The following is a 43,872-nucleotide window of genomic DNA, read 5'->3' as shown; positions in this document are numbered from 1 at the left end:
ATTCCCCCACCTATTATCTATTAATGTTAAAACATTTAATAATGTTATCTCAAAATACTATTATTTCTATACTCACTTATGGCGTTGCTTATATCCAATTCCATTTCAATAACATTATCGTCTTTAAACACAATCGCCACATCACAAAACTCTTTCAATGAATTCAAACTATGTGAAACCATTAAAAAGCTAGACTCTTTATGCCTTTCTTTAAATAAGTGAGCACACTTTTCTTTAAACCTGGCATCACCGACTGCGGTTACTTCATCGACGATATAATAATCAAACTTAAATGCCATGCTTAAACCAAAACCCAGGCGAGATCGCATACCTGAGGAGTAAGTTTTGATCGGCATATCAAAATACTTGCCGAGTTCGGCAAATTCTTCAACAAACTCTATTTTCTCTTTCAGTTCTTCTTGCTTCGCGTATAACCGCGCAACAAATTTTACGTTTTCGCGTCCGGTTAAACTTCCCTGAAATCCACCGGCGAGGCCGACTGGCCATGATATCGTTTTATTGGTAATGATCTTTCCGCTATCGGGGCGGTCAATGCCACCAATCATTCTCAGTAACGTTGATTTACCTGCACCATTACGACCAATAAAGGCAACGCTTTTTCCTGAAGGGATTTCGATGTTTAAATCCTTAAACACATAGTGTCGACCCGTTGGCGTGCGATATGACTTCGTCAGATTCTCAATCTTAATCATGATGTCAGCATAGCCTCCTCACGAGTTCGGTATAACGCCAGACCAATGAACAGAGTTATCAATGTAAACATTGCCAGGTAGTTCAGACTCACACCTTCGCTAATATAACCAGGCATGACGGCCTCGCGGCTTAGCTCCACCACATGTACTAATGGGTTCCAGAGAAGATAAGACCAATATTGCTTAGGAATTGAGTGCAGAGGGAACATGATGCAGGAGATGAAATAAAGAGGCTTAAGAAGTATCGGCAGAACCTTTTGCATTTCGGGGAAGGTTTTACCAACGACCATGAATATTAAGCCAATGCTGCATGAAAGTATGATCAGCAAACTCCAGGTGGCCACAAGTTGTAAAAAATTTGTTATCTCGAAATATTCGCCTGCCATCCTGACAATGAGCATAAGCAGAATATAAACAGCAACGTAAATCAGCGTCTCAAGCAGTGCGCGCGCAATGATCGTATCGATGGGTTTTACTGGACGATAATTAAACAGCCCCTGGTTCGCTTCAATAGCGCCGACAGAACGTTTGCTGATACTGCTAAAGATAAAAAAGGGAATCAGGCCATTAAGTAAAAACACCGGGAACGAGATGTCTGGCATCGTGCGGTGCATAATGTAACCAAAAATGCCCAACAGTATCAGCAAATGCGCAGAGGGTTCGAGAATCGCCCACAAATACCCCAGACGAAACTTACCAAAACGTGTTCGTATTTCTCGTAGAAATAATGCCTCTACGGTGACTTTCTGGACTTCAAATCCACTTCTTGCCATTTGATGATGTGATCCTAATCTCTTCAGGTACGCTACCGCCCTTGGCTTAACAGCTACCAATACACTGGAGGTAATACTTGTTTGTAATTGGATAAAATACGTTCAGACGGTTTGGCTTTTTTAATAGCCGCAAACAATTTCAGCAGAAATTATTTCTGCAGGGATAAATTGATCTATTTCCGTCTTATTTCTTCTAATCCATTCTTCAGGCATGAATGTATTCGGTCTTCTGGTCATTTCAGAAAACTTGCCGTTTTAGAATGTAGAGTTAATTTCTCAGGAAATTATGCGTAACTCTTTTTGCTTAGCCTCTATGGGTAAAAAAGACGTAAAGCACCATGCGTTCTGGATTACTCCGGAACACACTTATTCAAAAATGAGCCTTTAATTTCGCAAGAAATTATTTTTGCTTTTACTGTTAACTACTGGATTATAACACCACCTATAAATTTTATGCGTAGCAACACCTGCAATCTGTTTCACACCAGAACGCACGAATTTATTACCAATCAATTGTTTACCGAGAAACTATTTCCCTATTTAAAATTCACTCATGTACTTCTTATTTATATCTTCAGTCCCCTCTTTGCGGTCATATTTGTGATATTCATCACATTTAAACAATGTTATTTAAGTCGCAGGAATAATTCCGGCAGCAATTATTATTGTCGATTAAAATATATGTCTTGATTATTTAGAGCGTTTATTTTAACCAGTATTACAGCCAGCACTATTCCTCAGTAGATATACCTGAGCAGACATTGTTTCAAATCGACGGATAGTTTCTGTGGAAATTATTTTACTTACTTAAAATTTCCTTTCTGATTGTCTCCAGGAATTTTAGTAATTTCCAGGCTACACAAAATACAGATCACACAAGAATTATCCTATATGTTTTGACCTATCAATTGCCACCCAATGATTCATTACATCTATTAATGGTCATGATGTATTGCCACACTTAAGCATATTTATAGGACGCTGGGCTGTTTCAGGAGAGAACTCGTATCTGTTGTTTTGCAGAACATTCAGTGATGAGAGGAATGGGATATTTCTTATTGCAAAAATATTCAATTCGGTGAGTGGATAAGAAGATTATACACTCACCTTTCGGGCTGAATTTCACAGGGAATTTACTGGAACACTTATCCTCTTATCAACTCCAGTCGCTGCACATTCACCATCCCTGGCTTCTCACCTGCGCTGACATCAATTTGTGTCACCCGCAGCGCATACTTTTCATCCAGCGCGTTTAACCAGTTCAGCAGGTCATTAAACACCACAGGATCTATCCAGACCTGAATATTCTCCCCGCGCTCAGCTATCCGCTTAATGACCACTGAATGCGCCGAAGCACTGTCACTAATGACCCGCGATACCTGCGCAGGCGTTGTTGTGGCGGATTTTCGCGCTGCGATAATATCCGGCGCGGCGCTCTTCAGTCGGGTGTTCATCGCCACCAGCTGCTGCAACATCGTCTCCTGTTGCTCAATCCGTTCGCTCAAAGGTTGCCAGATGAGGACGTAATATCCGGCGCTAAACAGAAACACCGCCGCAGCCAGTAACATGCCCTTTTCGCGTGGCGAACGCCCCGCGAGATGTTGAGCCAGCCAGTGTTCACCACGGCTTAACTGACGCTCACGCCATTGCTGAAAATAGTGAATAAATTTATCGCGTAACATGTTATTTCCTCCGCAACGTTACGCCGCCGGAAACCGCATCACCCTCTTTCTGTAACGCGTCCTGTTGCACAACATAATCAGTTGCCAGTGCGCTACGCAGTTTGTCGAAACTGGCAAAGTTTGCTGCCCGCAACTGAAGGTGGAACGTCTGGCGTTTTTGATCAAAGGTGAAGCCACGCATCTCGATGTCGGAAAGTGACGCCGTTTTCAGGGTACTGGCTATCGCTGATAACTCGGCAAGCAGCCCGGTATCGTTGGCCTGTGGGCGATATTTTTTCAGCGCCATCGTCACCTGAGAGCGCAAATTCACAATCCGCTTCTGCTCCGGGAACAACGTTAAGAACTGTTTCTCAGCCTGGGCGCGACTTTGCGCCACCTGTTCGCTGAGGCTCCATAATGTCACGCCACGTTCCACTGCCAGCGCAACCAGAATCAGCAATATCGGCATAACCATCACCCGCCAGCGCGCCCACTGTTTTCGGTAGCTGACGCGAGGTTGCCACTGACCGCTTAGCAAGTTCCCTTCTGGTTCTCCGAATGTGGTAATGGCTGGCAGTACCGTGATTGTCAGGCGTTCTGCGTCCGCATCAGCCCATGTAAATAGCTCTTCCGGCGCAATACCGACCACGGTCAGCGAAAGCGGCATCTCTTGCTCATTGAGCTGGGCGCGGAACATGACCGGAGCCAGCGCCCGCCCGGCGCTCCATCCCCGACATTCATCGATACGGCAGATAACCCGTTGCGCATCGCCAGCCATAAATCCACAAGGAATGGACATCCAGTCCGGCGCGACGGTAGCGCGGGTGATGCCGTTTTCCTGCAACCATTGCGCAATGTTGCGCATATGCTGCTGGTGAATCACTGCCACGGTTGCCAGTTGCTGGTCGATTTTCAACGGGGCGAAATGCAGTTCATCGATATCCTGGTTCAGCTCTTCTTCCAGTAAGGCGGGCAGAATAGTCGGTATCTGCTTACGGGCGACATCAGGCAGTTCAACCTGCCAGACGCTGATCCATTCGCCGGGAATGTAGAGTCGAATCGCATCGGTTTGCAGCCATTGCTGAAGCTGTTCGTTGTCGACGTCAGGCCAGATACCGCACTCCACGTCGGCGGTACGGCGCTGCCAGCGGATGGGGTCGGTGGCGCAAAGCGGGAAAAAAATCTCAAGCATGGAACTCACTCACTTTCTCCTGTCTGATGCCAGAGAACCGAAAAGTGTTGTGGCCCCATGCGGACAATTAACGAGTTCATCGTCAGTTCAATCTCATTCACGGTGATATCCGAACGCAGCCAGAAGTAATTGCTGTCCACGCTCAGGACGGTTTTTAGCTGTTTTTTAGTACGCTCATCGACGTCAGCAAGTAGCGGCTGCGCAAGAAACTGATCGACATCTTCCCAACCCTTTGCCGGACGTTGTTGTAATAACGCCCGCGCCTGAACAGGGCTTAACCACGGGTCAAACAGCGCCTCAAGAATCACGCTTTGCGTGACGTCTAATGTGTTGATGTTGATTTGCTGGCGGGTCATCGGCAGCGCACAAACCAGCGGTTTCAGTTTTTGATAAAGTCCGGCGTCCATTCCCTGCACCACGCGCATCTCGCTGATATCGGCCAGCGGTTGATTCGCGGCATAGAACGGCACCGAGCGGGCGAGATACTCGCTGTCTTCACGGCCCAGCCGCGTCTGCACGCTGCGATCCTCGTCAATAAACTCCCACAGGCTTTCGGCTATCAGTTCAGCTCGATAAGCTGGCACATCCAGGCGCGAGATCAGGGCAATCAACTGTTGTACCGCGAGCGGACGCGATGCCGTCGTCGGCTGAGCGAGGGCATTCAGGTTAAAGCAGGCCTGTGCGTCACGCAGGGTGACGGCAATTTGCCCCTGCGGCAGAGGAAAAAAACGAGGGCCGGATGCCCACGGCTGTGCCAGATACACGCGTTGTTCATTTTTCAGGCTCAGACTGAGCGCGCTCAGCGCAAGGCTTTCAGCACTGGCGCTGTACCACAGCGCCTGCTGGTACTCCTGCTGGCTGCGCGTTCGCCCAAGTTGTTGTTGCATCCGCCCGGAAAGCGTGATGGTTACCAGCATTATGATCGCCAGCAATATCAGCACCACGACCAGTGCCATTCCGCGTTTTGGTGGTGAGGTGATCATGATAATTGCGGCCCGCGTAACAACCAGATGCGTTCAATCTCGCCCCATTGTGGCGAATGCAGGGTCATGCGCACTGCCACAGGGATCGCCTGCCCTGACGACCAGCTCTCCTGCCAGCGCGTGCCGTCGTAGAACTGCAAACGGAGCGAATCCGCCGGGATTAATTTTTGCGTTGTTGGCTTCACACTGCCTGCTGCATCGGTCAGCGGCCAGGCTAACCGTTCGAGATAACCGTCATGAATGCGGTAACCGACGGTGAGCAGATTACTGCGCGGCAGGCGCATCAACGGATTAACCACACCGCCACGCACAAAGCGTATCCCTTCACTCTCGGACGCCAGCACGCCTGCACCCGCCAGTAACGCCGGTTCCCGCTGCCCCTGCTCGCCTCTTACCGGACGCGGCATCATTTGTGTCAGATCGTGGGTCAGAAAACTCATCGTTTGCTGCATGAGGTTTAGTTTTTGATCGTGTCCGGCGACGGCGCTATTCACGCGCGTAACGCCGTTTGTCACCTGCTGCGCCATCAGTGCCAGCGAGGCAAAAATGGCGATTGCCACCAGCATTTCCAGTAATGTGAAACCAGCGCGAGTCCTTCTCACTGTTGGCCTCCCACGGCGCTAAACCAGGCGCGCCGTGACTGAATCACCGGCGAAAAATCTTCGTGACGGCTGACTTCAATATCCACCGCCTGGAGCAGCGCGTTACCGGTATTCAGCGGTGTGGTTCGCCAGTACCAGCGGCTTCCTGCCATATCGCTCTCGCCCTGGTGCCTGACCGCCCGTTGTTCGCGGGTCATCAGGTAGAGTAGAGCGGTCTGGTTTTCAGCTACCCAGCCCGCTACTGTTTTCTCCTCAAGAACTTGCTGATTACTCAGCGCACCGCTGGCAATCTGTAACACTGCCGTGGCAGCCAGCGCAAAAATCGCCAGCGCGAGCATCACTTCCAGCAACGTAAATCCGCGCTTCATGGCATCCTCTCATCACATTGATTGAGGGATAACGCGCCATCGTGCGCCAGCTTTACCGCCCAACATGCGTTTTGCGCCGCCGAGTAGAAGCGCAGCGTAAACGGCGTGGCGGGTTCAAAAGGCGAAAAACGGATCTGCGGCGTCTTCTTTTTCGCCTCTTTTTGCAGCTCCAGTTCAATATCGTGCAGCGTCAGGCGACGACGTTGCAGCTCCAGCGCATATTCCTTCTGCCAGATATCACTTCCGGGTTGTAACAGCATCTGCACCTGTTTCGGCACCGTAACCTGTGCCGATAACCGGGTCGCAGAAACGGGCAACCACTGCCCCTGACGACGCTGCATAAACTGATAGCCAGGCGGGTCGATTAGCACACCGAGTGTTTTTCCTTCGATCACTGCCCTGTCCTTAAACTGCGCAAAGCGAGTCAGAAAATCCTGCGCCGCTTTTTTCGCAGGCGATTCAGAATCGGTCGCAAACGTCTGTACCACGCCCGCACTGGCAAGGCCGATAAGGAAAATCACCAGCATGATTTCCAGAAGAGTGAATCCGCGTTCAGGCACTGATTACTGAAACTCCTGCAAATTCCAGTTACCGATATCTGCGCCAGCGCCTTCCCCGTTTTCCTGACCATCCGCCCCTAAGGTGTAAACATCAAACATCCCTTTTTCACCCGGGCTGAGATACTGATAATCATTGCCCCACGGATCCTTTGGCAGTCGTTTAATGTATCCACCGGTACGGTAGTTGCGGGCGTCCGCCATATTGGCTGGTTGCTGGATCAACGCCTCCAGTCCCTGTTCGGTGGTCGGATAACGCCCGTTATCCAGTCGGTACATATCCAGCGCATTTTCCAGCGCCACGATATCGCTGATGGCTTTTTGCCTGTCTGCTTTTTCTTTGTTGCCCAGCAGGTTAGGCACCACCAGGCTTGCCAGAACGCCAAGAATAACAATCACCACCATCACTTCCAGCAGGGTAAAACCTGCCCGTGGTTTTTGTGTGCGGGATAACGAATTCATGTGATAACTCCGTAAATTACATTCCAACCATATTGTTCAGTTGCAGCATCGGCTCGAGGATGGCGATGACGATAAACAGCACCACGCCCGCCATCATCACCACCAGTGCCGGTTCAAACAGCCCTAACGCCAGCCCCACCTGGGTATCAAACTCCCGCTCCTGGTTGACTGCGGCCTGTTCAAGCATGGTTTCCAGCTCGCCGCTCTGTTCACCGGAGGCGATCATGTACAACATCATCGGCGGGAACAGGCGAAGCTCCGCCAGCGCGGCGCGCAGACTGCTTCCTTCGCGAACGCGATCTGCCGCCAGCAGCAGTTGTTGCTCGACATAACGATTTGCCGACACGGCGGCAGCGGTCTGAATGCCTTCCAGCAGCGGAACACTGCTGGCGGTGAGGATGCTTAACGTGCGGGAAAAACGCGCCGTATTCAGCCCGCGCGCAACACGCCCCGTCACGGGCAAACGCAGCAAGGTTTTATCCCAGCGCAGGCGCATGGCAGGATTTTTGAGTAACCGTTGCCCCAGCACCAGAAGCCCCAGCAAACCTACCAGCCAGTAAACGCCGCTGGTCTGTAACGCGTCGCTCATGGCGATGAGCATTCGGGTGGAAGCGGGCAGCGCGTGTCCGAGATGATCAAACTGTTCGATGATTTTCGGCACTACCGCCGTCAACAAAATAGTGACCACGCCCGTTGCCACCACCAGCAATACCAGCGGGTAGAGCATGGCCTGCAACAGACGTGATTTCAGGCGCTGGCGCTGTTCGGTGTAATCCGCCAGGCGATTGAGCACCACGTCGAGATGCCCGGATTTTTCTCCGGCAGCCGCCATCGAACAAAACAGAGAATCAAAGACACGGGGATGTTCGCGCAGGCTGTCCGACAGGGTATAACCTTCCTGAATCCGGCTGCGCAGCGCCATACCGAGGCTTTTTACATGCAGTTTTTCACTTTGCTCACTGACCGCCTGTAAGCAGGTTTCCAGCGGCATTGCTGCCTGCACCAGCGTTGCCAGTTGACGAGTGAACAGCGCCAGATCTGCCGCCGCCACGCGACGATGTGCGTGTCGCCGACGCTGCAACATTCCCCCTGACGAAGCATTCAGCCGGGCTTCAATGTGCACGGGAATGAGGTCTTTACCGCGTAACAATTGACGGGCATGACGCGCGGAATCCGCCTCAATCATGCCTTTGGTTTTGCGACCATTACGCTCCAGCGCCTGATAGTAAAACAGTGCCATTACGCCTCCATGGTTACCCGCAGCACTTCATCGAGAGAGGTTTCTCCGGCGAGCACTTTCTCAATGCCATTGCTGCGGATGCCCGCAGAGTGTTGCCGGACATAACGTTCCAGCTCCAGTTCCCCGGCCTGACGGTGGATCAAATCACGCAATGTGGCGTCCACCACGATCAGCTCATGGATGGCAGTACGCCCGCGAAAACCTTTGTGATTACAGGCGGAGCAGCCCTGCGGATGGTACAGCGTGACAGTACGCGCGTCGGTAATCCCCAGCAGGCGTTTTTCTTCGTCAGTGGCAGGCGCGGGCTGGCGGCAGTCGGGGCACAGCGTGCGAATCAGTCGCTGCGCCATCACGCCCGTCAGACTGGAAGAGAGCAGGAAAGGCTCCACGCCCATATCCTGCAAACGCGTAATCGCCCCCACCGCCGTGTTGGTATGCAGCGTGGAAAGTACCAGGTGCCCAGTGAGCGACGCCTGAACAGCGATTTCTGCGGTTTCGGTATCGCGGATTTCACCGACCATCACCACATCCGGGTCCTGACGCAAAATCGCGCGCAGGCCACGGGCGAAGGTCATGCCGACGCGGGTGTTGACCTGCGTCTGACCGATCCCTTCAATCATGTATTCGATGGGGTCTTCAACCGTGAGAATGTTGCGCGAATGGTTGTTCAGCTCCTGCAATCCGGCGTACAGCGTGGTGCTTTTGCCGGAACCCGTCGGCCCCGTCACCAGAAAGATACCGTGTGGTTTGTGCAGTAGCTGGCGCAATTGCGCGGTCAGTTCATGACTTAAACCCAGACGTTCCAGCGTCAGGCGAGCCTGGTTTTTGTCCAGCAGTCGCAGTACCACGCGCTCGCCCCAGGCGGAAGGCATGGTGGAGACACGCACGTCAATCGCCCGACCGCCCAGCAGCAGCGCAATACGTCCATCCTGCGGTACGCGTTTTTCGGCAATGTCCAGCCGTGCCATCACCTTAATACGCGATACCAGCAACGAGGCCAGTTTGCGCCCCGGTCGCAGCATTTCATGCAATGTGCCGTCAACGCGAAAACGGATCACCAGACTCTTTTCAAACGTCTCGATATGGATATCCGAAGCGCCTTCTTTAATCGCCTCTGCCAGCATGGCGTTGATCAGTTTGATGATCGGCGCATCGTCGTCACTTTCCAGCAGATCTTCCGTTTCCGGCAGCTCTTCTGCGAGGGTAAAAAAGTCCTCAGCAGAACCGAGATCTTCCATCAGCTGGCGAGCCTCGGAAGAGTCCCGCTGCCAGACCGCATTCAGTCGCTGTTCAAATTCGGCTTCGTCGATTTGCCGCAGCGTAAAGGGTGTGTTCAGCCCCCGTTGCAGCTCCTGCAAAACAGAGAGCGACAACGGGTGGACATGGAGGATCTCCAGCGACGCTTCGCACCATGCCACCAGGCTAAACCGACGGCTGAAGCTGTAGGGCAGACGCACGGTGTTAGCGGTGGTTTCCTGTGCTACAGGCACCATTAACGTGTTCTCCCGGCATTGAGGAATGCGCGAACTTCCGGCGGTAAGGCCTGGTTTTGCGCTGGTAGTACCGGCTGCGCAGTGTTCGGCATCAGGCTTAAGCCTTGCTCATCGCGATAGATCTGCTCGGCGCGCATATAGTTATATTTGCGCTGCGAAACGCCGTCTGCCGCCATACCGTCACGCAGAATCGTCGGGCGGATAAACACCATCAGATTACGTTTTTCTTTTTTATCTGCCGTGGACTTAAACAGGTTGCCAATCAACGGGATATCGCCCAACAACGGCACTTTCGCCACGCTTTCTCCCGCCTGGTCGTCCATCAGACCGCCAAGCACAATCAGCTCACCATCGTTAGCCAGCACGGTAGTCTTCAGTTTGCGCTCACCAAACACCACATCAAGGCTGGTCTGCCCTTCCACTTTCGAGACTTCCTGCTCAATCACCATCTGTACCGCGTTACCTTCGTTAATCTGCGGTGTGACTTTCAGCATGATGCCGACTTTTTTCCTCTCTACGGTGTTGAAAGGATTACTGTTATTGGAACCAACGGTAGATCCAGTTAATACCGGAACATCCTGCCCCACCATGAAGAAGGCTTCCTGGTTGTCCAGCGTGGTGATGCTCGGCGTGGAGAGGACGTTCGAGCTGGAATCATTTTTAACCGCCTGTACCAGCGCCATCCAGTCGCCTTTCACCACGCCAACCGCCGTACCGCTAAAGCCGGAAAGTAGCTGGGCGAGCGTGGAGAGATCGCCGTTGGTGTCCGGGTTAATGGTGGTGGCGCCGTTTTCGCTGATCACCGTGGAGCCTTTCTGCGGTTTTGCCTGAGAAATCGCCGCCCCCAGCGTGCCAATAGGGATCTGCGTACCGTTAGCAAACTGCATTAATCCGGCATCTTTCGACGCCCACTGCACGCCGAAGTTGATATTGCTGCCTTCGGCAACTTCCACGATCAACGCCTCGACATGCACCTGAGCACGACGGATATCCAGTTGTTCAATCACGCTTTGCAGCGACTGCATGATGTCCTGCGGCGCGGTAACAATCAGGGCATTACTGTGTTTGCTGGCGGCGATGGAGACAACCTCACGCCCGCTACCAACCGTGCCTTCCGCCTCTTCTTTGGCGGCGGTGAGTGTGCCGCTGACCTGTTTCAGAACATCGACCAGATCTTCGGCTTTGCTGTATTTGAGATAGAACACCTGGCTGTTGCCGCTGCGCTCCATTTCTGAGTCCAGACGACGGATCAGGCGGCGCATTTTGTCTCGCGTGGCGGGATCGCCGCTGATAATCACGCTATTAGTGCGTTCATCGGCGACAATCTGTGATTTCAGCGTCGCGGGCTGGTTCTCGCCGCTGTTTTTAGTCAGGCTTTCCAGCACGCGAGCAATTTCCGAAGCCGAGGCGTTATCCAGCGGGATCACCTCTTCGGTGCGATTTCCCGCGTGATCCACACGCTGGATCACTTCCGTCAGCCGTTCCACAACTGAGGCGCGTCCGGTGAGCATAATCACGTTGGAGGGATCGTAATTAACAACATTGCCAGAACCTGCGCTATCGATCATCTGGCGCAAAATCGGTGCCAGCTCGCGTACCGACACATTGCGTACCGGCACCACTTTAGTGACCATTTCATCACCCGCGTAGTTGTCGCTACCTTCACCGACCAGCGGCAGCGGCTCGACTTTCGCGGCGCTGGATTTCACCACCTTCAGCACGTCGTTTTCCATCGGTACGACGGCATACCCCTGTGCTTCCAGCAGGTTAAGGAATAGCTGGTAATACTGGCGTTCATTGAGCGGGGTCATGGTACGAATACTCACTTTCCCCTGCACGCCCGGCCCCATAATGATGGTTTTATTAAGGTTAGCGCCGACGGTTTCGATGAACGATTTCAGGTCGGTATCTTTAAAATTGGCGGTGAAGGTGGCTTCTTCCGCCCAGACCGGTGAACTACATAATGCCGCTGCCAGCACCAGCGGCAGTAAACGCTTTTTTGTTTTGAGGCCAGTTGTCTTCTTACGCCAGACCGACAACGTAATATCACGCCAAAACACGATGAATGATTCTCCTGGATTAAATGCGGTTAGCGCAGCGCGATGGAAATGTCGTAGCGCGCACCCTTGCGTAAAACCGTAAGTTGAATGGAATCCATTGAAGGTAACTGCCGCATCAGAGCAATCATTGCTCGCGGATCAGTAAAATCCTGCTGATTTAGCGCAATGGCGATATCGCCGTCCTTGAAACCGCTGGCATCGAACAGAGAACGATCTGCCCCCGGTTTCACTGCATAACCGACAATCCCCTCCTTACGCACGGGCGTAAGCTGGATATAGTTAAAAATTTTCTGCGGATCTTTCGCCAGCGCCTGACGCACGGCAACCGGGATCTCAACTGGCGCACTGGCAGCAGGCTCAGCAACAGCTTGCTTTACTTCGTCACTGACGGCTTTTTTGTTGGTCACGGCTACGGTGGAACGCTCCTCTTCTGCCAGACTCAGGCGCTCCATTTTTCCCTGATAGCGCAGCATCACATGGTCGCGATTGATTTCCTCAATCACCGCGTTGTGAGAGCCAAGCCGTTCACCCTGTAAATAGACCTGCTGTTTGCCGCCTTCTTCAATAACCGCGCCGGGTCTGGCACCAAAGGCGATCCCGCGCAGCACCACGTTAAGACGCGTTTCTGCCACAGGCGCAGGTTCGGGTTGTTTTACCGGCGCGGCGACGGGCTGATATTTGCCAAACCAGTTTTGCTGGCTGATTAATTGCACGTCTTTTTGCTCAAACGTTTTTGCATCCGCACGTGCCGGTTTATTCGCCGATGGAGAAGGCGATGTATATTCCGCAGAAAAGGAGATATAGCGCCAGAGTGAATACGCCATTTTTGCAGAAATAATAAGCAGCATCAGCCAGAACATCGCCCGTACAATTTTTCGCAGATGCTCTTTGTCTGTATTAAGAGATTGTCTCTGGCTAAGAGTGTGACGAATTTTAGTCAGCCACTGAATGAGGTAAATTCGTGCGTCACGAAAAACAACCCGCGCCAATTTATATACCCGACGTTATGCTTTGACTATTCCACAGGTGGTACGATCCAGTTTCCGCTGATACTGGTTACCTGTACGTGTATCATTAATCGTTATGCTGTAATTAATTCCCTCAGTGATCATTAATTTCACCGTCGGGTCAGCGCACATTTGTCGTTGATAGCTGGTTAAAAAGGCGTCAGGCGTCTGCGTGGTTTGTGTACCCGCTTCGCTGATAATGGTCATTTTTACCGTCGCACCGCTACTTTGCGCCAGCACTAAGGTATATCCCGCAGATTTAATTGGCAGGTTTTGACTGATATTTTGCGCCTGTTTTTTCGCCAGTAAACTGGCGTTTTCATTATGGCTGGCGCAGCCACTTAATAATCCTGTAACGCTCAACAATAGCGATATTAATACCCTCCCTGGCATCTTTTTTATCGACATGGTTAATAATCTCTAAGGTTATTAATAAGAGTAAAAATGTCACTTCGATAATGACGCGGTTATCATTAAAGCAATGCCTGTAGATAAAGTGTTGCTATACCGCCCAGACTTAAACATGGTCCAAAAGGCAGCGTCGTTGATCCTTTTTTTGTAATAACGGCATATATCAGGCCGCAGCATGAGGCGATTAAAGCAACATTGGGCAGCGACAACGCCCCCACCCAGCCACCTAAAGCGGCGAAGAGTAATACATCGCCCATGCCTAATGCTTCTTTACGCAGAACTATTCCGGCTATCCAGCGCAGCGAGTAAAAAGTGATAAACCCCACCAGGACGCCGGTGACTGCGTCTTGTAGCGTTAACGGACTCTGCTGCGCCCATGCCGCAATAAGTCCTGTCCACAATACGCCCTGAGTAAAAACATCGGGCAGCCATTGGTGATCGAGGTCGATGACACTCGCGGCAATCAGCCAGGCGGATAATATCATCACCGCCAGCCCCCATCCACTTTCCGGCCAGACCAGACTCGCCAGCAAAAAAGCGAGTGCCGTCAATAACTCCACCAGCGGATAACGCTTGCTGATTTTCGTCTGACAGTCGCGGCAGCGCCCTTTGAGCATCAGCCAGGAGAATAGCGGAATATTGTCACGAACGCGGATGGTCTGCTGGCAATGCGGACAGTGCGAACGTGGCAGCGCCAGGCTTATTTTTGACTGCGCACTCGGCGTTTCACCGTGAAACTCCGCCATTTGTTGGCGAAGCATGATGGGGTAACGCCAAATCACCACATTCAAAAAACTGCCGATGATTAATCCTCCAACGGTCGCCAGGATGGGCATCACCGCTGGATATTGCTGAAAAACATCAAAATGCATGGTTAAAGGTTGTTTGTTGTAATTTGCCGGATGCGGCGTAAAACGCCTTATCCGGCATACAGGAGTCTGCCAACGCAAGTAATCGCGACTTTCCCTGTAGCTCCGATAAGTTGGCGCATCGGGCACATGTGTTAACCCGATGCGCCTTATTTCATGCCTACAGGCTTACTCGGCTGACATCTTATGCTCGGTAACCTTGTTAATGGTTTCCGGCCCTTGCTGCGGTTTCGGCAGACCAAGCGCCGCGAGCGTGTTGTAAGCCGACTGGCTCACGCCGCCCTCGAAGCTCATCTCGCTCGCTCCCGGAAGCTGGTAAGCATTCGCGCCCGGATTCCATTTCTTAAAGAACTCCGAAAGATCCGCCTGTGCGACCCAGGAGGCACACAGCATCAGCGTGTCCGCAGCGTTACCGTTGGATTCGGCACAGTAATTTTTTTCGCCAAACTTAGTTTTACCAACCTCATCGCCGCGCGCTTTACGATGCATCAACTGGAACAGGTTCCAGCCTTTCATCCCTTCACGATCGCTGTAGAACGCTGGCAGTTGCCCCTCTGGATACCACTTCGTGATATCAAAGTTTTTCTCTGCCCACTCTTTCAGCTGTGCGTACATCAGCAGACGGTCACCCGCACCGCCGCGTGCCCATGCCTGACCGTTGCTCTCGTTCAGATATTCCGGCGCAACGGTAATATCGTCAGCGACACGGTTCATCTTGCCGAGATAGCGATCCTGCATATACAGCGCCAGCACGTTGTTCGCTACTTCAGTTGCGCCCGGTACAGTCAGCGGCGTTTCTGCAGCGTTGTGCCCCACTTCATGCCAGATCAGCCAGTCGTTCAGCGGCGTCGTCGGCAGCGTGGTGCTGTTCGTCGAGAAGCTGCTGTTCATTACCGGATAACCAGAGTGCGCATCACCGATGGAGATCTGCACATCGTTGGCGAAACGATGTTTATGCCCCGTCAATGCTTTATAGGTAAACATCCGGTGCTTACCGCTCGTTTCATCACGACCGTAGAAGTCATTCATCGAGCTGGCAAAGGTATCCAGATCTTTAGCGAATTCTGCTACACCACCAGTGAAATTGCTGGCCTCAAGGTTCTTCTTCGGCGTGGTATAAACGAAAGCGTCTGACTCCAGCTCGCCCAACGGCGCAGGGGATTTCAGATCGTTTTTCCATTTACCGTCTTTATAGAACGGCGCTTTTACCACACCGGTAAAGGTGAAGCTGGCAGATTTATTATTCTCCTTGCTGTCGCCCTTGATATAAATCAGACCACCGTAAGGAACCGTAAACTTCACCGTGCCATTAGCCTCCAGTGTATACGCTTTAGTCACTCTCGGCGGACGGTTCAGCGCGACCTCATGCTTCTCACGCCCGGTCAGGTCGTCGGCCAGCGCCACGGTGACAGTCACAGGAACGTTCGCATTGGACTTAATGGTGACCTCTTTCTGAGCCGGAGCCCACAGACCAGTAGACTGCATGTTACCCGCAAACCATTTGGTCGGATTCGAGTACAGGCTGATGGTTTCAGTAACATTCTCACCTTCAGCCGATACTGCTCCCGGATACTTCTCGACATCAACTTTGATGTTCAGATCCCACCAGGAACGCCCCAGCATCAGGCGAGTCAGCGGTTTTTCCATATAGTTGAGCGGATAGCTCGGGTTCATCATGCCCGCTTTGCCACTATTTTCACCGTAGATCATCTTGTTATCGACAAGCGATTGTTTCAGCTCTGCGGAGCACTGCGTGCCTTTGGTGTAAGCATTGTTGGCGTAGCAGTTCAGGAACTCGGTGAACGTTTTAAAGCCCAGCTCGTCATCCTTGCTGCTGTCATAGCTGTATTCAATTTCATTCCACAGCCAGACCGACATGTTCTGGTACAGACGTTCCAGATCGACGCTGCTCAGACGCTCACCTTTGCGACCATTGGTACGGAAATAAAGCTCGTGCTGATACAGGCGCTGAATGTTGGTGCCTAAATCCGCCGCCTGCACCATCGCTTTCGCGGTGTCGGCGCTAAGATTCAGTTGCGTATAGCGCGGAACATACATGCCCCCGGTTACCGGAACGTTCGTGCCAGGACGATGTTCCAGGCAGTTGACCTCGTAGTGGTAGTCAGGATCCTTACACACCTCTAATCCAGGAAATGCCTTAAGGATTTTTGCCTTTGCCGCCTCCAGGGACTCGTTTGTTTCATGCTCCGCCTCATCGATAAAGGCATAACGCTTGACCTGTTTGCCATCGACATCTTCCAGCCAGCTGGCCACTTCCAGTTTCGGCTTGTCATCAGGCTTGTTTTCTTGCTGGTATTTCCAGATAACTTCTTTCGTTGTTTCATCAATGGTATACGGCGGTTTACCGTCGACAAACGGATAACGTTCATATACCCAGATGCCTTTTTCACGCTGCTGACGAACGCGATCCGGATACCCTTGAGGATCGTTATTCACCACCGATTTGTTGAGTGCCATTGACAGGCCTGCGGCATCAAGCAGACGCACAAAGCCGGACGCACTCTCTTCCTTAAGATTGCTCATCACGTTTTCCATGATCAGCACCGATCCGCCTTTGTTCAGATAGGCGATCAGATCCGTCACATCCTGCTGAGTCAGCTTCGGTTTGCTGGTATCTGCACGCAGTGGGATTGCATAGGGATCGTTACCCACCTGAGTCACATACTCAAAGCCGTTGAGGATCAGCAGCGGCATTTTCTGCGGATCGAGATCGCCATAGCTACTTAAATGTTCAACGGAGATACCCGCAAAATCCGGATGGAAGCCGAACTCAGCACTGTTTCCTGTAACCTGACCATGACGTTTGAAATAGACGGTATCCAGGTTGGTGCCCACGGTCATGCTGGTTTTCGCATCTGGAGTCCAGCTATTGTTAGACAGATAGCGCAACACGTTCTGCATAAAGTGCTTCATGTCATTTGAATCACCGTTACGCATACACTGACCGTTTTTATCAACACCACCTTCCCAGCTGTAACCGTTCGGGCAACGCAGGATGCTGTTGTAGTGCGGGTTACCGATAACCATCAGTTTGCCCTCACCAACTTGCCCCAGCGAAATAAATGGCAGATTGAAGGTGGCGGTATCGCGCGTGACGTTTTCTGGCACCACAAGAGAAGGTGCTTCCGTAATGTACGCCAGCTCGTTTTTATCCCAGGCGCGTTTTTCGCCAAACGCCAGCCAGTAGTTTTTATCATTACGCGCCATCAGAATCGGGAATGCCGCGTTGGAGATATTCACCACAGCCTGACCGCGTGCATTACCGGTGCTGCCATAGAAGTTGGTGGAGTCATGGAAAACATGGAACTTGCTGACAGATTTGTAGCTCTGATCCACGCCCCACAGCTTGTTGATAACGCCCTGAACCTGACCTTCGTTAACATTGCGTGCAGTCAACGAGAACCAACGTTGAGAGTTGCAGCTCCCAAGGGAGTCACAAATCGCCGTATCAATCTCTTTAGCCTGCCCGGATTTAAGTTGCTCAAGAAATTCGTTCTTCCGCTCAAAGGTTTGATCGCCTTCGCTCAACGTCTCGCCATTGGATAACGAGAGATTGATAATCTCGTTGATCACATTGGGATACTCGGCAAAGACCTGGCGCACTACATCCGGCACTTCACGCTCATCATTTTTTCCGCCCTGGGAGTAACGATGAATAAGTTGATCGATATTTGCCCCGCGAACTTCATCGCCCAGTTCCGTCAGTGCAATAGTCGACTTATTGCCGCGTACTGAGCCCAGTTCAAAGGTGTCGATGCCAAAGGAGATGGTTTCACCCCAGCTGAAGTTGAATTTGCCGTTTTCGCCAGTTACGCCACGGCCTGAGCTGGTGTAGTAATTTACGCCAACCACACCATTGCCCATGCTGTCGACCAGTCGACCTTCAGAAAGAATGATTTCCGTAGGTTGATACTGATAAAACTGTTCCGCGTTAGCCGACACGAAGGAAGCGTTCAGATCCGGTTTTGTTCCCGGCGTCGTGACGGGCACTACCGGTGAAGTATGAGTGGATGGCGCCTTATCGGTCGCGGCATTGTTTTCCACCTCTTCATTGACCAGCTTTTTGAACGCCTCCGGTGCCAGATCGATTTGCTTATACAGCGAATCGAAGCGTTTACTCTCCATCACCGAGGAGAAGGTCAGGCAAACCTGTTCTGTATCCGCCGGACAACTGTTCATGGAGGTTACCAGCGAGAGCGCATTGCTTTTCTTATCGTCGGACTCCGCCAGTTCTTGCGCGTCCTCAAGGCTAAACGACACTTTTTCAACCGCACGCAGGCTACGCGCAGCTTCTGACTGAGTGTCGAAGGTAGCAATTGTCGTGTTGTTCCCTGCCACACAGGTGACTTTGTCGCCTGGCGTAAAGGTAAAGCCGTCGCTGGATTCACCATTACATTTAGCACCGATTACCCGCTGGCTTCCGCCCAGGGTCAGATAACCCGTTTTCGTCGGAACAGGTTCTGGCTCCGGTTCTGGCGTTGGCTCTGGATCAGGTGTCGGCTCCGGAGTAGGTTCAGGCTCCGGCGTCGGCTCCGGGTTTGGTGTTGGATCAGGTTTCACTTCCGGCAAAGACCCTGTTCCAGAATCTACAGGCGGAGTATCGGAGGACGATCCTGAACCACCGCCATCACAACCGGCTAACAGGGTTGCGCTCAAAATAGCCGCTAAAAGCGATTTCTTATATTTAAATTTCTTATTCATTAATAACGCAAGTGACAAAATAAAGTTAAAAGATTCGTAACTGGGGAAATAGTTTTATGCTTTATCTTCTCTAATAATTTCCTCCATTCTTAAGAAAACTGCATTATTGATAACAAAACAGGTGAAATTTATAAGAATATCCCCTATACGATGCCAGTCGGGGTATTTATCAAAAGATTTAACAAACAAAAAAGTAACAATTATTCACAATGTGACTATCTCAAGCTGTTGATAGTTTTAACGATTGCGATTGCAAAAGCAACAGATAGCACGGTGTTTACTCATCAAGCGAACATAATTAATACAGACTTGTTTTGCGGGACAAAAAAATAGATATTCTCACGCACTTAATTATTTAGCGGGTTATCTGAATACAAAACATTATTGCTGCATAGATAATAAATCGGGAAATGATTTTTTAATTAATAAGACAGAATAATGTAACCAGCAAAGAATGAAGCCGGATGATATTGACGATCATCCGGCTTTGTTGACTTACGAGACTAACATTCCGGTAAACACATACGCCTGCAACAGCGTGATAATGCCAATAACGCTGGCAAAGATCAGACTGTGTTTCACAGTGTAGCGGAACAGTTCAGATTCTCTGCCCACCATACCTGTCGCGGCGCAGGCCACGGCGATAGATTGCGGGGAGATCATCTTGCCGGTCACGCCGCCGCTGGTGTTTGCTGCCACCAGCAGGGTGTCAGAGACGTTGATTTGCTGCGCGGTGGTTGATTGCAGTGAACCAAACAGGGCGTTAGAGGAAGTGTCCGAGCCGGTAAGGAATACCCCCAGCCAGCCGAGGAATGGCGAAAAGAACGGGAACATCACGCCAGTGCCCGCCAGTACCAGTGCCAGCGTGGTGGACATGCCGGAATAGTTGGTCACGAAGGCAAATGCCAGCACCATGCCAATCGACAATATCGGCCACTTCAGGCTAATTAGCGTTTCAGCAAAGACGCCAATACCTTTCTTGATCCCCACGCCGAGGATGAAGATAGAGATAATCGCCGCAATAAAAATAGCGGTGCCGCCAGCAGAAAGCGGGTCGAATTTAAAAACCGCATCCATCGGTGTCGGCTGGGCGACAATGGGCGCCGCTTTCAGTACCTGCTGATGCAAATGAGGGATCTGGAAATTAATCACCAGCGAATAAAACGCACCGCCCGGAGCAAATAACGCTTTAAATGGCTTCATCGTCCAGATGGTGACCAGCACCGTTAAGATTAAAAACGGTGACCACGCACGAATGATTTGCCCCAGACTATATTCTGAAGGCACGGAACCGCCAGAAGACGGTTTATTCACCACCATCGCACCTGCGGATTGCCCCATGCTGATTGCCGTTTCGGTATTTTTCGGCCGCCATACTTTAAGGAATAAAGAGAGTGAGACGATACTCACCAGCGCCGAAGTAATATCCGGCAGTTCCGGGCCAATATAGTTAGAAGTAAAGAACTGAGTAACCGCAAAGCTACCACCCGCAACCAGCGCCGCTGGCCACGTCTCTTTCACCCCTTTCCAGCCGTCCATCATCGCCACCAGCCAGAACGGCACAAGAACTGACAGGAACGGCAACTGACGTCCCGCCATTGCACCAATATCAAACGGATCGATTCCCGTTACCTGACCGGCGACCAGAATTGGCACACCCAACGCACCAAACGCCACCGGCGCAGTGTTGGCAATCAGGCACAGCCCCGCCGCGTATAACGGTTTGAAACCCAGCCCCACCAGCAACGCACCGGTAATCGCCACCGGTGCGCCAAAGCCAGCCGCCCCTTCCAGCAGTGCGCCAAAGGAGAAACCAATCAGTAACACCTGCAAACGCTGATCGTCGGTGATAGAGATAACCGAACTGCGGATAATATCAAACTGCCCGCTGGCAACGGTTAATTTATAGAGGAATACCGCTGCGACAATAATCCACGCAATCGGCCATAAGCCATAAATAAAGCCATATCCCGCAGCAGCAAATGCCATATCGATCGGCATTTTAAAGGCGAATATCGCAATCAATATCGATAATATAAGGGTTATTGCTCCGGCGACATGTCCTTTCAGACGTAATACCGCGAGTGCAACGAAGAAGAATATTATCGGGATCAAGGCGACCAGAGCGGATAGCCCCAGTCCTCCCATCGGCATATACATTTGGGTCCAGGTAACCATATTGTTCAGTCTCTTATTATCTTTATATGCTTGATATACTTAAGGTTGTAATAAGCAAAAGAGGACCGAACTGTAAAATATAGGGGTTATACTTTACAGCAACAGCACGCTGCTAACGCAATTGCTACCTCTGGCATAACAAGTATATCGGGTAAGGGTTTCTGTTCCGCACACGCAGGCGCAGAGTATCGTTAAGATGTCCATATTGTTGTTTTAATCCCGCTAGTGATGCGCTACGGGTATTTAATATTGTTAAACCCTGATAATCGCTCCGGTTATTTCCGGGGTAAATGTACTACCGCAGTAACTATAATAGCCCCGACAATAAAACTTGCCGGGGCTTTTGCTATTGCTATTAATGACTTTCTTTTTCGCGTAAACGCCAGGCATGTAATAACGGTTCGGTATAACCGTTTGGCTGTTTCACACCGAGGAAGATTAAATCGCTGGCGGCTTTAAAGGCACACGAGTTAGCGAAATTCCCCACCATCGGACGATACGCCGGATCGCCAGCGTTTTGCTGATCCACCACTTTCGCCATGTTCTCCAGCGACACCTGCACCTGTTCTTTGGTCAGAATACCGTGACGTAACCAGTTGGCAATATGCTGGCTGGAGATGCGCAGCGTTGCGCGGTCTTCCATCAGCGCCACGTTGTGAATATCCGGCACTTTTGAACAACCAATCCCCTGCTCCACCCAACGCACCACGTACCCCAGAATCCCCTGCACGTTGTTATCCAGCTCTTGTTGGATTTCTTGCGCCGACCAGTTAGCGTTTTCAGCGACCGGAATAGTCAGCAGATCGTCCAGCAGCGGTTCAAATTCAGCATTGAACTCGGTCTGAGCAATGTTGGCTTGCACGCTCTGTACGTTGGTTTGGTGGTAGTGCAGCGCATGGAGCGTAGCGGCAGTTGGCGACGGAACCCAGGCCGTGTTTGCCCCGGCACGTAACTGATCGCCCTTTTGGCTGTACATGTCCGCCATCAGATCCGGCATTGCCCACATGCCCTTACCGATTTGCGCTTTACCGCGCAGCCCACAGAACAGACCGGAAAGCACGTTATTACGTTCGTAGGCTTTGATCCACGGCGTCGATTTCATCTGGTTTTTACGCAACATCGGGCCAGCTTCCATCACCGAATGCATCTCATCACCGGTACGGTCGAGGAAGCCGGTGTTGATGAACGCCACGCGGTTGCGTGCCTGAGCGATACAGCTACGCAAGTTCAGCGAGGTTCGGCGTTCTTCATCCATAATGCCCATTTTCAGGGTATTCGGTGCCATACCGAGCATTGTCTCAACGCGGGTAAACAGTTTGTTGGCGAACGCCACTTCCTGCGGACCGTGCATTTTCGGTTTCACAATATAGACACTGCCAGTGCGCGAGTTTTTCTGCACTTTTAAATCATAGAGGGCAATCGCGCCAGTCATGACGCCATCAAGAATGCCTTCCGGGATTTCATTGCCTTCACTGTCCCAAATCACAGGAATGGTCATCAAATGACCCACGTTGCGGATAAACAGCAACGAGCGTCCGTGCAGAGAAATTTCAGAGCCATCGGCGGCGGTGTACTGACGATCGTCATTCAGTTTACGCACGATTTGCCGACCGTTTTTTTCCATTTTCTCTTGCAGAGTCCCCTGCATCAGGCCCAGCAGATTGCGGTACAGCAGGATTTTATCTTCCGCATCAACCGCCGCGACCGAATCTTCGCAGTCGAGAATGGTACTGATGGCAGCTTCGACGATTACGTCGTTGATGTGCGCCGGATCGTCTTTGCCAATCCGCCCGTTGGCATCGATTTGCAGCTCAATATGCAGGCCGTTATTTTTCAGCAAAATGCAGGTCGGCGCAGCGGCATCGCCACGGTAACCGACAAACTGTGCTGGAGTACGTAACGTGGTTTCTTTACCATTTTTCAACTGGATGCGTAATTGTTTATCGACCACCTTAAACGCCACCACATCCTGATAGCTGCCGTTTTCCAGCGGCAGTGATTCGTCAAGAAAATGACGAACCCAGGCAATAACCTGCTCGCCGCGCTGCGGATCGTAGCCGCTGACCATCGCCCCTTCCTGCGGGATGATGTCGCTGCCGTATAACGCGTCGTACAGTGAGCCCCAGCGAGCGTTCGCCGCGTTCAGCGCGTAGCGGGCATTCATTGCCGGAACCACCAGTTGCGGCCCCGCCTGGCTGGTGATTTCGCTGTCGATGCCCGTGGTTTCCACCGTCACGTGCTCCGGTTGCGGCACCAGGTAGCCCAGTTCACGCAGGAAAGATTTATAGGCCGCTTTATCTTTTACCGGCCCCGGATTGCTGCGATGCCACTCATCAAGCGCCGCCTGAATGCGATCGCGCTCTGCCAGCAACTGACGATTTTCTGGTGCCAGATCGTGAACAATCTCATCAACATTGCGCCAGAACGCGGCAGCATCCAGTTCCACGCCCGGCAAAACTTCTTCATCCACAAAACGTTTAAAATTGGCGTCAATGCGTAAACGGCCCTGGGTTATGGTTTCACTCATTATTTATCTCCTCGTTTTCGCTTATTTCGCCAACACCGCTGCTGCCGCTTTCGCGACCTGCGCATCCTGTGCTCCGGTTAAACCAGAAACGCCCACGGCACCAATAATTTGCCCATCCACAACAACCGGTACGCCGCCTTCCAGCGACGTCAGTAACGGCGCAGTCACGAACGCGGTACGTCCGTTGTTCACCATCTCTTCATAGCCCTTAGTTTCACGACGCCCCAGCGCGGCGGTACGCGCTTTCTCCTGGGAGATGTAAGCCGCAATCGGCGCGCAATCATCCATGCGACTTAACGCCAGCAGATGACCGCCGTCATCGGCAACAGCAATGGAAACAGACCAGTTATTTTTCTGCGCCTCTTCCTGACCTGCGGCAATAATTGCACTCGCCATTTGCTGGCTAAGAATGACTTTAGTTTTCATTTTGTTATTCCTTTTCAAGGGCTTGTTCTACAATTTCAATCCAGTGGCGCACAGAGGTACGACCGGCGCTCGCCAGATGCGTCTGGCAACCAATGTTGGCGGTGACGATCATTTCCGGTTTGCCGCTTTCCAGCGCATTCATTTTGTTATCCCGTAGCTGGCGCGCCAGATCGGGATGCGTTAACGCATATGTTCCCGCCGACCCGCAGCACAGATGGCTATCGGGAACGTCGGTTAAGGTAAATCCAAGACGAAGTAACACTTTTTCCACTTCGCCGTTCAGCTTTTGCGCATGTTGCAGAGTACACGGGCAGTGGAAGGCCAGTTTTTTATCGCCGCGAATCGCCAGTTTTTCCAGCGGTTCCTCGCGCAACAGTTCGACTAAATCGACCGCCAGTTCACTGACCTGACGTGCTTTATCGGCATACAGCGCATCGTTTTTCAGCATCTGCCCATACTCTTTGACGAACGCACCGCAGCCGCTGGCAGTTTGCAAAATTGCCTCGGCACCTGCTTCAATTGCGGGCCACCAGGCATCAATATTATTGCGCGCACGCGCTAAGCCCTTTTCTTGCGCATTAAGATGATAGTCCACCGCGCCACAACAGCCTGCTTCGTTAGCAGGCATGACGCTGATCCCCAGACGATCCAGCACCCGCGCGGTTGCCGCGTTGGTGTTGGGCGAAAGCGTAGGCTGGGCGCAGCCTTCCAGCATTAAAACCCGACGCTTATGGCGCAGCGGCGGACGCGGTTTAGCTTTCACCGTTTCGGCAGGCAGTTTTGCTCTGACCTGTTCCGGCAAAAACGGTCGCAGCACCAGCCCTACCTGCGTCAATGCGCGAAAGACCGCCGGACGCGGCACTACCTGGCGCAATCCTTCGCGCAGCATTCGCTCCGGCAGTGGGCGTTTCACTTTCTGCTCGACAATATCACGCCCGATATCCAGTAAATTGTGATAGCGCACACCAGAAGGACAGGTGGTTTCACAGTTGCGGCAAGTGAGACAGCGATCGAGATGCTCCTGCGTTTTAAGCGTAACTTCGTTGCCTTCCAGCACCTGTTTAATCAGATAGATGCGCCCGCGCGGCCCGTCCAGTTCATCCCCCAGAAGCTGATAGGTTGGGCAGGTTGCAGTACAAAATCCGCAGTGAACACAGGCGCGCAGGATGCTGTCGGCTTCCAGCGCGCGCGCGTTCTGACGCATCTCTTCGGTTAATCGGGTTTGCATAGCCTGCTCCTCATAGTTCCGCGTACATGCGACCGGGGTTAAACACGCCGCAAGGGTCGAGCTGCTTTTTAAGCTGCTGGTGATAGCGGAATAAGGGAGTCGGTAGCGGAGCAAAGCCGCCATCTCCGGCACTAAAGCGAGTCGCATGACCGCCAGCGTTGCGGGCGATGCGGTGGATTTGATTGTCATCGGCGGTCGATTTCAGCCAGCGTAACGCGCCGCCCCAGTCGATCAGTTGCTCGCCGGGTAAATCCATCATCGGCGCATCGGTGGGTAAGGAAATGCGCCATAAAGTGCCCGGTAATGAGAAGAACGGCAATTGTTGTTCGCGCAATTGCTGCCAGAACTGACCAGCGACCTCTTCGCCACCCAGCAGTTCACGCGCTGCTTTTACCGATCCTTCACCGCCTTCAAGGCGGAGCCACAAGGCGTTGTCGAAATAACATAAGCCGCTAATGGGAAGTGGCTGGAGTTGCCACTGGGCGATTTCACTCATGGCTTCTTGTAGGTTGATTTCCCGCCGCAGGCTCAAGGTAGCGCGCGGTCGCGGCAACACTTTCATTGAGATTTCAGTGAGTACGCCAAGACAACCGTAGCTTCCGGCCATTAACCGCGAGAGATCGTATCCGGCGACGTTTTTCATCACTTCGCCACCAAAACGCAGATGTTTTCCAGCGCCGGTAATGATGCGCGTGCCGAGGACAAAATCGCGGACCGAACCGCTCCACGGGCGACGCGGCCCCGCCAGCCCGCAGGCGACCATCCCGCCCCAGGTGGCTTCTTCACCATAATGCGGCGGCTCGCAGGGAAGCATTTGCCCCGCACTTTCCAGCGCCGCTTCAATCGCCACCAGCGGCGTTCCGGCGCGAGCGGTGATCACCAGTTCGGTCGGGTCGTAATTAACAATGCCGCGATGGCAACGCACATCCAGCGTTTGCCCGGCGACAGGGCGACCTAAAAAGGCTTTGCTATTGCTTCCCTGAATTACCAGCGGCGTTTTATCACTAATCGCCTGATTCACCTGCTCCAGTAACACCTGGCTGTAATCACACTCGCGTAGCATCAGAAACGCTCCAGTTCAGGGAAAGGTAAATGACCGTGATGCACGTGCATGGCACCAAATTCAGCGCAGCGGTGCAGTGTGGGGATGTTTTTCCCTGGGTTCAGCAAACCATCGGGGTCAAACGCCGCCTTGACCGCATGGAAGGTCGTGATTTCATCGCTGTTGAACTGGGCGCACATTTGATTGATTTTTTCGCGCCCGATGCCATGTTCCCCACTGATGCTGCCGCCCACTTCAACGCAGAGTTCGAGGATCTTCCCGCCCAGCTCTTCCGCGCGGGCAAATTCACCGGGTTCGTTGGCATCGAAAAGGATTAACGGGTGCATGTTGCCGTCTCCGGCATGAAAGACGTTGGCGACGCGTAAATCATATTGCTGCGATAAACGGGCAATGCCTTCCAGTACGCCAGGCAGGGCGCGACGCGGGATGGTGCCGTCCATACAGTAGTAATCCGGCGAGATACGCCCCACCGCCGGGAAGGCGTTTTTGCGACCGGCCCAGAAACGCACGCGCTCCGCTTCGTCCTGTGCCAGACGGACATCAGTCGCGCCCGCTTTCAGCAAGATGTCGTTAACCCGCTCGCAGTCTTCCTGAACGTCAGACTCCACGCCGTCCAGCTCGCACAACAAAATCGCTTCGGCGTCGACGGGATAACCGGCATGAATAAAATCTTCCGCCGCGCGGATCGACAGGTTATCCATCATCTCCAGCCCGCCGGGGATAATGCCATTGGCGATGATGTCACCGACGGCGAGTCCGGCTTTTTCTACCGAGTCAAAGCTGGCTAACAGAACCCGCGCCACGGGCGGCTTCGGCAACAGCTTCACCGTTACTTCGGTGGTCACGCCGAGCATACCTTCCGATCCGGTGAACAGCGCCAGCAGGTCAAAACCAGGCGAATCCAGCGCGTCCGATCCCAGCGTCAGCGCCTCGCCGTCCAGCGTTTGCACTTCAATTTTCAGCAGGTTATGTACGGTCAGACCATATTTCAGGCAGTGGACGCCACCGGCATTTTCCGCCACATTGCCGCCAATTGAACAGGCGATTTGTGAGGAAGGATCCGGCGCGTAATAGAGATTATGCGGCGCAACGGCCTGGGAGATCGCCAGGTTACGCACGCCCGGCTGCACGCGCGCGCGGCGACCAACGGGGTTAATGTCGAGGATTTCTTTAAAGCGCGCCATCACCAACAACACACCTTTTTCCAGCGGCAGCGCGCCACCAGAAAGCCCGGTGCCTGCACCACGGGTCACCACCGGTACACGCAGGCGGTGGCAGACAGCCAGAATCGCTGTCACCTGTTCCATTTGCTTAGGCAGAACAACCAGTAATGGACGCGTGCGATACGCGCTCAACCCGTCACACTCGTAAGGAATGATCTCCTCATCGGTATGCAGGATCTCCAGTCCAGGGGCATGCTCACGCAGTGCCATCAGTACCGATGTGCGGTCGACATCGGGTAAAGCGCCATCAAGACGCTCTTCGTACAAGATGCTCATGAGTAGGCTTCGCTTTGTTGTGTTGTGTGGCAGCTGATTTTTGCGCGCTGCTTCTGTGAACAGTTATTAAGCGGGCTTTTTGTTTTCGTCTATCTCTTTAGCTACCGGTCAGACCATTTTTTTTCCAGCTCTGTGACCTTGCATTGGTTAACTTAATGTTAAATTGATGTAACATAATCACTTACGTGATGTGCGTGTTTTGCGAATTAAGAACAGAAAAATTGGTCCTACCTGTGCACGAGGTCCGGGAATGAAAGATGAGCGTCGCCCTATTTGCGAAGTGGTTGCAGAGAGTATCGAACGGTTGATTATCGACGGCGTGTTGAAGGTTGGGCAGCCGCTTCCTTCAGAGCGCCGACTGTGTGAAAAGCTCGGCTTCTCACGCTCCGCACTGCGCGAAGGGCTGACTGTGCTGCGCGGGCGCGGGATTATTGAAACGGCGCAGGGGCGTGATTCCCGTGTGGCTCGTCTTGATCGGGTGCAGGACACCAGCCCGCTAATCCATCTGTTCAGTACGCAGCCGCGAACGCTGTACGATCTGCTCGACGTTCGCGCACTGCTGGAAGGTGAATCAGCCAGGCTGGCGGCAACGCTGGGAACCCAGGCTGATTTTGTCTTGATAACCCGCTGTTATGAAAAAATGCTCGCCGCCAGTGAGAACAACAAAGAGATTTCGCTGATCGAACATGCGCAGTTGGATCACGCTTTTCATCTCGCCATTTGTCAGGCTTCCCACAATCAGGTGCTGGTATTTACTCTGCAATCATTGACCGACCTGATGTTTAATTCGGTGTTTGCCAGCGTGAATAATCTCTATCATCGACCACAGCAGAAGAAACAGATCGATCGCCAACATGCGCGGATCTATAACGCGGTTTTACAACGGTTGCCGCATGTCGCCCAGCGCGCCGCCCGCGATCACGTGATGACCGTAAAAAAGAATCTCCACGATATCGAGCTGGAAGGCCACCACTTGATTCGCTCGGCGGTGCCGCTGGAGATGAATCCGGGGGGAATGTGAGCCGAGTTTTCCTCCTCACCCTAACCCTCTCCTCGAGGGGCGAGGGGATCGCCCCTGCGCTTAATGGGAGCTGGTATTAAATGTGCTTTTCATACAATCGGTAACGTTTATACGGCTCCGCCCCAATGCGTTCCAGCATGTTATTCATGCCTGTATTGGTTTCGAGGATCCATGACATCTCCAGCGCATCGATCTTCCGGCGGGCAAACGGATCGCGTAAGGCTTCAATCAATAACAACGCAATCACCGGGCCGATGCGGCTGAACTGATACTCGTCCCGCACGCCCATCAGCGGTACTCGCGCAGTTCGCACACCGCTGACTTTTAAGCGCCACAGCAATTTTGCCCAGCCGAAGGGAAAGAGCGATCCGTTCAGATCGGCAATCGCCTCGTTGATGTTCGGTAAGCCGACAATAAACGCACAGGGTGCAGAATCTATCTCAGCGATGTAGATCATATCGTCCGGCACCAGATATTTAAGTTGATCGCCCATGGTCGCAAATTCGCGTTCGGTAAACGGCACAAATCCCCAGTTGTGCTGCCATCCAGAGTTGAAAATCTCACGCAGGATCTGCATTTCTTCGGCAAACCTCTGGCGATTGATGCAGCGAATGGTCACCTTCTTGCGTACCTGCTCCATCAGTTTTTTTAGCGCCGGAGAAAAAGTGAGATCGGTTCGCTGCATCCACCACGCCAGTAGATCAATGCCTTTGCGATAACCCAATTGTTCAATATGCGCGGCATACCACGGTTTACCGTGCGGCATCATCGCGCATGGCGGTGTGTCAAAACCTTCAATCAGTAATCCGCTTTCCTGATTGATATTCAGGCTGAAAGGTCCGCTGATGTTGCGCGCGCCTTGTGACTTCAACCACGCTTCCGCTGCGCCAAATAAAGCGGCAAAAACCTGCGGATCTTCAATGGCATCAATCATACCGAAATGACCAGTATCTTCACCGTAACGCTCACGGTGCAAGGTATCAATTTGCGCGGTAATGCGCCCGACTATCTGCCCCGCTTTTTTTGCCACCCACGCCTGCCAGATAATATGCTCCGTCCCCGGATTCTTCTCTGACAAATGCTCGCTGCGTTCAATGAATAAAGGAGGGATCCAGTTTGGATCATCGGGATAAAGTGATGACGGAAAAGCGATAAATGCCTTAAGGTCATGTTTATTTATTACTTTTTCAATTTTAATCATCAGCGTCTCGCATTCCCTACCTCAATGGCTAACAAATAATTAACGGAGGGAATACGGACAATAACCGAGATGTTCGGCATCTAAATAATCCATCCGATGAATATAAAATACTGCTTTTAATTATTGCGATAAAACCATTACCTACATTATCTGAAAAATATTAATATTTAGTGCTTAATGCGGCCAGACAGGCCATTTGCTTAATATATTCACAAATCAAATATTATTCACAATAAAAACAAAAAAGTTAAAATCATTATTTAAATCAATGTTCAATATCGCACCCGTGAAAATACTATCTCATTTATCTTTTATGCATATATAATCCACCGCATTATTGTCATTTTATTTTTGATATCCAATTTTCTCGTGGTGTATATGTCTAATAAAATTTTTACGTATTCCCTGCCTATGCGCTATGCCGATTTTCCAACGCTGGTTGATGCTTTGGATTATGCCGCTCTGGGCCGCGCCGGAATGAACTTTTATGACAGACGTTGCCAGCTTGAAGATGAACTGGAATATCACAATTTAAAAGCACATGCCGAAGCAGGCGCAAAGCGGTTGTTATCGCTGAACCTGAAAAAAGGCGATCGCGTGGCGCTGATTGCCGAAACCAGTAGCGGGTTTGTCGAAGCATTTTTTGCCTGCCAGTATGCCGGGTTAGTCGCCGTCCCGTTGGCGATTCCGATGGGGGTCGGTCAGCGAGATTCCTGGAGCGCCAAATTGCAGGGCTTACTGGCAAGCTGTCAGCCTGCCGCGATTATCACCGGCGATGAGTGGTTACCGTTAGTCAATGCCGCGACGCATGACAACCCTGAGTTGCATGTGTTAAGCCATGCCTGGTTTAAATCCTTGCCGGAAGCCGACGTTACGCTCCAGCATCCCGTTCCAGACGATATCGCCTACCTCCAGTACACCTCCGGCAGCACCCGTTTTCCTCGTGGCGTCATCATTACTCATCGCGAAGTGATGGCCAATCTACGTGCTATCAGCCACGATGGCATTAAATTACGCCCTGGCGACCGCTGCGTCTCCTGGCTGCCTTTCTACCATGATATGGGACTGGTCGGCTTTCTCCTGACCCCCGTCGCCACGCAGCTTTCAGTGGATTACTTGCGCACTCAGGATTTCGCCATGCGCCCGCTGCAATGGCTTAAATTGATCAGCAAAAATCGCGGCACCGTTTCCGTTGCGCCACCGTTTGGCTATGAACTGTGCCAGCGCCGTGTGAATGAAAAAGATCTCGCTGAACTGGATCTCTCCTGCTGGCGCGTCGCCGGTATTGGCGCTGAGCCAATCTCCGCAGAGCAACTCCATCAATTTGCTGAATGTTTCCGTCAGGCTAACTTTGACGATAAAACTTTCATGCCATGCTACGGGCTGGCAGAGAACGCGCTTGCCGTCAGTTTTTCTGACGAAACCTCCGGCGTTGTAGTTAACGAAGTGGATCGCGACATCCTCGAATATCAGGGTAAAGCTGTTACGCCGGGTGCTGAAACACGCGCCGTATCGACTTTCGTCAACTGCGGTAAAGCATTGCCGGAACATGGCATTGAAATCCGCAATGAAGCAGGTATGCCGGTTGCGGAACGTGTAGTAGGCCATATTTGCATCTCCGGCCCCAGCCTGATGAGCGGGTACTTTGGCGACCAGGTTTCGCAAGACGAGATTGCCGCGACGGGCTGGTTAGATACCGGCGACCTCGGCTATCTGCTGAACGGTTATTTGTATGTCACCGGGCGCATTAAAGATCTGATTATTATTCGTGGCCGCAATATCTGGCCGCAGGATATTGAGTACCTGGCGGAGCAGGAGCCGGAAATCCACTCTGGCGATGCCATTGCGTTTGTTACCGCCCAGGAAAAAATCATTTTGCAGATCCAGTGTCGGATTAGTGACGAAGCACGTCGCAGGCAGCTTATCCACTCGCTGGCGGCGCGGATACAAAGCGAGTTTGGCGTGACAGCGGCTATCGATCTGTTACCGCCCCACAGTATTCCCCGCACGTCTTCCGGCAAACCCGCCCGCGCGGAAGCGAAAAAACGTTATCAGAAGGCCGTCGCCGCTAATCCCCCTGTGCAGGAATCTCTCGTATGAGCCAAACAGTCGCGGTGACGGGTGCTACCGGGTTTATTGGTAAATATATTATCGATAACCTGCTCGTTCGCGGCTTTCATGTTCGCGCGTTGACGCGTACTGCCCGCGCTCACGTCAGCGATAACCTCATCTGGGTGCGTGGTTCGCTGGAAGACACGCATTCGCTTAGCGAGCTGGTTGCCGGAGCCAGCGCGGTGGTCCATTGCGCCGGGCAAGTGCGCGGACACAAAGAAGAGATTTTTACCCGCTGTAACGTTGACGGCAGCCTGCGCCTGATGCAGGCGGCAAAAGAGAGCGGCTTTTGCCAACGTTTTCTGTTTATCTCTTCGCTGGCGGCGCGCCATCCTGGACTCTCCTGGTATGCAAAATCCAAACACGTCGCCGAACAACGGCTTATCGCAATGGCTGACGAAATAATGCTGGGAATTTTTCGTCCGACAGCAGTCTATGGCCCCGGCGATAAAGAGCTAAAACCGCTATTTGACTGGATGCTGCGCGGCCTGCTGCCACGACTTGGTGCGCCAGATACACAACTATCTTTCCTGCACGTTACCGATTTCGCGCAAGCTGTAGGCCAGTGGTTAAGCGCCGAAACTGTACCAACGCAAACGTATGAGTTATGCGATGGCGTCCCCGGCGGCTATGACTGGCAACGCGTACAACAGCTCGCCGCCGTTGCCCGTCGCGGTTCCGTGCGGATGGTCGGCATTCCTCTACCGTTGCTCACCTGCCTTGCGGATATCAGCACAACATTAAGTCGTCTGTCTGGTAAAGAGCCAATGCTGACGCGCTCAAAAATTCGTGAATTAACCCATGCCGACTGGTCGGCAAGTAATAACCGTATTTCTGAAGATATTAACTGGTTTCCCGGGATTAGCCTGGAACACGCATTACGCAACGGGCTATTTTGATTGTCTTGTTTAAAGGTGTGTTAACGTTTCTATGGTAAATCGTGAAATAGTAATGGATTACATCCTTTCCTGTTTACAGGATTTGGTCGAAAACGGTGTGGAAATTAAGCCCGACAGCGATCTCGTCAACGATCTTGGCCTGGAGTCGATCAAGGTGATGGATCTCTTAATGATGCTGGAAGACAGATTCGATATTTCCATTCCTATTAATATTCTGCTGGATGTCAAAACCCCTGCGCAATTAATGGAAACACTACTTCCATGGCTGGAGAATAAATAATGGGGCTATACGATAAATATGCGCGTCTTGCTGGCGAGCGACTGCAATTTAGTGATAACGGTTTAACACCGTTTGGCACCTGTATTGATGAAGTCTATTCCGCCACCGAAGGGCGTATCGGCAATAAAAAAGTGATCCTGGCCGGAACCAATAATTATCTCGGTTTAACCTTCAATAACGAGGCCATCGCCGAAGGTCAGGCAGCGTTAGCGGCACAAGGCACCGGCACCACCGGTTCTCGTATGGCTAATGGCAGCTATGCGCCACATCTGGCGTTAGAAAAAGAGATTGCCGAGTTTTTCAATCGCCCTACTGCTATTGTTTTTTCAACCGGTTATACCGCCAATTTAGGCGTCATCAGCGCACTTGCCGACCATAACGCCGTAGTGTTGCTGGATGCCGACAGCCACGCCAGTATTTATGATGCCTGCTCTCTCGGCGGCGCGGAAATTATTCGTTTTCGCCATAACGACGCCAACGATCTGGAACGTCGCATGATTCGCCTCGGCGAACGGGCGAAAGAGGCGATTATCATCGTTGAGGGCATCTACAGTATGCTCGGCGACGTTGCACCGCTGGCGGAAATTGTTGATATCAAACGTCGTCTCGGCGGTTATTTGATTGTCGATGAAGCTCATTCGTTTGGCGTGTTAGGCGCAACGGGGCGCGGGCTGGTTGAGGCCGTTGGCGTTGAGGACGATGTTGATATTATCGTTGGCACCTTCAGTAAGAGTCTGGCCTCTATCGGCGGTTTTGCCGTAGGCTCGGAAGCGATGGAAGTGCTGCGCTACGGCAGCCGCCCGTATATTTTTACCGCCTCCCCTTCTCCTTCCTGCATTGCGACCGTGCGCTCGTCGTTAAGAACCATTGCCACACAACCAGAGTTGCGGCAAAAATTGATGGATAACGCCAACCATCTGTATGACGGTCTGCAAAAATTGGGTTACGAGCTAAGCTCGCATATTAGCCCGGTAGTGCCAGTGATAATCGGTTCGAAAGAGGAAGGGCTACGCATCTGGCGCGAGCTTATCTCACTGGGCGTATATGTGAATCTTATCCTGCCACCTGCCGCGCCGGCAGGCATTACGCTGCTGCGCTGTAGCGTTAACGCCGCTCACAGTCGCGAACAAATTGATGCCATCATTCAGGCATTTGCCACACTGAAACAGTAATGTTAACCCGCCGTGGTGTTGCGCCACGGCGGGTTTAATGTTGACTGTCATACCAATACACCAGGCTCAACGCCACCAGCACAAACGCTATCGGTAAACCGAGCGCGGTAACAGGTGCGCTCAACGCAAATAGCAATCCCAGATTGACCATGATTTGATAGCTAATCCAGGTAAGCAAGCCAACGATGACGCCCACAGCAAGACGGCTGCCCATTCCCGGTGAGCGCGGGGCGCTAAAGGTAAACGGCACAGCCAGTAAAATCATCGCCAGGGTTAAGAGCGGTTGCCCCAGCTTTTCCCACAGCGCCAGACGATATTCGCTGCTGGGTTGTCCGGTTTCCTGCAAATAATGGATGTAATGGTTGAGCTGGCGGACAGAAAAGCTATTACCCGGCATAGATAACTCTTCGAGATTCATACTGGTGAATGCCGATTGCCACGGCAGATTATCTAATGTTTCCAGCGTTTCTTTGCCGTTAAGCCATTTTTTATGATTCACACCGTGCAGGAGCCACGTTTTATCGTCTTCGATGGTGGCGCTGCGCGCGTAAATGTAAGATTCGAGTGACAGATCGTCGCGGTAATGAAATATCTCCACACCTACCGGCTGGCCCTGTTCATTCAGCGATTTCACCGTCACAAATTCATTGTCACGTCTGGCCCACAACATGTTGCCGGTGATGTCATCGTCTACCCCTAACGCGGTGGCGGTCGATTTGATTTGCAGCGCCTGTTGCTGCAATGGCGACGCTACCCACTCATCAATCGCGCCTAACGAGACTGTCCACAGAACTCCGGCAACCAGCACCACCAGCGCGATACGGAAAATGGAAAATCCCGTGCTGCGAATGGCGGTAAGTTCACTGTTTTTCGATAACTGCCCAAGACCAACAATCCCCCCTAATAACGCGATAAACGGCGCAAGATCGACCAGTGTGCGCGGCAGGGTCATCACCACCACCAGCACCGCCTGAGTCCAGCGATAACCACCAGGGCTGACATCATCCAGCTCGTTAATCAGGTTGAAGGTGGTAAAAAGCGGCAGCAGTAGCCCTGCGGCAGCAGCAAAACCGAGAAACAGGTGACGGATTAAATAGCGACTGAAGACATTCATCGGGAAAATTTCTGCAGCAAAGAGAAGTCGCGAGCGACCAGCACTAACAAACCAGTCAACATCAGTCCAGGCACTAACCACAAACCAGGGATAACAGGAATTGCACCGTTTGCCACCAGAGTGCGGCAAACGTCTCCGCCATAAAAAATGGCAATAAACAGTAACGTTAAAGGCAGTAAGGTAGAAAATCGCCCCTGCCGTGGTTTTACCCGACTTAAAGAGATAGCCATCAATGCCATTAACAACGCAGTCACGCCACGGCTTTGTCGCCATTGCAATTCGGCATGATCGGCAGGAAAGACAGAATGCGCCAGCTCCGTGACCGACTTCGCTTTGCGTTTGACGTTAGGGCTTTGATCCAGCGGATTCAGATGTAATTGTAGATTGCGGTAGATCTGTTCGTTGTCGTCATTGCCCTGATGATCGAGAAGATAGGCTGTGCCGTTATGCAACATGACGGTCGGTTTGTCCGGAGAGGGATCGATAACATCAACGGAGCGGGCACGAAAAATGCGGGTTCGATTGGCTGTAGAAGTATATATCAGCGCGTCAGTCAGGCGATTATTGTCTTGATCAACCGTCTGCGAGAGGATCATCCGCCCATTATCGTTAGTATTAAATTTCTTTGCCCGTAGCTGGCGGACATCCAACTCCGACTGCGACTGTTGCTCCAGTTGATAAATCTGCGCATAAGCCCACGGCCGACCATACATCGACAAAACGGTGACAAAAATACTTAACGGTATTGCAAGGTAAAGAACAGCTTTATACAAACGCGCCGGGCTGCCTCCCGCCGCAGAAATTGCGGTAATTTCTGAGTCGGTATACATCTGCCCAAGCGTCACGCCAACCGACACATACAGGCCAACCGGTAACAACATCTCCAGTGCAATCAGCACCTTGTAGAAAACGATATCCAGCACAACGTTGAGAGCTAAAGTGCCATTTGCCGCTTCGGTCAGATAACGCTGTGCGGAATAGCTGGCGAAAATAAAGATCAGAAAACCGACGATAATCAGCACCAGACGGCGCGTACCGCGCATGATGTAATGTTCAACCAGCTTCATCTCACTAACGCCCTCAATCCTTTGAGTTTTTTATTCATTGATCAGCTTCTGCGCCAGCGCAATAACATGATCTACCTCTTCCGGCGTCAGGCTGCCGTCCTTTGCCCACTGAATTTGCCCGGCTTTATTCAATACCAGAATGGTTGAACTCTGCTCCGGTAATAGCCAGGCAACGCGTCCCAGACCATTGCCGTCAATAACGAATTGCGCCCATGGATAGCGGCGTTTATTTTTCTCGATTTTACCGCTCACAAAATAGCCTGTACCAAAGATAGCATCATCGGTATTCACAATGGTGGTGGGCTGAAAACGATCCTGCGGAAAGTTCGCCACTTCTACTGCTTTGATTAACAGTGAGTTCTTTTTCTTTGCCGACTTGCGCCTGGCGATATACTGGATAATGCGGACTTTTCCCTTCAGTTGCGTACTGTTCCACTTTTGGTAGTGAATTTCGTCGTTATTAAGCAGTAGCTCGCCGCCTTCCTGGATATAAACAGGCGTAACCTGCTTCCCATTGATGAAATTATGCGCCGCCGTGCCTGGTGCTAAGAGTGCGATAATCAGAGCGACAATCCGACGAGATGGCATTATTGCTCCGGATATAGCGGAAAACGCGAGATAAGCAGCTCTAAACGCTGGCGAATATCGCTATCCAGCGCCACCGGTGCGTCATATGACCGGCGGTTTTCCATATCATCCGCCACCATGTCGTCGTGCTTATCCCCCATCAGACCATTAATGGCAGCGAGGAAGCGGGAAATCTGTAACGCCTCTTTATTTTCAGGATCAAGCGATCTTAGGGTGTCGTAATAAGAAACCTGCTGACTGATGATTTTTCGCACATCATGAAATTCCCTGCCGGTTAGTCGCGGTTTGGCAATAATCTCTTTCAGGATATGCATTTGCTTTTGCCGATAGGCAATAAAACCGTTCACGCTTTCTAACTGGCTATGGCGTAATGACCAGTTCACTAACGACCAGACCGGAGAGCTTAAATAAATCCGTAACAGGTTACCGTAATACGACACGATATTTTTCTTACCGTTACGAAAACCATCCTGAAAATGGCCCAGACATACCGTCGTTTTGCCGAATAAAAATCCGGCCTGATGCTTCTTTAAATACAACCGTTGAGCAAAACGTAAATGCTTATAGCGCGCTCGCATGTATTTAAATTGTTTGCGCTCATCGTCGGTAAGTACTTTTCCTTTTGCTTGTTTCAGCGTTAAGCGAAGCAACTCCTTGCGATTTACACCGTCCAGCCAGAATCTCAGACATAAGGCATAATTGTCATGAATATTATCTGATGAACAGCGCAAAGTGATCGTTGGAGGCAAGATAACCTGTGCGTCAATAACATCATTATCATCAACAGCAATAAATAAACGCTCACTGACCTCAAGTGGAAAATATTTTCTCATCATTGGGATTTTTCTCCTGCAACATTATAAATCAATAGATGGCGACGGAAAAAAGTCCTTAATGTCGGTGCTAACGAGAGGATCACATCCAGACATTGACCACCGAAATAAGCAAATGCAGCCCCCATTACGCCAAACAGATGACAAAACATAAATAACAAAACAACGTAGGTTAACGATGCGATAGTTTGCGCTATCAAAAAAGCGCGCTGTTTACCCGCCATTAGTAGTAATGATTGCTGCGGGAAGCCCAGCATCGAAATAACAATCGCGCCAAGCATCACCTGGATCAGGTCATATGCTTCGAGATATTTGACGCCAAATACCAGCGAAATGAGCGGCTTGCCGACGATTAGCACCGCGAGCGCCACCAGAACACCAATTCCGCCAGCCAGTAACCCTGACTTCACGCCTAACAACCACGGTCTGGTAGTGCGCGGATCTAAGCGCATTACTTCTGGATAAAAACTTTTACCCAGCAAACCCGCCGGCGTCCCGGCTGCGTCGAAGAATGTCATGGCAATTTTAAATAACCCGGCTGCGGCTGGCCCCAACACAATCCCCACCAGCACTGTGCTGCACGAGTTACGCGCCGACCAGATGGAGTGGGCAATGTTGGTTGACCAGACAAAACTCCACGCCCCTTTGATGTGTCGGGCAGACTCGAAAAGATTCAATTTAAACGCGTTATGGATATTTCTGCGGCGCAATTCGCGCGCAGCAAACCACCAGTACATGGTGCCGCCAACCAGATTTGAGGCGTACCAGGCTATAACAAACCCCGCAAAACCAAAGTCAAAATACCAGGCGATTACGCTCCCCGCTGCGCGCAGAAAAGGCTTCGTCGCCTGCTGTACAGCAATCAAATCGAAGCGATCTACCGCACGCAGAATGCCGGTCGGCGTGGAGGAAGCCATTGAAGGAATGAGCGTGCAATAGAGCGCCGCCAGCCAAAAACTTTGGTCATCCAGACCTAATGAGTGAGAAAGAAATGGCAGTAAGGCAATGCCGCCGACAATCGCCACCGCGCCGCTGACGATATCCAGCGAAAAGGAAAACGAGACGACATTGCGAAATTGTTGGGGATTATTGTTGGTTAAGGCTGGCGTTCCGTACTGCACTACCAACTGCCATGTCTGAAACTTAATAAAATCGCTGATCGACTTGGCATACGATTGCACAATCACCAGTACGCCAAACATCGCTGGCGTCATCCCTTTACCAGCGCACGAGAGCGCCAGTAAGCCCAGCAAGGCGCTCACGACATTGCTGGAGCCTAACCAGGCGCTATTGCGAATAATGGTGCGAAAGGCTCCATCTGCAAACCAATGTTTGATGTTAAAACCCGCCAATTCAGCCAGACCTTATCGTTGATAATGAAAAATAGCCCGCCAGCCTTAAGTTAAACTTCGGCGGTCAGAAACGATGGCAACCAGAGACACAGCTTTCTGCGCCTGTTCCAGCACGTCGTGGTAGGGCGCTCTGGAATCAATCTCAAGAATTTTTGTGCCGTTATAGCCAATCTTCGACATGACGCCGATTTTGTCCTGCAACTCGGCATAGTCGTGATCTGGCTTGCGGGAGATGGCAGTATCAATATCAATGCCCAGACGAATAATTAATTCAGGACGATATTGCGCCATTTGTTGATATAAGCGTCGCTCGCGCTGCGCCAGAAACATGTTGATTTTGCCGCTGGCACGTTCGACGCCAATCCCCGGTCCGTCATAATAAAAACCGGAAATTTCAGCCTGCGGAAAGCGATCGCTGACCACCAGAACGCCACTTTGCGCCAGCCGCTGAACCTTGCGCAGATTCGTCATTCTTCGCAGCGAGAAGCAATACATAATCAACGCCGCCCATAGCGCCGGAGATTTGGTTTTCATGCTTTGGGTTTTCGAGGATTTGGCCGCCAGACGCCGTTCCAGCCAGACGCCAACGAGCGGCAAGCGTTTAATTTTGTCGCCGTCTTCGCCGGATAGCAGCCCCAGATAACGACGCTCAGTTTGCCAGTGTTGTTGCAGCGATTTAACCAAATCGGTGGTCAGCGTAGATTTACCGGTGCCATCGCACCCAACCACCGCAATCAGCCCCGGAATATAGTTGGTCTGCGGTGCGGTTGTACTATTAACAGTTTGTGTTTGTAGTGCATCCATTCGTAAATCATCCCCTATCCATTTTGGTGATCAGGAAAGTGCGGCGTGAATCGCGCATAATGAGGCTTGCAGGATTTCATCAGCAGGTTGTCGCCCGTCCAGTTCCAGTATCTTTGCGCCATTGAACGTCAGTTGTGGCGTAACGGCGATTTTTTCCTGTAACGCCGCCAGTTGATGATCGGGTTTGCGGGAAAATGCCGTCTGTTCATCAATAGCAAGACGAATCAATAACACAGGCAAATAAGATGCCATCCACTGGTACAGTTTCAGTTCGCGTTGCCTTAACATTTTTATCCAGCCGTTACCGCCAGAGGTTTTTGCCAGTTGCGGACCATCAAAGCGAAAACCTGGCACTTCGACCTGTGGGTAACGGTCGGTAATCAACAGATAGCCCTGCTGGCTTTTACGCAACATTTTGCGAAACTTGTAGGCTCGCCAGCAGGAAAGCAAATAAATAACCAGTGCAGTAATATTGCCAGGCGGCGTTAACGGCTTTTCATGCACATGTGCCGCTTTATCCCGCAGATAACGCCCAAAAGGTGCACCAATAATGGGGAGCTGTGATATCCATTCGCCAATTCTCCCGGAAGACTGCCCGAGATAAATGTGTTCTGTTGGCATTTTTGTTGCCAGTTCATTCACCAGACTTGCTGTGAGAGTCGATTTACCTGAGCCATCACACCCCACAATGGCAATAACACGCACTGGCGTGGAATTAATTATTGACATATTACGTTGATTCACGAAAAACCCGGCAGCAAATAATGTATTGAATATTACGTGGTCCGTGCTCAGAATATCTGCTCAATCTTATTGTGACAATGGTTAATTGTGGTATTGACCTGAATTACACTTTCATAAAAACATATTAATCAAATAAATATTTTGGGTGGATATTTAAATTTAAGGATATATTCATGCAGTCAATAACCCCTCCATTAATTGCCGTTATTGGTAGCGATGGTTCAGGCAAGTCAACGGTGTGTGAACATCTTATTACCGTTGTCGAAAAATATGGTGCCGCCGAAAGAGTTCATCTTGGAAAACAGGCAGGGAATGTCGGACGCGCGGTGACAAAACTACCGTTGATGGGAAAATCCCTGCATAAAACCATTGAAAAAAATGAAGTGAAAACGGCAAAAAAATTACCGGGGCCGGTTCCGGCGCTGGTAATTACGGCGTTTGTTGCCCGTCGCTTACTGCGCTTTCGTCATATGCTCGCCTGTCGTCGTCGCGGGTTAATTGTTTTAACCGACCGTTTTCCGCAGAACCAAATTCCTGGCGCTTACGATGGTACGGTGTTTCCACCTAACGTTAAAGGTGGTCGTTTTGTCTCATGGCTGGCAAGCCAAGAACGTAAAGCGTTTCACTGGATGGCAAGTCATAAGCCTGATTTGGTTATCAAACTCAATGTTGACCTTGAAGTTGCCTGCGCGCGTAAACCCGACCATAAACGGGAATCGCTGGCAAGGAAGATTGCCATAACGCCACAGTTAACCTTTGGCAGTGCACAACTGGTTGATATCGATGCCAACCAGCCGCTGGAACAGGTACTGGTTGACGCAGAAAAAGCGATTACGGATTTTATGACAGCACGGGGTTATCACTAATCAGAGATGAAAATGCCCGATCGCCAGTACCGGGCATTTTCAGGAAGGTTAAATTAACTGCAATGCTATCCAGTACAAACTACCAGACAGAAAAATCGCCGCCGGTAAGGTAAACACCCACGCCATCAGGATGCTGGTTACCGTTTTACGCTGTAAGCCTCCACCATCCACGACCATCGTCCCTGCTACCGCCGAAGAAAGTACGTGTGTTGTGGAAACTGGCATCCCAATATAACTGGCAAGGCCAATAGATACCGCCGCCGTCATCTGCGCCGCCATGCCTTGCGCATACGTCATGCCACGCTTACCAATCTTCTCACCGATGGTCATCGCCACACGACGCCAGCCAATCATGGTGCCAATACCCAGCGCCAGTGCCACCGCCATAATGATCCACACCGGAGCGTATTCAATGGTACTTAACATATCGCTGCGCAGTTTTTTCAGCAGGTTCTGGTCTTCTTTACTGACGCCTGGCAGTTTCGCCAGCTTCGCGGAGGTATCAGAGATGCAAAGCATAATGCGGCGCAGCTGGCTGCGCTGAGTCACGTTTAACGGCTCATAGCTTTCCATATTGCCCGGCAACATCGTTTTAACGCGCGCGATGGCATCAAAGGTATTTGCCGGATGACAGTGAAACTCCGTCACTTGTGTGCCATCCGTCTGAGTCGCAGGCAGCGGGGGTTCCATCGTAATCAATTTCTGCGGCAATTCAGGATGCTGTTGCAGATAATGTTCAAAGTTAGTGACAGCATCGCGGGTACGGGTAATTTCATAGCCGGAAGCGTTCATATTGACGACGAAACCAGCAGGGGCAATCCCTACCAGCACCAGCATCACCAAGCCGATCCCTTTTTGTCCATCGTTCGCACCATGCGAAAACGCCACGCCCGCAGCGGAAACAATCAGTGCAATACGCGTCCAGAATGGCGGTTTACGTTTGCCTTTTTTCTTTTTGCGATCTTCAGGAATGCGGTGAATACGGTCACGCTTTTTCGTGCCGCTCCAGAAACGACGCAGCAGGAAAATCAGTCCTCCCGCAATCACCAGCCCCACAATTGGGGAGACAATCAGTGAGGAGAAAATCTTGGTCACTTCACGCAGATTTAAAGCGTCCATCACCGATGAGCCGGTTAACATCGCATTAGTTAAACCGATGCCGATAATCGCGCCAATTAAAGTATGCGAACTGGAGGCCGGTAAACCAAAAAACCACGTTCCCAGATTCCAGATAATCGCCGCCAGCAGCATGGAAAAGACCATCGCCAGACCGTGGGTTGACCCCATATTCAGCAGCAAATCGGTTGGCAACATATGGACGATGGCATAGGCGACGCTAAGTCCGCCAAGCAATACGCCAAAAAAGTTAAAAAATGCCGCCATCACCACAGCAAGTTGTGGTTGCATGGCTCGGGTATAAATAACGGTTGCCACCGCATTTGCCGTGTCATGAAAACCATTGATTGCTTCGTAGAACAACACAAATGCCAGAGCAAGTAATAACAAAAGCCCCGTATATATATCAAGGCCAACAAATAAATTTAGCATATATTAGATTACGCCATTTTGAATTTACGAACGGAGGCATTATCAGTGACTTTCACAGCGCGGGCAAAGTGAAATATCATTTTTAACGATAAAAAGAGTGTTATTTCTTGTGTATCAGACAATAAGCATTCATTCAAAATTATTAGATATAATTAATACACAGACATTTCGCCAGCCCATGTATTCATGCGTGAAATGAATAAATAATAAAATATATAAACATTAAATATTTTGATT

General features: G+C 51.3%; 37 protein-coding genes. 6 read left to right on the top strand and 31 right to left on the bottom strand.

Features of this window, described 5'->3' with window-relative positions; translation table 11 throughout:
- Nucleotides 1-44 precede the first annotated feature (44 nt).
- The 22 genes from A7098_RS22415 to glcD form a co-directional block, all read right to left on the bottom strand.
- Nucleotides 45-713, bottom strand: coding sequence for an ABC transporter ATP-binding protein (locus A7098_RS22415; protein WP_105281448.1), 669 nt, complete (start codon nucleotides 711-713; stop codon nucleotides 45-47).
- Nucleotides 710-1,486: an ABC transporter permease gene (locus A7098_RS22410; RefSeq protein WP_000124281.1), complete on the bottom strand. Its 777-nt coding sequence runs from the start codon at nucleotides 1,484-1,486 to the stop codon at nucleotides 710-712. Before A7098_RS22410 ends, A7098_RS22415 begins: the two co-directional genes overlap by 4 nt.
- Before the next feature lie 1,145 nt (nucleotides 1,487-2,631).
- A complete protein-coding gene (gene yghD / locus A7098_RS22405) occupies nucleotides 2,632-3,168 on the bottom strand; it encodes a GspM family type II secretion system protein YghD (RefSeq protein ID WP_105281447.1) in 537 nt (178 codons plus the stop codon).
- Nucleotide 3,169: 1 nt separating this feature from the next.
- Nucleotides 3,170-4,348: a type II secretion system protein GspL gene (gene gspL / locus A7098_RS22400; RefSeq protein WP_105281446.1), complete on the bottom strand. Its 1,179-nt coding sequence runs from the start codon at nucleotides 4,346-4,348 to the stop codon at nucleotides 3,170-3,172.
- Nucleotides 4,345-5,322 carry a type II secretion system minor pseudopilin GspK gene (gene gspK / locus A7098_RS22395; protein WP_105281445.1) on the bottom strand — a complete coding sequence of 326 codons (978 nt, stop codon included), beginning with the start codon at nucleotides 5,320-5,322 and terminating at the stop codon, nucleotides 4,345-4,347. Before gspK ends, gspL begins: the two co-directional genes overlap by 4 nt.
- Nucleotides 5,319-5,924, bottom strand: coding sequence for a type II secretion system minor pseudopilin GspJ (gspJ, locus tag A7098_RS22390; protein ID WP_024165235.1), 606 nt, complete (start codon nucleotides 5,922-5,924; stop codon nucleotides 5,319-5,321). The genes gspK and gspJ overlap by 4 nt, the downstream gene beginning before the upstream one ends.
- Nucleotides 5,921-6,292, bottom strand: a complete 372-nt coding sequence (gene gspI / locus A7098_RS22385) for a type II secretion system minor pseudopilin GspI (RefSeq protein ID WP_065227655.1) — start codon at nucleotides 6,290-6,292, stop codon at nucleotides 5,921-5,923. Before gspI ends, gspJ begins: the two co-directional genes overlap by 4 nt.
- The gene (gspH, locus tag A7098_RS22380; protein WP_001115138.1) at nucleotides 6,289-6,852 is read right to left on the bottom strand and encodes a type II secretion system minor pseudopilin GspH; all 564 of its coding nucleotides are present in this window, start codon (nucleotides 6,850-6,852) and stop codon (nucleotides 6,289-6,291) included. The genes gspI and gspH overlap by 4 nt, the downstream gene beginning before the upstream one ends.
- A 3-nt stretch (nucleotides 6,853-6,855) precedes the next feature.
- A complete protein-coding gene (gene gspG, locus A7098_RS22375; protein ID WP_123056777.1) occupies nucleotides 6,856-7,311 on the bottom strand; it encodes a type II secretion system major pseudopilin GspG in 456 nt (151 codons plus the stop codon).
- A 16-nt stretch (nucleotides 7,312-7,327) separates the two neighbouring features.
- Nucleotides 7,328-8,551: a type II secretion system inner membrane protein GspF gene (gene gspF / locus A7098_RS22370; RefSeq protein ID WP_105281443.1), complete on the bottom strand. Its 1,224-nt coding sequence runs from the start codon at nucleotides 8,549-8,551 to the stop codon at nucleotides 7,328-7,330.
- Nucleotides 8,551-10,044 (bottom strand): type II secretion system ATPase GspE, encoded by a 1,494-nt coding sequence (gspE, locus tag A7098_RS22365; protein WP_105281442.1) that lies wholly within the window; start codon nucleotides 10,042-10,044, stop codon nucleotides 8,551-8,553. Before gspE ends, gspF begins: the two co-directional genes overlap by 1 nt.
- On the bottom strand, nucleotides 10,044-12,104 hold the full coding sequence (gene gspD, locus A7098_RS22360; RefSeq protein ID WP_063100683.1) for a type II secretion system secretin GspD: 2,061 nt from the start codon (nucleotides 12,102-12,104) through the stop codon (nucleotides 10,044-10,046). The genes gspE and gspD overlap by 1 nt, the downstream gene beginning before the upstream one ends.
- Before the next feature lie 29 nt (nucleotides 12,105-12,133).
- A complete protein-coding gene (gene gspC, locus A7098_RS22355; RefSeq protein WP_105281441.1) occupies nucleotides 12,134-13,093 on the bottom strand; it encodes a type II secretion system protein GspC in 960 nt (319 codons plus the stop codon).
- A 15-nt stretch (nucleotides 13,094-13,108) separates the two neighbouring features.
- Nucleotides 13,109-13,519 carry a type II secretion system pilot lipoprotein GspS-beta gene (gene gspS2 / locus A7098_RS22350; protein ID WP_024165221.1) on the bottom strand — a complete coding sequence of 137 codons (411 nt, stop codon included), beginning with the start codon at nucleotides 13,517-13,519 and terminating at the stop codon, nucleotides 13,109-13,111.
- A gap of 65 nt (nucleotides 13,520-13,584) precedes the next feature.
- The gene (gene pppA / locus A7098_RS22345; RefSeq protein WP_032226252.1) at nucleotides 13,585-14,394 is read right to left on the bottom strand and encodes a prepilin peptidase PppA; all 810 of its coding nucleotides are present in this window, start codon (nucleotides 14,392-14,394) and stop codon (nucleotides 13,585-13,587) included.
- Between the two features lie 165 nt (nucleotides 14,395-14,559).
- The gene (gene sslE, locus A7098_RS22340) at nucleotides 14,560-19,113 is read right to left on the bottom strand and encodes a lipoprotein metalloprotease SslE (RefSeq protein ID WP_105281440.1); all 4,554 of its coding nucleotides are present in this window, start codon (nucleotides 19,111-19,113) and stop codon (nucleotides 14,560-14,562) included.
- Between the two features lie 495 nt (nucleotides 19,114-19,608).
- The gene (gene glcA / locus A7098_RS22330; RefSeq protein WP_105281439.1) at nucleotides 19,609-21,291 is read right to left on the bottom strand and encodes a glycolate permease GlcA; all 1,683 of its coding nucleotides are present in this window, start codon (nucleotides 21,289-21,291) and stop codon (nucleotides 19,609-19,611) included.
- A gap of 355 nt (nucleotides 21,292-21,646) precedes the next feature.
- Nucleotides 21,647-23,818, bottom strand: coding sequence for a malate synthase G (glcB, locus tag A7098_RS22325; protein WP_105281438.1), 2,172 nt, complete (start codon nucleotides 23,816-23,818; stop codon nucleotides 21,647-21,649).
- A 21-nt stretch (nucleotides 23,819-23,839) separates the two neighbouring features.
- Nucleotides 23,840-24,244: a GlcG family protein gene (locus A7098_RS22320; RefSeq protein WP_000853256.1), complete on the bottom strand. Its 405-nt coding sequence runs from the start codon at nucleotides 24,242-24,244 to the stop codon at nucleotides 23,840-23,842.
- Between the two features lie 4 nt (nucleotides 24,245-24,248).
- A complete protein-coding gene (gene glcF, locus A7098_RS22315) occupies nucleotides 24,249-25,472 on the bottom strand; it encodes a glycolate oxidase subunit GlcF (protein ID WP_001194819.1) in 1,224 nt (407 codons plus the stop codon).
- Nucleotides 25,473-25,482: 10 nt separating this feature from the next.
- Nucleotides 25,483-26,535 (bottom strand): glycolate oxidase subunit GlcE, encoded by a 1,053-nt coding sequence (glcE, locus tag A7098_RS22310; protein WP_105281437.1) that lies wholly within the window; start codon nucleotides 26,533-26,535, stop codon nucleotides 25,483-25,485.
- A complete protein-coding gene (glcD, locus tag A7098_RS22305; RefSeq protein WP_032226261.1) occupies nucleotides 26,535-28,034 on the bottom strand; it encodes a glycolate oxidase subunit GlcD in 1,500 nt (499 codons plus the stop codon). Before glcD ends, glcE begins: the two co-directional genes overlap by 1 nt.
- Nucleotides 28,035-28,284: 250 nt before the next feature.
- Here glcD and glcC point away from each other — a divergent pair, with 250 nt between their 5' ends.
- On the top strand, nucleotides 28,285-29,055 hold the full coding sequence (gene glcC / locus A7098_RS22300; protein ID WP_032226262.1) for a transcriptional regulator GlcC: 771 nt from the start codon (nucleotides 28,285-28,287) through the stop codon (nucleotides 29,053-29,055).
- A 76-nt stretch (nucleotides 29,056-29,131) separates the two neighbouring features.
- Here the strand turns inward: glcC and yghO are convergent, their stop codons facing one another.
- Entirely contained in the window at nucleotides 29,132-30,256 is a 1,125-nt protein-coding gene (gene yghO, locus A7098_RS22295; RefSeq protein WP_105281436.1) for a protein YghO, read from the bottom strand.
- A gap of 378 nt (nucleotides 30,257-30,634) precedes the next feature.
- On the opposite strand from yghO, the gene A7098_RS22290 reads away from it, so the two are divergent.
- The 4 genes from A7098_RS22290 to A7098_RS22275 are packed head-to-tail and all read left to right on the top strand — an operon-like array spanning nucleotide 30,635 to nucleotide 34,719.
- Nucleotides 30,635-32,356, top strand: a complete 1,722-nt coding sequence (locus A7098_RS22290; RefSeq protein WP_206748920.1) for a fatty acyl-AMP ligase — start codon at nucleotides 30,635-30,637, stop codon at nucleotides 32,354-32,356.
- Nucleotides 32,353-33,267, top strand: a complete 915-nt coding sequence (locus A7098_RS22285) for an NAD(P)-dependent oxidoreductase (protein ID WP_032226264.1) — start codon at nucleotides 32,353-32,355, stop codon at nucleotides 33,265-33,267. The genes A7098_RS22290 and A7098_RS22285 overlap by 4 nt, the downstream gene beginning before the upstream one ends.
- 31 nt (nucleotides 33,268-33,298) lie before the next feature.
- Nucleotides 33,299-33,547 carry an acyl carrier protein gene (locus tag A7098_RS22280; RefSeq protein ID WP_000248097.1) on the top strand — a complete coding sequence of 83 codons (249 nt, stop codon included), beginning with the start codon at nucleotides 33,299-33,301 and terminating at the stop codon, nucleotides 33,545-33,547.
- The gene (locus A7098_RS22275) at nucleotides 33,547-34,719 is read left to right on the top strand and encodes an aminotransferase class I/II-fold pyridoxal phosphate-dependent enzyme (RefSeq protein ID WP_000524983.1); all 1,173 of its coding nucleotides are present in this window, start codon (nucleotides 33,547-33,549) and stop codon (nucleotides 34,717-34,719) included. The genes A7098_RS22280 and A7098_RS22275 overlap by 1 nt, the downstream gene beginning before the upstream one ends.
- 34 nt (nucleotides 34,720-34,753) lie before the next feature.
- Here A7098_RS22275 and lptG read toward each other — a convergent pair whose 3' ends face one another.
- From lptG to A7098_RS22240, 7 genes are read right to left on the bottom strand one after another with little or no spacing between them, the layout of a single operon-like run.
- The gene (gene lptG, locus A7098_RS22270) at nucleotides 34,754-35,833 is read right to left on the bottom strand and encodes an LPS export ABC transporter permease LptG (protein ID WP_032226265.1); all 1,080 of its coding nucleotides are present in this window, start codon (nucleotides 35,831-35,833) and stop codon (nucleotides 34,754-34,756) included.
- Nucleotides 35,830-36,900, bottom strand: a complete 1,071-nt coding sequence (gene lptF, locus A7098_RS22265; RefSeq protein WP_000779663.1) for an LPS export ABC transporter permease LptF — start codon at nucleotides 36,898-36,900, stop codon at nucleotides 35,830-35,832. The genes lptG and lptF overlap by 4 nt, the downstream gene beginning before the upstream one ends.
- Nucleotides 36,901-36,930: 30 nt before the next feature.
- Complete coding sequence (locus A7098_RS22260; RefSeq protein WP_105281435.1) at nucleotides 36,931-37,488, bottom strand: YtfJ family protein; 558 nt, start codon at nucleotides 37,486-37,488, stop codon at nucleotides 36,931-36,933.
- Nucleotides 37,488-38,324 (bottom strand): hypothetical protein, encoded by an 837-nt coding sequence (locus tag A7098_RS22255; RefSeq protein WP_105281434.1) that lies wholly within the window; start codon nucleotides 38,322-38,324, stop codon nucleotides 37,488-37,490. The genes A7098_RS22260 and A7098_RS22255 overlap by 1 nt, the downstream gene beginning before the upstream one ends.
- Entirely contained in the window at nucleotides 38,321-39,673 is a 1,353-nt protein-coding gene (locus A7098_RS22250) for a lipopolysaccharide biosynthesis protein (RefSeq protein WP_105281433.1), read from the bottom strand. Before A7098_RS22250 ends, A7098_RS22255 begins: the two co-directional genes overlap by 4 nt.
- 45 nt (nucleotides 39,674-39,718) lie before the next feature.
- A complete protein-coding gene (locus tag A7098_RS22245; RefSeq protein WP_105281432.1) occupies nucleotides 39,719-40,477 on the bottom strand; it encodes a hypothetical protein in 759 nt (252 codons plus the stop codon).
- Between the two features lie 30 nt (nucleotides 40,478-40,507).
- Complete coding sequence (locus A7098_RS22240; RefSeq protein WP_105281431.1) at nucleotides 40,508-41,221, bottom strand: dTMP kinase; 714 nt, start codon at nucleotides 41,219-41,221, stop codon at nucleotides 40,508-40,510.
- Between the two features lie 173 nt (nucleotides 41,222-41,394).
- Between A7098_RS22240 and A7098_RS22235 the strand changes: the two genes are divergently transcribed.
- On the top strand, nucleotides 41,395-42,087 hold the full coding sequence (locus A7098_RS22235; protein ID WP_105281430.1) for a dTMP kinase: 693 nt from the start codon (nucleotides 41,395-41,397) through the stop codon (nucleotides 42,085-42,087).
- Nucleotides 42,088-42,135: 48 nt separating this feature from the next.
- Here the strand turns inward: A7098_RS22235 and pitB are convergent, their stop codons facing one another.
- Nucleotides 42,136-43,635: an inorganic phosphate transporter PitB gene (gene pitB, locus A7098_RS22230; protein WP_000933309.1), complete on the bottom strand. Its 1,500-nt coding sequence runs from the start codon at nucleotides 43,633-43,635 to the stop codon at nucleotides 42,136-42,138.
- Nucleotides 43,636-43,872 lie beyond the last annotated feature (237 nt).

Source organism: Escherichia sp. MOD1-EC7011 (assembly GCF_002965005.1).
Taxonomy (GTDB): Bacteria; Pseudomonadota; Gammaproteobacteria; order Enterobacterales; family Enterobacteriaceae; genus Escherichia; species Escherichia ruysiae.
The sequence above is the reverse complement of the archived record's forward strand: the minus strand, read 5'-3'. Positions and strand labels throughout refer to the sequence as shown.

Excerpts from the sequence above, each read along its gene's own strand:
- yghD (WP_105281447.1), bottom strand. The coding sequence starts at position 3,168 with ATGTTACGCGATAAATTTATTCACTATTTTCAGCAATGGCGTGAGCGT.
- gspK (WP_105281445.1), bottom strand. The coding sequence starts at position 5,322 with ATGATCACCTCACCACCAAAACGCGGAATGGCACTGGTCGTGGTGCTG.
- glcD (WP_032226261.1), bottom strand. The coding sequence starts at position 28,034 with ATGAGCATCTTGTACGAAGAGCGTCTTGATGGCGCTTTACCCGATGTC.
- A7098_RS22260 (WP_105281435.1), bottom strand. The coding sequence starts at position 37,488 with ATGCCATCTCGTCGGATTGTCGCTCTGATTATCGCACTCTTAGCACCA.
- A7098_RS22245 (WP_105281432.1), bottom strand. The coding sequence starts at position 40,477 with ATGGATGCACTACAAACACAAACTGTTAATAGTACAACCGCACCGCAG.
- pitB (WP_000933309.1), bottom strand. The coding sequence starts at position 43,635 with ATGCTAAATTTATTTGTTGGCCTTGATATATATACGGGGCTTTTGTTA.
- A7098_RS22275 (WP_000524983.1), top strand. The coding sequence starts at position 33,547 with ATGGGGCTATACGATAAATATGCGCGTCTTGCTGGCGAGCGACTGCAA.
- glcB (WP_105281438.1), bottom strand. The coding sequence starts at position 23,818 with ATGAGTGAAACCATAACCCAGGGCCGTTTACGCATTGACGCCAATTTT.
- yghO (WP_105281436.1), bottom strand. The coding sequence starts at position 30,256 with ATGATTAAAATTGAAAAAGTAATAAATAAACATGACCTTAAGGCATTT.
- glcE (WP_105281437.1), bottom strand. The coding sequence starts at position 26,535 with ATGCTACGCGAGTGTGATTACAGCCAGGTGTTACTGGAGCAGGTGAAT.
- A7098_RS22285 (WP_032226264.1), top strand. The coding sequence starts at position 32,353 with ATGAGCCAAACAGTCGCGGTGACGGGTGCTACCGGGTTTATTGGTAAA.
- pppA (WP_032226252.1), bottom strand. The coding sequence starts at position 14,394 with ATGCATTTTGATGTTTTTCAGCAATATCCAGCGGTGATGCCCATCCTG.
- A7098_RS22410 (WP_000124281.1), bottom strand. The coding sequence starts at position 1,486 with ATGGCAAGAAGTGGATTTGAAGTCCAGAAAGTCACCGTAGAGGCATTA.
- glcC (WP_032226262.1), top strand. The coding sequence starts at position 28,285 with ATGAAAGATGAGCGTCGCCCTATTTGCGAAGTGGTTGCAGAGAGTATC.
- A7098_RS22320 (WP_000853256.1), bottom strand. The coding sequence starts at position 24,244 with ATGAAAACTAAAGTCATTCTTAGCCAGCAAATGGCGAGTGCAATTATT.
- A7098_RS22235 (WP_105281430.1), top strand. The coding sequence starts at position 41,395 with ATGCAGTCAATAACCCCTCCATTAATTGCCGTTATTGGTAGCGATGGT.
- sslE (WP_105281440.1), bottom strand. The coding sequence starts at position 19,113 with ATGAATAAGAAATTTAAATATAAGAAATCGCTTTTAGCGGCTATTTTG.
- A7098_RS22415 (WP_105281448.1), bottom strand. The coding sequence starts at position 713 with ATGATTAAGATTGAGAATCTGACGAAGTCATATCGCACGCCAACGGGT.
- gspF (WP_105281443.1), bottom strand. The coding sequence starts at position 8,551 with ATGGCACTGTTTTACTATCAGGCGCTGGAGCGTAATGGTCGCAAAACC.
- A7098_RS22255 (WP_105281434.1), bottom strand. The coding sequence starts at position 38,324 with ATGATGAGAAAATATTTTCCACTTGAGGTCAGTGAGCGTTTATTTATT.
- gspI (WP_065227655.1), bottom strand. The coding sequence starts at position 6,292 with ATGAAGCGCGGATTTACGTTGCTGGAAGTGATGCTCGCGCTGGCGATT.
- A7098_RS22290 (WP_206748920.1), top strand. The coding sequence starts at position 30,635 with ATGTCTAATAAAATTTTTACGTATTCCCTGCCTATGCGCTATGCCGAT.
- gspE (WP_105281442.1), bottom strand. The coding sequence starts at position 10,044 with ATGGTGCCTGTAGCACAGGAAACCACCGCTAACACCGTGCGTCTGCCC.
- glcA (WP_105281439.1), bottom strand. The coding sequence starts at position 21,291 with ATGGTTACCTGGACCCAAATGTATATGCCGATGGGAGGACTGGGGCTA.
- gspG (WP_123056777.1), bottom strand. The coding sequence starts at position 7,311 with ATGAATTCGTTATCCCGCACACAAAAACCACGGGCAGGTTTTACCCTG.
- lptF (WP_000779663.1), bottom strand. The coding sequence starts at position 36,900 with ATGAAGCTGGTTGAACATTACATCATGCGCGGTACGCGCCGTCTGGTG.
- A7098_RS22280 (WP_000248097.1), top strand. The coding sequence starts at position 33,299 with ATGGTAAATCGTGAAATAGTAATGGATTACATCCTTTCCTGTTTACAG.
- lptG (WP_032226265.1), bottom strand. The coding sequence starts at position 35,833 with ATGAATGTCTTCAGTCGCTATTTAATCCGTCACCTGTTTCTCGGTTTT.
- glcF (WP_001194819.1), bottom strand. The coding sequence starts at position 25,472 with ATGCAAACCCGATTAACCGAAGAGATGCGTCAGAACGCGCGCGCGCTG.
- gspS2 (WP_024165221.1), bottom strand. The coding sequence starts at position 13,519 with ATGTCGATAAAAAAGATGCCAGGGAGGGTATTAATATCGCTATTGTTG.